Annotated in this window: 50 protein-coding genes and 3 pseudogenes (2 of these 53 cut by a window edge); 25 read left to right on the top strand and 28 right to left on the bottom strand. The window is 72.4% G+C overall.

Features of this window, described 5'->3' with window-relative positions; all coding sequences use genetic code 11:
• Nucleotides 1-987, top strand: the 3' portion of a protein-coding gene (locus tag ABIA38_RS17970; protein WP_424639671.1) for an alpha/beta hydrolase. 48 nt of this gene lie to the left of the window's left edge; only the last 987 of its 1,035 coding nucleotides appear in the window; its start codon lies beyond the left edge, outside the window; the stop codon is at nt 985-987.
• Between the two features lie 83 nt (nt 988-1,070).
• Here ABIA38_RS17970 and ABIA38_RS17965 read toward each other — a convergent pair whose 3' ends face one another.
• On the bottom strand, nt 1,071-1,895 hold the full coding sequence (locus tag ABIA38_RS17965) for an alpha/beta fold hydrolase (RefSeq protein ID WP_424639670.1): 825 nt from the start codon (nt 1,893-1,895) through the stop codon (nt 1,071-1,073).
• 101 nt (nt 1,896-1,996) lie between these two features.
• Between ABIA38_RS17965 and ABIA38_RS17960 the strand changes: the two genes are divergently transcribed.
• The 4 genes from ABIA38_RS17960 to ABIA38_RS17945 all read left to right on the top strand — a co-directional run bounded on the left by ABIA38_RS17960 (nt 1,997) and on the right by ABIA38_RS17945 (nt 6,409).
• Complete coding sequence (locus tag ABIA38_RS17960) at nt 1,997-2,530, top strand: PadR family transcriptional regulator (protein WP_424639669.1); 534 nt, start codon at nt 1,997-1,999, stop codon at nt 2,528-2,530.
• Between the two features lie 133 nt (nt 2,531-2,663).
• Nucleotides 2,664-2,981: a hypothetical protein gene (locus tag ABIA38_RS17955; RefSeq protein WP_424639668.1), complete on the top strand. Its 318-nt coding sequence runs from the start codon at nt 2,664-2,666 to the stop codon at nt 2,979-2,981.
• Nucleotides 2,982-3,360: 379 nt separating this feature from the next.
• Nucleotides 3,361-5,724 (top strand): phosphoketolase family protein, encoded by a 2,364-nt coding sequence (locus ABIA38_RS17950; RefSeq protein ID WP_424639667.1) that lies wholly within the window; start codon nt 3,361-3,363, stop codon nt 5,722-5,724.
• A 187-nt stretch (nt 5,725-5,911) separates the two neighbouring features.
• Nucleotides 5,912-6,409: a universal stress protein gene (locus ABIA38_RS17945; RefSeq protein ID WP_424639666.1), complete on the top strand. Its 498-nt coding sequence runs from the start codon at nt 5,912-5,914 to the stop codon at nt 6,407-6,409.
• Nucleotides 6,410-6,591: 182 nt separating this feature from the next.
• Here the strand turns inward: ABIA38_RS17945 and ABIA38_RS17940 are convergent, their stop codons facing one another.
• The 3 genes from ABIA38_RS17940 to ABIA38_RS17930 form a co-directional block, all read right to left on the bottom strand.
• Nucleotides 6,592-7,344 (bottom strand): response regulator, encoded by a 753-nt coding sequence (locus ABIA38_RS17940; RefSeq protein WP_424639665.1) that lies wholly within the window; start codon nt 7,342-7,344, stop codon nt 6,592-6,594.
• Nucleotides 7,345-7,450: 106 nt separating this feature from the next.
• Nucleotides 7,451-7,858, bottom strand: a complete 408-nt coding sequence (locus ABIA38_RS17935) for an STAS domain-containing protein (protein ID WP_424639664.1) — start codon at nt 7,856-7,858, stop codon at nt 7,451-7,453.
• 161 nt (nt 7,859-8,019) lie between these two features.
• Nucleotides 8,020-9,477 (bottom strand): amino acid permease, encoded by a 1,458-nt coding sequence (locus tag ABIA38_RS17930; RefSeq protein WP_424639663.1) that lies wholly within the window; start codon nt 9,475-9,477, stop codon nt 8,020-8,022.
• Between the two features lie 326 nt (nt 9,478-9,803).
• On the opposite strand from ABIA38_RS17930, the gene ABIA38_RS17925 reads away from it, so the two are divergent.
• The 3 genes from ABIA38_RS17925 (at nt 9,804) to ABIA38_RS17915 (ending at nt 12,035) form a co-directional block, all read left to right on the top strand.
• A complete protein-coding gene (locus tag ABIA38_RS17925; RefSeq protein WP_424639662.1) occupies nt 9,804-10,505 on the top strand; it encodes a CBS domain-containing protein in 702 nt (233 codons plus the stop codon).
• 10 nt (nt 10,506-10,515) lie between these two features.
• Nucleotides 10,516-10,971, top strand: coding sequence for a Crp/Fnr family transcriptional regulator (locus ABIA38_RS17920; protein WP_424639661.1), 456 nt, complete (start codon nt 10,516-10,518; stop codon nt 10,969-10,971).
• A 155-nt stretch (nt 10,972-11,126) separates the two neighbouring features.
• Nucleotides 11,127-12,035 carry a universal stress protein gene (locus ABIA38_RS17915; protein ID WP_424639660.1) on the top strand — a complete coding sequence of 303 codons (909 nt, stop codon included), beginning with the start codon at nt 11,127-11,129 and terminating at the stop codon, nt 12,033-12,035.
• A 78-nt stretch (nt 12,036-12,113) separates the two neighbouring features.
• Here ABIA38_RS17915 and ABIA38_RS17910 read toward each other — a convergent pair whose 3' ends face one another.
• The 5 genes from ABIA38_RS17910 to ABIA38_RS17890 all read right to left on the bottom strand — a co-directional run bounded on the left by ABIA38_RS17910 (nt 12,114) and on the right by ABIA38_RS17890 (nt 18,206).
• A complete protein-coding gene (locus ABIA38_RS17910; protein ID WP_424639659.1) occupies nt 12,114-12,968 on the bottom strand; it encodes a universal stress protein in 855 nt (284 codons plus the stop codon).
• Nucleotides 12,969-13,030: 62 nt separating this feature from the next.
• Nucleotides 13,031-13,801, bottom strand: a complete 771-nt coding sequence (gene pflA, locus ABIA38_RS17905; protein WP_424639756.1) for a pyruvate formate-lyase-activating protein — start codon at nt 13,799-13,801, stop codon at nt 13,031-13,033.
• 5 nt (nt 13,802-13,806) lie between these two features.
• Nucleotides 13,807-16,074 (bottom strand): formate C-acetyltransferase, encoded by a 2,268-nt coding sequence (gene pflB / locus ABIA38_RS17900; protein ID WP_424639658.1) that lies wholly within the window; start codon nt 16,072-16,074, stop codon nt 13,807-13,809.
• A gap of 123 nt (nt 16,075-16,197) precedes the next feature.
• On the bottom strand, nt 16,198-16,890 hold the full coding sequence (locus ABIA38_RS17895) for a helix-turn-helix domain-containing protein (protein ID WP_424639657.1): 693 nt from the start codon (nt 16,888-16,890) through the stop codon (nt 16,198-16,200).
• 188 nt (nt 16,891-17,078) lie between these two features.
• Nucleotides 17,079-18,206, bottom strand: coding sequence for an acetate/propionate family kinase (locus ABIA38_RS17890; RefSeq protein ID WP_424639656.1), 1,128 nt, complete (start codon nt 18,204-18,206; stop codon nt 17,079-17,081).
• Nucleotides 18,207-18,474: 268 nt separating this feature from the next.
• On the opposite strand from ABIA38_RS17890, the gene ABIA38_RS17885 reads away from it, so the two are divergent.
• Both ABIA38_RS17885 and ABIA38_RS17880 read left to right on the top strand, forming a co-directional pair.
• Entirely contained in the window at nt 18,475-19,002 is a 528-nt protein-coding gene (locus tag ABIA38_RS17885; RefSeq protein ID WP_424639655.1) for a flavodoxin domain-containing protein, read from the top strand.
• Nucleotides 18,999-19,715: a CBS domain-containing protein gene (locus tag ABIA38_RS17880; protein ID WP_424639654.1), complete on the top strand. Its 717-nt coding sequence runs from the start codon at nt 18,999-19,001 to the stop codon at nt 19,713-19,715. The genes ABIA38_RS17885 and ABIA38_RS17880 overlap by 4 nt, the downstream gene beginning before the upstream one ends.
• Nucleotides 19,716-19,801: 86 nt before the next feature.
• Here ABIA38_RS17880 and ABIA38_RS17875 read toward each other — a convergent pair whose 3' ends face one another.
• From ABIA38_RS17875 to ABIA38_RS17865, 3 genes are read right to left on the bottom strand one after another with little or no spacing between them, the layout of a single operon-like run.
• Nucleotides 19,802-20,464 carry a response regulator gene (locus ABIA38_RS17875; protein ID WP_424639653.1) on the bottom strand — a complete coding sequence of 221 codons (663 nt, stop codon included), beginning with the start codon at nt 20,462-20,464 and terminating at the stop codon, nt 19,802-19,804.
• Between the two features lie 60 nt (nt 20,465-20,524).
• Entirely contained in the window at nt 20,525-20,965 is a 441-nt protein-coding gene (locus ABIA38_RS17870) for an HPP family protein (protein WP_424639652.1), read from the bottom strand.
• Nucleotides 20,962-21,480, bottom strand: a complete 519-nt coding sequence (locus tag ABIA38_RS17865; RefSeq protein ID WP_424639651.1) for a universal stress protein — start codon at nt 21,478-21,480, stop codon at nt 20,962-20,964. The genes ABIA38_RS17870 and ABIA38_RS17865 overlap by 4 nt, the downstream gene beginning before the upstream one ends.
• A gap of 279 nt (nt 21,481-21,759) precedes the next feature.
• Between ABIA38_RS17865 and ABIA38_RS17860 the strand changes: the two genes are divergently transcribed.
• The 4 genes from ABIA38_RS17860 (at nt 21,760) to ABIA38_RS17845 (ending at nt 25,791) form a co-directional block, all read left to right on the top strand.
• Nucleotides 21,760-23,430, top strand: a complete 1,671-nt coding sequence (locus ABIA38_RS17860; RefSeq protein ID WP_424639755.1) for a GAF domain-containing protein — start codon at nt 21,760-21,762, stop codon at nt 23,428-23,430.
• 322 nt (nt 23,431-23,752) lie between these two features.
• Entirely contained in the window at nt 23,753-24,400 is a 648-nt protein-coding gene (locus ABIA38_RS17855) for a hypothetical protein (RefSeq protein WP_424639650.1), read from the top strand.
• A gap of 93 nt (nt 24,401-24,493) precedes the next feature.
• Complete coding sequence (locus tag ABIA38_RS17850; RefSeq protein WP_424639649.1) at nt 24,494-25,345, top strand: DUF6544 family protein; 852 nt, start codon at nt 24,494-24,496, stop codon at nt 25,343-25,345.
• A gap of 11 nt (nt 25,346-25,356) precedes the next feature.
• Entirely contained in the window at nt 25,357-25,791 is a 435-nt protein-coding gene (locus ABIA38_RS17845; protein ID WP_424639648.1) for a pyridoxamine 5'-phosphate oxidase family protein, read from the top strand.
• Nucleotides 25,792-25,985: 194 nt separating this feature from the next.
• Here ABIA38_RS17845 and ABIA38_RS17840 read toward each other — a convergent pair.
• The 3 genes and pseudogenes from ABIA38_RS17840 to ABIA38_RS17830 all read right to left on the bottom strand — a co-directional run.
• Nucleotides 25,986-26,388: pseudogene (locus ABIA38_RS17840) on the bottom strand (SulP family inorganic anion transporter); the annotation flags it as partial.
• Between the two features lie 2 nt (nt 26,389-26,390).
• Nucleotides 26,391-26,701, bottom strand: a pseudogene (locus ABIA38_RS17835) (ArsR/SmtB family transcription factor).
• Nucleotides 26,702-26,851: 150 nt separating this feature from the next.
• Entirely contained in the window at nt 26,852-29,548 is a 2,697-nt protein-coding gene (locus ABIA38_RS17830) for a GNAT family N-acetyltransferase (RefSeq protein ID WP_424639647.1), read from the bottom strand.
• Nucleotides 29,549-29,736: 188 nt separating this feature from the next.
• On the opposite strand from ABIA38_RS17830, the gene ABIA38_RS17825 reads away from it, so the two are divergent.
• Entirely contained in the window at nt 29,737-30,645 is a 909-nt protein-coding gene (locus ABIA38_RS17825; RefSeq protein WP_424639646.1) for a universal stress protein, read from the top strand.
• 56 nt (nt 30,646-30,701) lie between these two features.
• Nucleotides 30,702-31,619 (top strand): universal stress protein, encoded by a 918-nt coding sequence (locus ABIA38_RS17820; RefSeq protein WP_424639645.1) that lies wholly within the window; start codon nt 30,702-30,704, stop codon nt 31,617-31,619.
• Between the two features lie 35 nt (nt 31,620-31,654).
• Here ABIA38_RS17820 and ABIA38_RS17815 read toward each other — a convergent pair whose 3' ends face one another.
• On the bottom strand, nt 31,655-31,900 hold the full coding sequence (locus ABIA38_RS17815) for a hypothetical protein (protein ID WP_424639644.1): 246 nt from the start codon (nt 31,898-31,900) through the stop codon (nt 31,655-31,657).
• Between the two features lie 198 nt (nt 31,901-32,098).
• Between ABIA38_RS17815 and proS the strand changes: the two genes are divergently transcribed.
• Nucleotides 32,099-33,511, top strand: a complete 1,413-nt coding sequence (gene proS, locus ABIA38_RS17810; protein WP_424639643.1) for a proline--tRNA ligase — start codon at nt 32,099-32,101, stop codon at nt 33,509-33,511.
• A gap of 32 nt (nt 33,512-33,543) precedes the next feature.
• Here proS and ABIA38_RS17805 read toward each other — a convergent pair whose 3' ends face one another.
• Nucleotides 33,544-34,446 (bottom strand): LysR family transcriptional regulator, encoded by a 903-nt coding sequence (locus ABIA38_RS17805; protein WP_424639642.1) that lies wholly within the window; start codon nt 34,444-34,446, stop codon nt 33,544-33,546.
• 120 nt (nt 34,447-34,566) lie between these two features.
• Here ABIA38_RS17805 and ABIA38_RS17800 point away from each other — a divergent pair, with 120 nt between their 5' ends.
• From ABIA38_RS17800 to ABIA38_RS17790, 3 genes are all read left to right on the top strand, one after another.
• A complete protein-coding gene (locus ABIA38_RS17800) occupies nt 34,567-35,409 on the top strand; it encodes an NAD(P)H-binding protein (RefSeq protein WP_424639641.1) in 843 nt (280 codons plus the stop codon).
• Nucleotides 35,406-35,975 carry a DUF1772 domain-containing protein gene (locus tag ABIA38_RS17795; protein ID WP_424639640.1) on the top strand — a complete coding sequence of 190 codons (570 nt, stop codon included), beginning with the start codon at nt 35,406-35,408 and terminating at the stop codon, nt 35,973-35,975. Before ABIA38_RS17800 ends, ABIA38_RS17795 begins: the two co-directional genes overlap by 4 nt.
• Nucleotides 35,976-36,247: 272 nt before the next feature.
• The gene (locus ABIA38_RS17790; RefSeq protein ID WP_424639639.1) at nt 36,248-37,687 is read left to right on the top strand and encodes a DUF2252 domain-containing protein; all 1,440 of its coding nucleotides are present in this window, start codon (nt 36,248-36,250) and stop codon (nt 37,685-37,687) included.
• 54 nt (nt 37,688-37,741) lie between these two features.
• Here ABIA38_RS17790 and ABIA38_RS17785 read toward each other — a convergent pair whose 3' ends face one another.
• From ABIA38_RS17785 to ABIA38_RS17775, 3 genes are all read right to left on the bottom strand, one after another.
• Entirely contained in the window at nt 37,742-38,200 is a 459-nt protein-coding gene (locus ABIA38_RS17785; protein ID WP_424639638.1) for a nuclear transport factor 2 family protein, read from the bottom strand.
• Between the two features lie 240 nt (nt 38,201-38,440).
• Nucleotides 38,441-39,370 (bottom strand): ornithine cyclodeaminase family protein, encoded by a 930-nt coding sequence (locus tag ABIA38_RS17780; RefSeq protein ID WP_424639637.1) that lies wholly within the window; start codon nt 39,368-39,370, stop codon nt 38,441-38,443.
• Nucleotides 39,367-40,404: a proline racemase family protein gene (locus tag ABIA38_RS17775; RefSeq protein WP_424639636.1), complete on the bottom strand. Its 1,038-nt coding sequence runs from the start codon at nt 40,402-40,404 to the stop codon at nt 39,367-39,369. The genes ABIA38_RS17780 and ABIA38_RS17775 overlap by 4 nt, the downstream gene beginning before the upstream one ends.
• A 343-nt stretch (nt 40,405-40,747) precedes the next feature.
• Between ABIA38_RS17775 and ABIA38_RS17770 the strand changes: the two genes are divergently transcribed.
• From ABIA38_RS17770 to ABIA38_RS17755, 4 genes are all read left to right on the top strand, one after another.
• On the top strand, nt 40,748-41,182 hold the full coding sequence (locus ABIA38_RS17770) for a hypothetical protein (protein ID WP_424639635.1): 435 nt from the start codon (nt 40,748-40,750) through the stop codon (nt 41,180-41,182).
• A 222-nt stretch (nt 41,183-41,404) separates the two neighbouring features.
• On the top strand, nt 41,405-42,301 hold the full coding sequence (locus ABIA38_RS17765) for a M20/M25/M40 family metallo-hydrolase (RefSeq protein ID WP_424639634.1): 897 nt from the start codon (nt 41,405-41,407) through the stop codon (nt 42,299-42,301).
• A gap of 49 nt (nt 42,302-42,350) precedes the next feature.
• Complete coding sequence (locus tag ABIA38_RS17760) at nt 42,351-43,802, top strand: M1 family metallopeptidase (protein WP_424639633.1); 1,452 nt, start codon at nt 42,351-42,353, stop codon at nt 43,800-43,802.
• A gap of 193 nt (nt 43,803-43,995) precedes the next feature.
• Nucleotides 43,996-45,489, top strand: a complete 1,494-nt coding sequence (locus ABIA38_RS17755) for a hypothetical protein (protein WP_424639632.1) — start codon at nt 43,996-43,998, stop codon at nt 45,487-45,489.
• 33 nt (nt 45,490-45,522) lie between these two features.
• Here ABIA38_RS17755 and ABIA38_RS17750 read toward each other — a convergent pair whose 3' ends face one another.
• On the bottom strand, nt 45,523-46,494 hold the full coding sequence (locus ABIA38_RS17750) for a radical SAM protein (RefSeq protein ID WP_424639631.1): 972 nt from the start codon (nt 46,492-46,494) through the stop codon (nt 45,523-45,525).
• Between the two features lie 378 nt (nt 46,495-46,872).
• Here ABIA38_RS17750 and ABIA38_RS17745 point away from each other — a divergent pair.
• Nucleotides 46,873-47,898: pseudogene (locus ABIA38_RS17745) on the top strand (asparagine synthase-related protein); the annotation flags it as partial.
• A 371-nt stretch (nt 47,899-48,269) separates the two neighbouring features.
• Here ABIA38_RS17745 and ABIA38_RS17740 read toward each other — a convergent pair.
• The 7 genes from ABIA38_RS17740 to ABIA38_RS17710 all read right to left on the bottom strand — a co-directional run.
• Nucleotides 48,270-49,340 (bottom strand): glycosyltransferase, encoded by a 1,071-nt coding sequence (locus ABIA38_RS17740; protein ID WP_424639630.1) that lies wholly within the window; start codon nt 49,338-49,340, stop codon nt 48,270-48,272.
• Nucleotides 49,337-50,176 (bottom strand): 5'/3'-nucleotidase SurE, encoded by an 840-nt coding sequence (gene surE, locus ABIA38_RS17735; protein ID WP_424639629.1) that lies wholly within the window; start codon nt 50,174-50,176, stop codon nt 49,337-49,339. Before surE ends, ABIA38_RS17740 begins: the two co-directional genes overlap by 4 nt.
• Before the next feature lie 48 nt (nt 50,177-50,224).
• A complete protein-coding gene (gene moaA, locus ABIA38_RS17730; protein WP_424639628.1) occupies nt 50,225-51,259 on the bottom strand; it encodes a GTP 3',8-cyclase MoaA in 1,035 nt (344 codons plus the stop codon).
• On the bottom strand, nt 51,256-52,452 hold the full coding sequence (locus ABIA38_RS17725; RefSeq protein ID WP_424639627.1) for a deoxynucleoside kinase: 1,197 nt from the start codon (nt 52,450-52,452) through the stop codon (nt 51,256-51,258). The genes moaA and ABIA38_RS17725 overlap by 4 nt, the downstream gene beginning before the upstream one ends.
• Complete coding sequence (locus ABIA38_RS17720) at nt 52,452-54,995, bottom strand: MBL fold metallo-hydrolase (protein WP_424639626.1); 2,544 nt, start codon at nt 54,993-54,995, stop codon at nt 52,452-52,454. Before ABIA38_RS17720 ends, ABIA38_RS17725 begins: the two co-directional genes overlap by 1 nt.
• Nucleotides 54,992-55,588 (bottom strand): non-canonical purine NTP pyrophosphatase, encoded by a 597-nt coding sequence (locus tag ABIA38_RS17715; protein ID WP_424639625.1) that lies wholly within the window; start codon nt 55,586-55,588, stop codon nt 54,992-54,994. The genes ABIA38_RS17720 and ABIA38_RS17715 overlap by 4 nt, the downstream gene beginning before the upstream one ends.
• A gap of 102 nt (nt 55,589-55,690) precedes the next feature.
• On the bottom strand, nt 55,691-56,202 hold the 3' portion of the coding sequence (locus ABIA38_RS17710; protein WP_424639624.1) for an SDR family NAD(P)-dependent oxidoreductase. The gene runs 352 nt beyond the window's last position; only the last 512 of its 864 coding nucleotides appear in the window; its start codon lies beyond the right edge, outside the window — the gene reads right to left on this strand; its stop codon occupies nt 55,691-55,693.

Genomic DNA, 56,202 nt, shown 5'->3' with positions numbered 1-56,202 from the left:
CCCTTCGATCCCGAACTGGGCGTTGTACTGGCGGCCTTGGGCGAGGAGTCCAGGGAGCCGTTGACCCCGGACAACCTCGCCGCCCGGCAGGAGCGGGATGCCGCCGGCCGGCCCAGGCCGACGGTCGCGGAGCTTCGGGCCGACGGGCGGTTCGAGGTGGCGGAGTTGCGGGTGCCGGGGCCGCCGGGCGGACCGGACGTGACGCTTGTCAGCGCGCGGCCGGCCGGGCTGGTCGGGCCGTTGCCGCTGCTGTACTACATGCACGGCGGCGCCATGGTGATGGGCAACGCGTGGTCCGTGCTGCCGCGGATGTTGCGCGAGTGGGCCCTTCCGCTGGAACTGGCGATCGTCTCCGTCGAGTACCGGTTGGCTCCGCAGGCCCGGTATCCGGGCCCCCTGGAGGACTGCTACGCGGGAGTCGTCTGGGTCACGGAACATGCCGCCGAACTGGGCATCGACGCGGACCGCATCGTCATCGGCGGGAAGAGCGCCGGTGGCGGGCTCGCCGCCGCGCTCGCTCTGCTGACCCGGGACCGGGGCGGTCCCGTGCCGCTGGGGCAGTTGTTGCTGTGCCCGATGCTCGACGACCGCGACCGTACCTTCTCCGGTCGGCAGATGTCGGGCCGCGGCATCTGGGATCTCACCTCCAACGCGACCGCGTGGCAGGCCCTTCTGGGTGACCGCTACGGCGATCCGGACCTGCCGCCGTACGCCGCTCCCGCCCGCGCCACGGACCTGTCCGGACTGCCGCCGGCCTATCTCGACGTCGGGTCGGCCGAGATGTTCCGGGACGAGGACATGGCCTACGCGAACGCGATCTGGCAGGCGGGCGGCCGGGCCGAACTGCACGTATGGCCAGGCGCGTACCACGGCTTCGACGGCCTGGCCCCACAGGCGGCCCTCAGCCGGGACGCCCGCCACGCCCGCACCCGCTGGCTGCAACGCCTGCTCGCCCAGGCCGACCCGGGACGCCACCCCGCCGAATGAGCGGGCCCGCGATCGAGGCGCAACTCTCGATCGGGTGGCCCGGATCGCACGAGGCACGTCCACGAACCCGCCGTCGCCGGCGCTCAGCTCACGCCGGTGCCGGTGGCGGTGCCGGTGGCGGTGGCGGTGGCGGTGGCGGGGTGGAGGAAGTCCCCGACCAGCCGGACGAATTCCTCGGGCTGTTCGGCGCGGAACACATGGCCGCTGTCGAGTTCGGCGTAGGCACTGCCCGCGATGGCGGCGTGCAGTTCCCGTGCGTTCTGCACGGGGATGAGGGCGTCGTGGGCACAGCCGATCACGAGTGTCTCGGCCTGGATGTCCGGTAGCAGGTCGCGGAGGTCGACGCGACGGGCGAGGTCCAGCTGCCGCAGGATTCCGGTGGTGGGGCGCATGAAGCCGGTGGCCTGTTCGACGGCCTCGCGGCCGATGTTGTTGAGATGCCGACGGCTGTGCGCGAGCACGGCGGCGTATCGTCCGAAGGCCTCGGCGTCGCCGGCGAGGCTCAGCCAGACCGCCATGCTGTTGCGGAAGTACTCGTCCCCGGGGTGGGTCCAGCCCGCGACCAGGATCAGCCGGCGGACCAGTTCGGGGCGGGTGGCCGCAAGGGCGGCGGACGCCGCCGCGCCCAGGGAGAAGCCGAGCACGTCGACCGGCGCGGCGCCGGAATGCTCGATGACGGCGGCCAGTTGCTCGGCGAGGGCGTCGAGGGTGAGGTCACCGCCGCCGTCCGTGGCCTGCTCGCTGCCGGCGAGGTCGGGGACCAGGACGGTGTGCCGGTCGGCGAATCGGCCGCTGATGGCGTCCCAGATCACCGATCCGGGGCCGCCGCCGTGTACGAGTACCAGGGCGGGCCCATCGCCCTCTGCGCGGTAGTGGATGCGGGCGTTGCCGACGACGAGTTCAGTCATGAGTTCACTCACTCCTCAAGCGGGTTCCGATCGTGGACTCTAATCGAGGCACTCGAATAGAGTCAACACGATTCGTGGGCCCTCGCTGGTAGGATGCGAGTGTGCTGACCTTGAGCATCCTGGGATTCCTGGCCGAAGAGCCGCTGCACGCGTACGAGCTCCGGACTCGGATCTCGGGCCTGTCGGGCCATGTCCGCCCGGTCAGCGACGGCGCGCTCTACCCCGCGCTGAACCGGCTGCACAAAGCCGGGTTCCTGGCCCGAGAGGAAATGCCCGGACGGGGCGCCACTCCGCGCCAGGTGCTCTCCCTCACGCCGGAGGGCCATGCCGAACTGATCGCCAGGCTCCGTGAGCCGGCCGACGTCGAGATCACCGACCGCAACTCCTTCCTCGTCCTGCTCGCCTTCCTCGGTCGGCTGCCGAACCCGGCCGACCAGGCCCGCGTGCTCCGCCGCCGACTGGAGTTCATGAACCAGCCCGCCAGTTACTTCTACGCGGACGGCCGCCCCCTGCGCGCCGCCGAGACGGCCGACCCGTTCCGCAAGGGCATGCTCACCCTCGCCGCCGCCACGAGCCGCGCCGACCGCGCCTGGCTGGAGGCCATGATCGCCACACTCGAGCACGAATCCCCTTGACCACGGCACGCCCACCGTGTTCAAGCGGCCATCCGCGTCAGCCCGGTGTGACGCAATGAGTTCGTGTGCATTCGCACCGCGACACGTCCCGCTCCACGTGCCAAGCCGTCCTCGACCGACCAGACTGACGCGTATGAAGGATCACGAAGGCTCGGCGACCGTGGTCCTGCCGAGCGGCCGACGGATCGCCGTACACGCAATCGTGGACGCGGACGAGGAACACCTCTGGGATCCCGGACCGGACGCGACACCCATCGGCTGGACGGCGACGCTGAGCCCCAAGAGCCCGGCGGCCCGCTCGGACCTGCACGAGATCTACCGGGCCGGTCGGGGCCGGTTGTGCCTCCCGTACGGCGCGCGCGGCGGATTCCTGGTGGTCGGCATCCGGATCGGAGCCGGGCACCCGGACCGCGTCGACATCCAGGGCACCGGCGACGCCCCGGCCACCTGACTCCCCCATCGGCCGCTCACCGCGCCATGGCGCGGCCGTCACCCGTTCCGCGAACTCGTGGTCCGCTTCCACCCGCACCAGTGCCGCCGCCAAGCGCGCCGGGTCGTCGCCGCATGCCGAGTCGGCGGACCGAGAAGAACCCCAACGCCGAAGCGACGGCCGGTCGTTCGTTCAGCCCGGACTCTCGTACGGGTAAGCGACGACGGCGACGAGTCAGGGCACGTGGCGTACCGCGTGAAGCCGGGCAGACGACCCTCGGCTCGCCGAGATCGACCCCTGACGGCCCGGTCCCGTAGGGCCGTTCGGCCCTTCACCGGGTGCGCGCGGGGCACGAGCGTGGGAACGAACGCAGTTCAGGCGACGCGCGAGAGGACGACCGATGACGATGGCGATTCCCGAGGGTCCGGACCTGACGACGGTCGACGCCTGGTGGCGGGCGGCGAACTACCTGGCGGTGGGGCAGATCTACCTGGGCGGCAACCCGCTGCTGGCCGAACCACTGCGCCCCGACCACATCAAGCCGCGACTGCTCGGCCACTGGGGCACCTCCCCCGGCCTGAACCTGATCTACGCCCACCTGAACCGGGTGATCCGCGAGCGCGGTACACACGCCATGCACGTGACCGGCCCCGGCCACGGCGGCCCGTCCGCGCTCGCCGCGTCGTGGTTGGACGGCACCTACAGCGAGCGCTATCCCAACGTGTCCCGGGACGCGGCCGGCATGGCCGTGCTGTTCCGGCAGTTCTCCTATCCGGGCGGTGTGCCCAGCCACATCGCGCCCGGCGTGCCCGGCTCCATCCACGAGGGCGGCGAACTCGGGTACAGCCTCTCCCACGCGTTCGGCGCGGCCTTCGACAACCCGAACCTGGTCGTCGCGTGCGTGGTCGGCGACGGCGAGGCCGAGACCGGTCCGCTCGCCGCGTCCTGGCACGGCACCAAGTTCCTCAGCCCGCGCACCGACGGCGCGGTGTTGCCGATCCTGCACCTGAACGGCTGGAAGATCGCCAATCCGACCCTGCTCGCCCGGATGCCGCGCGCCGAGTTGGACGCGCTGCTGACCGGCTACGGGTGGCGCCCCATCCACGTCGAGGGCGACGAACCCGCCCGCGTACACACCGCGTTCGCCGCCGCGCTGGAGGAGGCCCTGGACCAGATCGCGGAACTCAAGGCGACCGCGCAGGGGCGCCCGAGGTGGCCGATGATCGTGCTGCGCACCCCCAAGGGCTGGACCGGCCCGCACACCGTCGACAACCTGCCCGTCGAGGGGACGTGGCGCTCGCACCAGGTGCCGCTGGCCGGCGTACGCGAGAACCCGGAGCACCTGCGTCTGCTGGAGACGTGGTTGCGCTCCTACCGCCCGGACGAACTCTTCGACCGGGACGGCCGGCCGACCCCGATCGTGCTCGCCAACGTACCCACCGGCGACACCCGCCTCGGGGCGGTGCCCGAGGCCAACGGCGGCACCGTGCTGCGCGATCTGCCGCTGCCGAACCCGCACGACTTCGCCGTCAAGGTGACCGAACCCGGCGCGTCCACCTCCGAACCCACCCGGGCGCTCGGCGAATACCTGTGCGAGGTCTTCGCCCGGACGGCCGGCCGTCGCGACTTCCGCCTGTTCGGCCCGGACGAGACCGAGTCCAATCGGCTCGGCGCGGTCTACCGGGCCACCGCCAAGGCGTGGCAGGACCCGATCACCGACCTCGACACCCACCTGGCCCCGGACGGGCGGGTGGTGGAGATCCTGTCCGAACACACCTGCCAGGGCATGCTGGAGGGCTACCTGCTGACCGGGCGGCACGGCGTGTTCTCCTGCTACGAGGCGTTCACCCACATCGTGTCCTCGATGTTCAACCAGCACGCCAAGTGGCTGCACGCCTCGCGCGAGATCGGTTGGCGACCGCCGATCGCGTCGCTGAACTACCTGCTCACCTCTCACGTGTGGCGGCAGGACCAGAACGGCTTCTCGCACCAGGATCCCGGTTTCGTGGACAACGTGATCAACAAGCGGCCCGAGGTGGTCCGGGTCTACCTGCCGCCGGACACCAACTCCCTGCTGTCGGTGGGCGATCACGTGCTGCGCAGTCGCGGCCTGGTGAATGTGATCGTGGCGGGCAAGACGCCGAGTCCGAACTGGCTGACCATGGACGAGGCCGTGCTGCACTGCACGCGCGGCGCGGGCGTGTGGGAGTGGGCCTCCAACGACGACGGCTACCCGGACGTGGTGCTGGCCTGCGCCGGTGACGTGCCGACCCTGGAGACCGTGGCCGCCGTCGACCTGATCCGCCGTCACCTGCCCGAGGTACGGGTGCGCGTGGTCAACGTGGTCGACCTGATGCGGTTGGCGCCGGAGAGCGAACACCCGCACGGGATGCCCGACTCCGAGTACGACGCGCTGTTCGGCACCGACGTCCCGGTGATCTTCGCGTACCACGGCTACCCGTGGCTGATCCACCGGCTCGCCTATCGCCGGCACAACCACGACCACCTGCACGTGCGCGGGTACAAGGAGTACGGCACCACCACCACGCCGTTCGACATGGTCGTGCTCAACGACATGGACCGCTACCAGCGCGTGATCGACGTCATCGACCGCGTGCCCGCTCTCGGCTCGCGGGCCGCCGGCGTGCGTCAGGCCATGCTCGACGCCCGGGCCCGGCACCGCGAATGGATCCTCGAACACGGCGAGGACATGCCCGAGGTGCGGGACTGGGCCTGGTCGGCCGGCTCCGCGGACGCCCGCTGATTTCGCCGGGGCCGGTGCTCACCGGCCGCCGCATACGACTCGGCATCGAGCCATCCTCCCGGGCCGTGGGCTACCGCCCCCGGCCCGGCACACCCGATCGGCCCCGACTCCGGACGTTCGACGTGCGATCGAGACCGCAGCCACCCGAACCCACGACACGACGCAACACGACGAAACGGAGCCGGACATGGAAACGCTCGGTACCCGGGTAGGCGTCACGGCTCGGCCGGGCGCCACCCCCGCCGACGACGCTGCCGCGCAACGCCCGGAAGGCCGGATCGTGGTGGGCCTGGACGGCTCCTTCGGTTCCGCGCTCGCGCTGCGCTGGGCCGCGCGCGAGGCCGCCGAACTCGGCGTGGTGCTGGACGTGGTGGCGGCCTGGACGGACGCCGATCCCGAGCAGCCGACCCTGAACCTGCCCGGGGCCCCGCTGTCGGTGGCCCGCGAGCGGCCGGCGCACGCCCTGGCCACTCTGGTGCGCGCGCCGATCCCGCCGGAGCGGATCGTGGCCACCCCGCTGCCCGGGCCGGCCGGAGCGGTCCTGGTCGCCCGGGCGCGAAACGCCCGGTTGCTCGTGCTCGGCACCAGCGGCATCGAGTGCCCCACGATCCCGGGCCCCACCGGCGTGTACTGCCTGCGCCACAGCGCCACCCCGGTGGTCTTCGTACCGACGCCGGACACCTGATCCCGAACACCACCGACGCCGCCCGAGCCCGATCGTCGGGCTCGGGCGGCCGATCGCCCGCCGCCGGGAGGACGCGTGCTCTCGACGCGGCCGGCACGCCGGGGCCGTTGTCGGACACACTCACCTCGAGGTGCGGGGCGCTCGCGTCGGGGCACGCGGCGGCTGGGGCCCGGGAGGATCACTCAGGCGGAGGTGCGGTGCGGCAGGGTTCCCGCGAAGACCGCGGCCTGGACGCGGCGTTCGAAGCCGAGCTTGTGCAGCATGGTGGAGACGTAGTTCTTGACGGTCTTCTCCGCGAGGTGCATGCGCTCGGCGATCTGGCGGTTCGTCAGCCCTTCGGCGACCAGGTCGAAGATCCGGCGTTCCTGGTCGGAGAGGGCGGCGACGCGCGAGTCCTCGTGCGTTCCGGTGCGCACCCGTTCCAGCACCCTCGTGGTGGTCGCCGGATCCAGGGTCGAGCGACCGGCGGCAATCTCGCGGACGGCGCGCACCAGGTCGCCGCCTCGGATCTGCTTGAGGACGTACCCCGCGGCGCCGGCCATGATCGCGGAGAACAGTGCGTCCTCGTCGTCGTACGAGGTCAGGATCAGCGCGTTGATCTCCGGGAAGGAGGACCGCACCGCACGGCAGACGTCGACCCCGCTGCCGTCGGGGAGCCGCCCGTCCAGGATCGCGACGTGCGGGCGCAGCGCCGGTATTCGGCGGATCGCCTCCATCGCGGAGGCCGACTCGCCGACCACTTCGATGTCCGGTTCGGCGCCCAGCAGGTCGGCCAGGCCGCGTCGGACGATCTCGTGGTCGTCGAGGAGGAACACTCTGATCGGGCCGGTCGGTTGTCCGGTCGGCGTGCGTGGCGCCAGGGCGCGGGTGCTGCCGGTGCCGCGCGGCAGGCGTGCCCCGGCGACGGCTTCGGTGCTGATCCCGGCTGTGTGCATGGTGTGCTCCCCGAGGGTGACGGACGCGCTCACCCGGTCGGGGCGACGTGGTGATCAGTTTCGGGGCATCCGGATCCGCGGGACAGGGCCGGAGGTCCCGGGACGATCAGGGCCGGGTGGCCCCGACCCGTGCGGGAGCGCCGACGACACCGGGCACGGCGGGTCGGGGCGAGGTCGGGGTCACGAAGCGACAGGCGATCCGGTGGTGCAGCCGGACCAGCCGGATGACCCGGGCCGGTTGCCCGCCGACGCCGGTCAGCACGAGCGTGGTGTGGGCGCGGGCGCATCGGTGGTGCAGGCGCAGGAACAGGTTGAGGCCGGAGGTGTCGCAGAAGGCGAGCGCGCCCAGGTCCAGCCGCAGCTCGGCGATCCCGCTTCGGGCCAGGGCGGACAACGTCGGCTCGATGATCGCCGCACTGTCCAGGTCGAGTTCGCCGCGCACCCGCACGGTGACATCCGGTCCGGGTGCGAGTCGTCCGTGGCTTCGGGCCGGAGTGGTTGCGATGGTGATCACAAAGCGCCTCGCTCCATGGGCTGTTCGATCCGCGGGGGCGGCTTGGCGCCCAGTCCATCGGCGTCCACCGCGGACACCCAGGGCCGAGCGGCTCCCGGGCGGGGCCGAAGGTCCCGCCCGGGAGCACCGACACACGTGCGACCTCGCGTCCGCCGTGGTGGTCAGGCGGCGCGTCCTTGGGGCGTCGGTGTGACCTCCGACGTGACGGGCTGCTCGGCGGGTACGGGCGTGGACGGCATCGCCCGCTCGCCGTATTCGCCGCGATCACGCTTGAGGTAGATGTACACCGGGATGCCGAGGAGTACGGCGAACAGCCCGTAGTAGACGGTCTGGTAGCCGCTGCCCTGGATCGACCAATAGGAGAAGGCGAGCGCGGTGCCGGCGACCACCACATCGCGTACGAAGCGGCTCCGGCTCGCCTGTCGAGCGTGCGTGAGCAGCCAGTAGAGCTGGGCCGCTGCGGAGAACAGGTAGGGAATCGCCGCCGTCAGCACGCTCAGCAGCACGATGGTGGTGAACACGTGGTCGAAGCTGCTGTAGGCGGCCACGGTGATCAGCGAGGCCAGGACGGTGGCGGCGAGGATGCCGAAGACCGGAATCTCGCCCCGCCGGCGGGCGAACGGCTTGGGGAACAGGCCCTCGCGGGCGGCGGCGTACGGCATCTCGGCGCAGATCATCGTCCAGCCGCCCAGCGCGCCGATCCCCGAGACGATCGCCGCCACCGCCACCGCGTTGCCGGCCCACGAGCCGCCTGCCATGTGGTCGGCGGCGGTGGTGAACGGCGCGGTGGAGGAGACGAGTTCGGCGTGCGGGACGGCGCCGAAGACGGCGAGCGTGCCGAGCAGGTAGACCGCCGCGCAGGCGAGCGTCCCGTACACGGTGGCGCGTGGCACGTTGCGGCCCGGGTCGCGGACCCGGCCGGCGGCGACCGAGACCGTCTCCAGCCCGATGTAGCTGAACAGCGCGATGGCCCCGGCGGCGGAGATCGCGCCCATCGGCGAGCCGCCCCGGGCGTTGAAGGCGCCGAGGTTGTCGGTGTCCAGGAAGAACAGGCCGACGGTGCCCATCAGGATCAGCGGAACGAACTTGAGCACGGTGGTGACGATCTGGAAGGTGCCCATGCTGCGCAGGCCGGCGAGGTTGATCACCGCCGGGATCCACAGGCCCACCAGTGCGATCGTCACCGAACCCCATTTGTTGTGGCCGGTGTTGACGAAGACCTCGACGTAGCCGACCCAGGCCACCACGATCGCCGCGTTGCCCGCCCACGCGGTGATCCAGTACGACCAGGCGTTGAGGAACCCGGCGAACTCGCCGAACGCCTCCCGGGCGTAGACGTAGGGTCCGCCGCTGCCGGGGACCCGCTGGGACAACCGCCCGAACGTCATCGCCAGGGCGAGGGCACCGACGGTGACCACGACGAACGCCACCAGCGAGATCGGGCCGTACGGAGCGAGCGCGGACGGCAGGGCGAACACGCCCGTGCCGATGATGCTCCCCACGACCAGGGCGGTGGCGGTGGGCAGACCGAAGGTGGACGCGGGGCGATGCGCTCCGACGACACGGGACTCCGATTGTTCGTCGCCGGCCTCGGTCGGGGCCGTGCTGTTCCTGCGCATGGCGAATCCTCGTCGTCGCGATGGGTTTCGACCGGACAGGGCGGGGTGCCGTGAAGGAACTCCGCCGGCCGAACGTTCGCAGCGTGGCCGCACCGACGAAGCCGCGCCGGTGCCGAAGGTCCCGACGCGAACGCCGATGGTCACCACGCCCGCTCGGGCCGGACCGGGCACCTTGCTCCGGTGTGCGGTCGACCGGGCCGAACGGCCCACTACGCCGGGCAACGCGGCCCTGCCGCACGGTCCGGAACGGAGACACGCTCGTGGTGTCCGGCCGAAGACGTCGAACTCGACGCTCTCGGCGACTCGTCGCACGCCAGGGGGTTCGCATGTTGCACCGGAAGATCGAGGACGTCATGACCCGCGACGTCGGCACGGTCGGTCCCGACGCCGAGTTCACCGACATCGTCGCGGCGTTGGACGCTCGGCGGATCAGCGCCGTGCCGATCGTCGACGGCGAGCGGCGGATCCTGGGCCTCGTCTCGGAAGCCGACCTGCTGCGCGCCCAGGTGGAGCAGGCCGTGGACGATCGGCGTCTGCCCGGCCTGCGCCGGCGAACGCCCCGGCACACCAGGGGCGAAGGCCACACCGCGCGCGAATTGATGACCTCGCCCGTGGTGACGGTGGATCCGCTGTCGAGCACACTGCGCGGCGCCCGGCTGATGGACCGCCACCACGTCAAGCGCCTTCCGGTGGTGGACTCCGCCGGCCACCTGGTGGGCATCGTCAGTCGCTGCGATCTGCTGCGCACATTCCTTCGTCCGGACCCGGAGATCCGCGCCGAGATCGAGCAGGACGTGCTGCGCTCGGCGCTGTGGCTGGAGCCCGGCACCATCGAGGTGGACGTCCGGGACGCCGTCGTCCGCCTGTCCGGCAACGTCGACAACCGCAGTCTCATCGACATCGTGCTCCGGCTGTGTCGGGCGGTCGACGGCGTCGAGAGCGTCTCCCACGACCTCACCTTCGACTTCGACGACAGCCACCTCAGGCCCGGTCCCACGCACTTCACGCGCCGCGTCCCCGGCCGTTGAGGAGGACACCGTGTTCCATGCCACCGGCCGGATCGGCCGCATCCCCGAGGAACACCTGAACCGGCTCCTGGCGTTCGGCCACCCGGTCACCTTCGCATCGGGCACCCGCCTGTTCGAGGAGGGCGGGGCCGCCTGCGAGTTCTGGCTCGTCGAAGCCGGCGCCGTCGCCTTGGACCTGCACGTTCCCGGCCGCCACGCGGCCACCGTGGAGACCCTGGGCGCGGGCGAACTCGTCGGGTGGAGCTGGCTGTTCCCGCCCTTCCGGTGGCAGTTGGGCGCACAGGCCGTCGGCGCCGTACGCGCGCTGGAGTTCGACGCCGAGGCCGTGCGCGCCGCGGGTGAGCGCGACCCCGCCTTCGGGCGCGCGATCACTCTCGCCTGCGCACAGGTGATCGCGGGCCGACTCCAGTCGAGCCGACGTCGCCTGTTGGAGCTGTACGGACCGCACGGCTTCGCGGAGCGCTGAACCCCGCCGCGGACTCCGGACGCGCGTACCGAGGTCCGCAGCCCGCGGCGGGCCCGGGCGCGGCCGGCGACGACGCCGCCCGCTCGGGGACCGGGACGACACGACCATCGAAAACTCCGGCACCACGACCGCACCCATACCTTTGGAGGACAAACGTGAACGACGACACCTCGGCCGCCGAAACCACCGCACCCGACGGCGCGCTCCTGCGCGACCACGTCATCGTGGGCGTGGACGGCTCCCCCGTCGCGGAACTGGCCGCCGACCGGGCCGCCGACGAGGCGGCCCGGCGAGATGTACCGCTGGAGATCCTGCACGTCGTCGAATGGGCCCCGGCCCGCAAGGGAGAGCGCTTGGCCGCGCGGTTGCGGGAGGAGGCGGAGGCCCTGGTCGCCAAGGTCGCCGAACGGGCCCGCCGTGGACACCCCGGCCTGAGGGTCGTCACCACGGTCGACCTCGCGCACACCCTCCCCACCCTGGAGCGGGCCACCGAGCGGGCGGCGCTGGTCGTGCTCGGCAGTCGCGGCCGGGGCGGCTTCACCGGACTGCTGATGGGCTCGGTGTCCCTGTCCGTCGCCGCCGGCGCGCGCTGCCCGATCCTGATCGTCCGCGCGCGGCTCACCAACGCCCCGGCGGACGAACCGGGCACCGTCGTCGTGGGCGTCTCCGAGTTCGACTGCTCCCCCGCCATCGACGCCGCGTTCGCGGCGGCGCAGGCACGTGGCGTGCCCCTGCGCGCCCTGCACGCGTGGTCGTACCCGGTGTCCCCCGTCGCGCCCTACGCGCCGCCGATGTGGGAAACCGACGACGGGCAGAAGACCGCCGAGGCCACCCTCGGCGCGGCGGTGGCACCCTTCCTCGACAAGTACTCCCATGTGGCGCTCACCGAGCAGGTCGTCCGCGACACCCCGGCGCACGCGCTGCTCGCCACCACCGACGAGGCCGACCTGGTGGTGCTGGCCGCGCATCGCCGGCACGGCCGTTTCGGCGCCAACCTCGGCCGGGTCACGCACACCGTGCTCCACCACTGCAAGGCACCGGTCCTGCTGATCCCCATCGACTGACGGCGAATATCCCGATAGGGCCGAAACCGCCGGGTGGCGAACCACCCGGCGGTTTCGGCCGTGCGCAGGCAGCCGCGGTCAGTCCGACGGCAGCACCAGCAACGGCGCGTGCCCGTGATGCAGCAGCGCGATGGCCGCGTGTCCCAGTCGAGGGCCGAAGTGGTGCGGCGCGTGGTGCCGGCCCACGACCACCAGGCCCGCGTCCCGGGATGCCTCGATCAGCGCGGCGCCACCGCCGGCGCGCACCACGCGCTCCTCGACCGCCACCCGCGGGTGTCGCTCGCGAATGGGAGCGACGACGCACCCGAGCACGTGCCGCGCGAACTCCTGGGCCCGGTGGTAGGGCGACTCGGTTCCCTGCGCCTCCCGGAGTGCGCGCGGAATCTCCGGGAGGTCCCAGGCGTGCAGCGCGATCAGGCCCACCCCGCGTGCTCGGGCCTCGACGAAGGCACGTTCCACGGCGGGCCGACTCCCCTCGCCGGCGACCCCGACCAGAACCGGTCGGTCGGCCGGTACCCCGGTGCGGACCACCAGGACCGGGCAACTCGCTCGACCGGCCAGCGCCAGACTCACCGATCCGAGGAGTATCCCGGATATCCCACCGCGCCCTCGGCTTCCCATGACCAACGGATCGGCTCGCTTGGCCACCTCCAGCAGACCCGGCACCGGCGTGTCGTGCACGACCGACGTGCGAATCCCGATCCCCGGCTGCCGGGTCCGCGCGATCTCCGCGGCATCCCGACGGATACGTTCCACGTAGTCGCTCAACACGTCGCGGTCGGCGCCGTGCCGCTCGTGCGCCGGCCACTCCCAAACGAAGACGATCTCCAACTCCGCATCCTGTCGGGCCGCTTCGTCGGCGGCCTCGATCAGGGCCTCGGTCGAGGCGGGTGAGCCGTCGGTCGCCGCGACGACCAGCGGTGTCCGGTCCATGTCACATCTCCATTTCCATGCGAAGAAATCGGTACGGCCTCGTCCCACCGTCGCGCTCGCGGTCAGTGGGCCCGAAGTCCGCGCGCGCGGAACTGCGCGCGGACACGATCGACGAGTTCGGCCGTCGGCGGCGGGGTGTCCCGCAACGGGAAGACGATGCCCAGTTCGTCGTACTTGGCCGCGCCCAGTTTGTGGAAGGGCAGTACATCCACCCGCTCGACGTTGCCCAGCCCCGCCGCGAACGCCGCCAACTCGTCGATCATCGCCGCGTCCTCGGTCCGGCCCGGGACCAGCACGAAACGCAGCCACACCGGGATGTCGGCGCCGGCCAGCCGGCGGGCGAAGGCGAGGGTGGGCGCGAGTTCGCCGCCGGTGAGTCGGCGATAGGCGATCGGGTCGAAGGACTTGATGTCGAGCAGGACCAGATCGGTCGCCGCCAACAGCCGATCGCCGGCCCGGGCGCCGAGGAACCCGGAGGTGTCCAGCGCGGTGTGCAGACCCAGTTCGTGACAGCCGCTCAACACCGCTTCGACGAACCGGGCCTGGAGCAGCGGTTCGCCGCCGGTGACGGTCACTCCCCCACCGGTCGCGAGCAGGAAGTCGTGGCACGCCGCCACCTTCTCCAGCACCTCCTCGACACCGGTCCGGCGACCGTCGCGCAGGCGCCACGTGTCGGGGTTGGCGCAGTACCGGCAGCGCAGCGGACAGCCGTTGAGGAACAGCACGAATCGTGTCCCGGGACCGTCCACGCCCGTGGACATGTCCCACGAGTGCACCCGCCCGCCATCGTGGTCCCGAATGTCGTGCGGGAGCGGCGCGGTTGCGGGTCGCATCGTGCTCACCGGGTCTCGTGGAAGGTACGGCTGATCACGTCGAGCTGCTGCTCACGCGTCAGACGGGTGAACCGCACCGCGTATCCGGAGACACGAATGGTCAGGTCCGGATACCGCTCCGGATGTGCCATCGCGTCCGCCAATGTGGCCCGATCCAGCACGTTGACGTTCATGTGGAAGCCGCCGGCCGCGAAGTAGCCGTCGAGCAGACCGACCAGATTGTCGGCGCGCTCGGCCGGGTCGTGGCCGAGCCCTTCCGGGGTCACCGTGGAGGTCAGCGAGATGCCGTCGCGGGCCAGGTCGTAGGGGATCTTGGCGACCGACAGCGCGGAGGCCGCCATCCCGTGCCGGTCACGGCCGTTCATCGGGTTGGCACCGGGCGCGAACGGCGTGCCGGCCCGGCGGCCGTCCGGGGTGTTGCCGGTGTGCTTGCCGTAGACCACGTTGGAGGTGATGGTCAGCACCGACAGCGTGTGCTCGGCGTCGCGGTACGTGGGGTGCCGGCGCAACTTGGTCAGGAACGAGCGCACCAGGTCGACGGCGATCGTGTCGGCGCGGTCGTCGTTGTTGCCGAACGCGGGATATTCGCCCAGGACGCGATAGTCCACCGCCAGTCCCGTCTCCGGATCGCGGATCACCTCGACGCCCGCGTACCGAACCGCCGAGAGGCTGTCCACGACCACCGAGAGGCCGGCGATGCCGCACGCCATGGTGCGGTGCACGGGGTGGTCGTGCAGCGCCATCTCCAAGCGCTCGTAGGCGTACTTGTCGTGCATGTAGTGGATGATGTCGAGGGCGTTCACGTAGGTGCCGGCCAGCCAGTCCAGGACGTTGTCGAACGCGGCGTCGAGTTCCGCCGCGTCGAGTCGATTCCCGGTGAGCGGGCGGGATTTCGGGCCCACCTGCACGCCGGTGAGCTCGTCCCGGCCACCGTTGATCGCGTACAGCAGGGCCTTGGCGAGGTTGACCCGGGCACCGAAGAACTGCATGTCCTTGCCGACGGCCATCGCCGAGACGCAGCAGGCGATCGCGCTGTCGTCGCCGGTACGCGGGCGTATCAGGTCGTCGGATTCGTACTGGATCGAGCTGGTGTCGATGGAGACCCGGGCGCAGTACCGCTTGAAACCGCTGGGCAGGCGCGGCGACCACAACACGGTCAGGTTCGGTTCCGGCGCGGGCCCCAGGTTGTCCAGGGTCCGCAGGTAGCGGAAGGAGGTACGGGTGACCAGCGGCCGCCCGTCGGTGCCGATACCGCCGACGGATTCGGTGACCCAGGTCGGGTCGCCGGAGAACAGCGCGTCGTATTCGGGGGTGCGCAGGAACCGTACGATCCGCAGCTTGATCACGAAGTCGTCGATCAGCTCCTGCGCACGGCTCTCGTCGATCCGGCCCTCGCGCAGGTCGCGCTCCAGGTAGACGTCCAGGAACGTGGAGGTGCGGCCCAGCGACATCGCCGCGCCGTTCTGCTCCTTCACCGCGGCCAGATAGCCCAGGTAGAGCCACTGCACGGCCTCGTGCGCGGTGGCCGCCGGCCGCGAGACGTCGCAACCGTAGCTCGCGGCCATCTCCTTGAGCTCCGCCAACGCCCGTGCCTGTTCGGCCAGTTCCTCGCGATCACGGATCACCTCGGCGGTGGCGGGCAACGGGTCCAGGGCACTGCGCTCGGCGATTTTGGCCTCGATCAGGCGATCCACGCCGTACAGCGCCACCCGTCGGTAGTCGCCGATGATCCGTCCCCGGCCGTAGGCGTCCGGGAGTCCGGTGATCAATCCGGCCCGGCGGGCCCGCAGGATCTCGGGTGTGTAGGCGTCGAAGACGGCGTCGTTGTGCGTCTTGCGGTAGGTGCCGAACACCGCGCGCACGAACGGGTCCACCTCGTAGCCGTAGGCGCGCAGACCGGCCTCGACCATGCGCAGTCCGCCGCCCGGCATGATCGCGCGCTTGAGCGGGGCGTCGGTCTGCAGGCCGACGATCAGTTCCCGGTCGCGGTCGATCCAGCCGGGGGCGTGCGAGGTGATCGTGGACGGCTTCGCGGTGTCCACGTCCAGCACGCCCTTGCGGCGCTCCTCGGGGAACAGCGCGGACACCTTCGCCCACACCGCCCGGGTGCGCGCGGTCGCCGCGCACAGGAAGTCCGCGTCACCGGTGTAGGGCGTGTGGTTGGCCTGGACGAAGTCGCGGACGTCGATGGTGTCGTTCCACTTCCCGGGCCGGAAGTCCCGCCAGGGCGTGTGGTCGGTCCGCAGGTCGGACGTGACGTCGATGTCGGTCATGACAGCCTTTCGGTCGGCTCGATCGATCCGGTCCGTTCACCTCCGACGCTCGTCTCCCGCCGCCGAGTCGGACAGGGTCCAACGGCCCGGCGGCGGGAGCCGGTTGGGCCGGCGCGCGTCGGTTCAGTCGTCCGCCGGCCGCGGCCGCAATCGGCGGCCGGTGATGTGGCTCGCGTGGATTCGGGTCCAGACCTCGCGGCCGCCGGCGGACCAGGTGCGAGCGCCGGCCGCGGCGAACCGGGCCGTCTCGGCCGGATCGGTGACGTGTTCGGCGTCGCCGATCACCAGCACGCTCCAGCCCAGTCGGGCCACCCGGAGCAGGTCGTCCACCTCGAAGGCCACCCGGCCGACCAGTCCGGCCGGCCGGGAGCCCGCCGGACTGCGAAAGACCACGTCCGTGCCGTCCATCACGTAGTCGACCGGCAGCACGAACGGCTCTCGGGCCATGGCCGGGACGACGCGCCCCACATCGTGCAGGAACAGTCGGGCACGGCACTCCTCCTCCGTCATCACGATCAGTTCCCGGGTGTCCGGCGCGGACATGGCGGCGGGTGTCGGTACCGGCGTCGGCGGCATCTCCACGGTGTCGCTTGCCAAACGTTCGGCACTGGTGCCCAAGGCGCCGGCCACGCTCGCGAGCGCCGCGCGCGAGACCGACGCGGAGCCCTCCTCCAGGTGTTCGAGCCAGGTCACGGACAGGTCCGTGCGGCGCGCGAGTTGCCGCACCGTGAGCCCGAGCCCGCGCCGCCGCGTGCGCACGCCGATCGCCAGGGCGAGGTGGTCGGGGCGGTGTGTGCCCGCCGTCTCGTCGTGCATGGGTGTTGCCTCCGTCGGTAGCAGGGGCGTAGTCCCACCGACGGTCCCGGCACGGGCCGAGGTTCGACAGGGCCGTTCGACCTGTCGGGGTAGGAATCGGGGATTGGCTCGTCGGAACCGCACACCGTGCTTCCGCCCCCGCGCGCCGACCCGCTCCGGGTGGCACACCCCAAGTGGCGAACCGGGATTCAGCCCGCCGTCGCGCGGGTTTCGCGCGCGATCCACACATCCTCGCCGGCGGTGACGACCACGGTGCGCGCCGGCGCGGCCCGCGCCCCGATCTCGGCGTCGGCTCGGGCCCGTGCGTTGGCTTCGGGGTCCAACCGCACTCCCAGGAACCCCAGTTCGGCGACCACCTCGGCGCGCAGGGTGTCGTCGTGCTCGCCCACCCCGCCGGTGAAGGCCAGCACGTCCAGGCCACCCATCGCGGCGGCCATGGCGGCGATCCTGGTGCGCACCCGGTAGGCGTAGATCCCGCGCGCCAGTCGAGCACGCGGGTCGCCCGCGTCGGCGTCGGCCCGGATCGCGCGCATGTCGCCGCCGTGCCCGGCCAGCGCGCTCAGCCCGGCCCCGTACTCCAATACCTTTGCCAGGTCGTCGAGTTCGACACCGTTGCGGAGCAGCCAGACGAGCATGCCCGGGTCCAGGTCGCCGGCGCGGGTGGCCATCACCAGGCCCTCCGTGGGGGTGAAGCCCATCGTGGTGTCGACACAGACCCCGCCCGTTACGGCGGCCAACGACGCTCCCGCGCCCAGATGGCAGCTGACCACCCGCGCCGACGCCGGGTCCAGGCCGGTCAGTTCGCTCGCCCGCGCCGACGTGTACGCGTGCGAGAGGCCGTGGAAGCCATAGCGCCGCAAACCCCACTCGGCGCGCCACGCCTCGGGCAGCGCGTAGGTGCTCGCCACGGCCGGGAGGGTGCGGTGGAAGGCGGTGTCGAAGCAGACGACCGCCGGCAGTTCGGGATACAGCTCGTGGACCACGTCGATGCCGGCGAGCGCCCGGCCCTGGTGCAGGGGGGCGAGGGGGCGCAGCGCGGCGATCCGCGCGTACACGTCGGGGTCGAGTCGGGCCGGGCCGGCAAAGTCGGCGCCGCCGTGCACGACACGATGCCCGACCGCGTGGACCGGCCCGGCGACCCGGACGAACTCGGCGATCGCCTCGGGTGGAATCGTGTCGGCGCAGCCCAGGTTCGCGGTGCACGCGATGGAGTCGTCCGGCTCGACCACCGACAGCTTCAGGCTGGAGGATCCGGCGTTGACGACCAGGACCCGGCCGGCGCCGGCCTTCGGCCCGCGGTTCGGGTCAGCGCGCATCGCGCACCGCCGCCGCGAAGGCCGGGCACGACTTCGCGCGGGCACCGACGCGGCCACGGCGTGCGGATGCGGGAGTCGTCCGGGGGTGGGGTTCGACGGGGAACACGACGACGGCCTCCTGAGGGTCCATGGATCGATACGGTTCCCAGGACACCGCACCCCATGCCCGCGCACCCGGGCCGAACGGCCCTGATATCCGGGCTGCGCGGCCCTGACCGACCGTCGGTGGCGGTCGCACGCTGAAGGTGTCCACTGGGGAGGTGACACCGTGAACATCCTCGTCACGTACGCGAGCGCGCACGGCAGTACGCGGGGTGTGGCCCACCGGATCGGCGACCGCCTGCGCGGGCACGGTCTGTCCGTGCGGGTCGAACCCGTGTCCGGGGTCGAGGACCTGTCGGGATTCGATGCCTGTGTCCTGGGCAGTGCGATCCACGGCGGCTCCTGGTTGCCGGCCGCCGTCGCGTTCGCCGACGAGCGCCGCGCCGAGTTCGGGGATCGTCCGGTCTGGCTGTTCGACGTCGGCCTCGCCCGGGCGATCGGCGGCGGCTTCGAGCGCCACGCCGGCACCCCCGAGAGCGTCACGGCGCTCTCGGCCGTCGCGCAGGTACGGAACTACCACCGCTTCGCGGGCGCCCTCGCCCGAAGTGATCTCCCCCGCTCCGGACGCCTGTTCTTCCGACTGGCGCGAGGCCGCTACGGGGACTTCCGCGACTGGGCCGAGATCGAGGCGTGGGCCGACACCATCGCGGACGCGCTGGTCACGGGCGCGCCGGCTCCGGAAGGAATCCCATGACACGCAACACGATCGGCGACGTCATGACGCGTGATGTCGCCACCGTCGGATCCGACGCCCGGTTCCGCGAGATCGCGAGCCTCCTGAACACTCGGCAGGTCGGCGCGCTGCCTGTGGTCGACGACGGACACCGGGTGCTCGGCATCGTCTCGGAGGTCGATCTGCTGCGCGCGTGTGTGGCGCACACCCGGACGCGACGGATTCGACCGGGCCCGGATCGGGACGCCGCCGGGGACCCGCCCGGTGAGGAGCGCACCGCGCGTGGGCTGATGACGGCTCCCGTGGTCACCGTGACACCCGCGGCGAGCCCCGTGTCGGCGGCTCGGCTGATGGACCGCCACCACGTCGAGCGCCTGCCGGTGGTGGACCGGTCCGGGCGGTTGGTGGGCATCGTCGGTCGTGGCGATCTGCTGGGCGCCCTCCTGCGGTCGGACGCGGACATCCGCGCGGAGATCGAGAACGACGTCCTGGCCGACATGCCGTGCCTGGCACCGGGCACGGTCGAGGTCGAGGTCCGCGACGCCGTCGTACATCTGTCCGGCGAGGTCGGTCACCCCACGTTTGTCGACATCGTGGTGCGGCTGTGCGCCGCCGTCGACGGCGTCGAGCGGGTCACCCACGATCTCGCCCGCCCGTTCGACGCCGAACACCCGGCGCCTTCGCCGAGGCTCGGCCGCCGCGCGGAGATGCCGCCCGGACGTCCCACTCACTGAACCGCCGACATCGCCCCCGAGCCCGCTGTCGGGTTCGGGGGCGATGTCGGCGTGTATCGGGGTCGGCTCCTCGGGCCCCACCGGCCTCAGTTGCGGTGTCGCTCGTGGTCCTGGTGCAGTTCGGTCGCGTATACGGCGGCCTGGACCCGGCGTTCGAGGCCGAGCTTGTTCAGTACCGCCGAGACGTAGTTCTTGACGGTCTTCTCCGCCAGGCCCAGGCTCTCGGCGATCTCCCGGTTCGTCTGGCCCTGCGCGATGTGTTCCAGGACCTGCTTCTCGCGCTCGCTGAGTCCGGTCGGACCCGGCTCGGCGGCGGGCCCCTTGCGTACCCGTTCCAGCACACGCGTGGTCACCGCCGGGTCCAGCAGGGATTGTCCGGCCGCCACCGCGCGCACGGCCGCGATCAGGTCCTGCCCGCGCACCTGCTTGAGCACATAGCCCGCGGCGCCCGCCATGATCGCCGCGAACAGCGCGTCCTCGTCGTCGTAGGAGGTCAGGATCAGCGCGTTGATCTCGGGGAAGCGCGAACGCACTTCGCGGCACACGTCGATGCCGCTGCCGTCGGGCAGCCGGCCGTCCAGAATCGCGACGTCCGGGCGCAGCGCCGGGATCCGCCGCGTGGCCTCGGCCGCGGAACCCGACTCGCCGACGATGTCGATGTCGGGTTCGCCCCCGAGCAGATCGGCGAGGCCCCTGCGGACCACCTCGTGGTCGTCCAACAGGAATACGCGAATGGGCGATGTCGACACGGCCCTCCTCCGGAGATCGGTGATGACTCCATGGTCGGACGTCGAAGGCGCCCGTATCCGTCACCGTAGCGGGCGATGCAGTTCCAGGAGAATCGTCAGCAGGTCGCGGTCCGTCAGTATTCCGATCGCGCCGCCGTCGGCGTCGACGACGAGCAGGGCGTCGCGGCGATGCCCGAGCAGTTGCTCGCCGGCCGTGACCACGTCGGTGTCGGGGGCGACGAAGGTGGTCTCGGTCCCGACGAGGGCGTAGCCTGCGGTGTGCTGCTTGAGGCCCAGCGGGTCCAGGGCCCATACGGCGACGAGGTCGCGGTCGCTGATCAGGCCGAGTGCCCGGGTGCCGTCGAGCACGCCGACGTGGTGCAGTTGGGCGACGGCCATCCTGTCCATCGCCGTCCACAGGGTGTCCTCGGTGGTCACCGAGATCACCGGGCCGCTCATCACCTCGCGCACGGTCGGGATCCGACGGGTCGGCTCCGTGGTGGTCCGCGTTGTCTCGGTCATGGCGATACTCCTGTCGTGCGTGTCCCGGTCGGTGTCGACCGGCGGTCTTCGCGGCCGGACACGGAGCCCACCGTGACCACCGGGCAGCGGGCGCAGCGCAGGCACTCGCGGGTGACCGGTCCGAGCGGGCGCCGGTCCACGTGGCGCGGACGACTGCCCAGGACCAGCAGCGCGGCCTCGCCCGCCGCGCCGAGCAGGACCGGTACGGTCGGTCCCTCGATCGACCGGCGGACCACGGTGAGTTCGGGCCGGACGTGGTGCGCGGCCTGCTCGGCCTTCTCCAGCGCCTCGCGGGCGCGCCGGCGCTGCACGGTGGGGTCGACGAGGGTGTGCATCGGCGCGTAGTGCGCGTGGTGGGCGGACCCGGGCTCCCAGGCGTACACGAGGTGCAGTGCGGCGCCACGCAGGGCCGCCTCGTGGGCCGCCCAGTGAACGGATTCGCGGTTCATCGAAGGGTCGGGGTCGATCCCGACCACGACGTACGGCGAGCCGGACGGCGGCGGGCGCGTGTCCATCGGTTCCTCCTCCATGAGAGGTACAACCTCACCTTGCGCTCCGACGGCGAAGCCGCACAGGGCCTCCCGGCCCTGCTCCGGCGGCTTCGTCAGGGCCGTTCGGCCCCCGCGAGGGTCCGTCGCGCCGACCCGCGACCGGAACCGCGCCGGTGTCCATCGGGTGAAGGCGAGACGTGCGCGACCCGGTTTGACACGATGGGGTCGCGAATGTTTCGACGGATCACCGATCTTTTGGAGGGGTTGTTTGTGGCGTCGGACGAGCGACCGGCACTGCCGCGAATGCGCTTGGACGAACTGCTGGACGAGCTCCAGGCCCACGTGGAGGTGGTCCGTGCGACCCGGGATCGGGTGAGTGGACTGCTGGAGGCCGTCCTGTCGGTGGGCAGTGACCTGGACCTGGAAACGGTGCTCCAGCGGATCGTGGAATCGGCGGTGACCCTGGTCGACGCCGAGTACGGCGCGCTCGGGGTGATCGGCGACGAGGAGCAATTGGCCCGGTTCCTGCCGGTGGGCATGGACCCGGAAACGATCCTGCGGATCGGCCCGTTCCCCACCGGGCGCGGCATCCTCGGGCTGATCATCCGCGATCCGCACCCCCTGCGGCTGCACGATCTCGCCGAGCACCCGGATTCGTTCGGTTTCCCGGCCGGCCACCCGCCGATGAACTCCTTCGTGGGGGTGCCGATCCGGATTCGCGACACCGTCTTCGGCAACCTCTACCTCACCGAGAAGCGCGGCGGCGCGGACTTCGACGCGGACGACGAGGCGGTGTTGCGCACCCTCGCGGCGGCGGCCGGTGTCGCGATCGACAACGCGCGCCTGTACGACGACGTCCGCCGCCGCGAGCGGTGGCTGGCCGCGAGTTCGGACCTGACTCGCAGTCTGCTCTCCGGCGATGCCCCGGCGAGCGTGCTGCGTTCGTTCACCGCGGCCATCCGGGAGATGGCCGACGCCGATCTGGTGACGCTGGCGCTGCCGGTGGCCGGCACCGACGACCTGGTGATCGAGGCCGCCGAGGGACCGCTGGCGGACCGCGTCCGGGGGCTGGTCCTGTCCGGCGAGAGCACCTTGATGGGCAAGGTGTTCAGCTCCGGCGAGACGATCGTCAGCAGCGATCTCAGCCATGATCCGGGCGCGGTGGTGGCCAGCGCCGTGGGGCCCGATCTCGGCTCGGCGTTCCTGCTGCCGCTGGGTACCCGTGAGCGCATTCGGGGTGTGCTCCAGATCGCCAACCGGGTGGACCGTCCCCAGTTGTCGGACGCGGTGGTACGCATGGTCACCGGTTTCGCCGACCACGCGGCACTGGCCCTGGAGATCGCCGAACGGCGCGCCGATGCCGAGCTGTTGACGGTGTTTCAGGACCGCGACCGGATCGCGCGTGACCTGCACGACCTGGCCATCCAGCGACTGTTCGCCACCGGCATGACGCTGCAGAGTGCGACGCGCTTCATCGAACACCCCGAGGCCCTGGAGCGGGTCGAATCGGCGGTGGACGCGCTGGACGACACGATCAAGGTGATCCGATCGACCATCTTCTCGCTCAAGGCCCGGGACCGGAGCACCGGCCCGGGGCTGCGTTCGCGATGTCTGCGCGAGGTGGACGCGGTCACCGAAATGCTCGGCTTCGCGCCGACGTTGCGGGTCGACGGGCTGCTGGACACCTTGGTACCGGAGCCGATCGCCGCGCACGTGATCGCGGTCCTGCGCGAGGCACTGGCCAATGCCGCCCGCCACGCGCACGCGAGCCGGGTCGAGGTGCACGTGGAGACCGACAACGGGGGCGTGCGGGTGCGAGTCCGCGACGACGGCGTGGGCCCGCCGGCGAACCGCACCCGCGACAGTGGTCTGGGGAACTTGCGAGAGCGGGCCGAATCCCTCGGCGGCACCTGCTCGTTCGGGCCCGGCCCCGAGGGTGGCGCGCTCCTGGACTGGCGCGTGCCGCAGGCTTGACGTGCTCGACGGCCCGTCGGGCGCACGCGCCCGTGCTGTTCGTACCGGTGGGCTGATTCGACGTCCCGGCTCCGGCCACAGGCGGTCTTCCCCGAACCATCGGGGGAGACCGCCGCTTTGCCGTGAGCCGCTCGCGGCTCGCAGCTCGCAGCTCGCCCGGCAACGTCCCTACCGCAACCGGCTGTTGGGCCTGCCGAGTCGGGCCGGTGGACCCTGTGGCGGGCGCCGGGCACGCGGGAGATTGACGGCACGGCCCGCGAAGACCACGCTCGCGGCCCAGCGTCGGGCAATCGGGCCCGGCGCCCACAGGGAGGGAATCGACATGGCAACGTCACACGACCACCGACTGTCCCCGCGCCTGCACCTGCCGCGCCACCGGACCTCGGCGCCCCGGACCACGATCGACGATGCCGGGCCCGACACGGTGACCGCGTCCCGGGCCGTCGCCCTGGTCCGGCCGACCGACGTCGCCGTCGCCGGACTGCGCGTGCTGCTGGGCTTCGTGTTCCTGTGGGCGTTCCTGGACAAGGCGTTCGGCCTCGGCTACGCGACCGCGAGCGGCAAGGGGTGGGTCGACGGCGGCTCCCCGACCAAGGGTTTCCTCTCCCACGTACACGTCGGCCCGATGGCCGGCACACTGCGCGGCTGGGCCGGCGAGGGCTGGGCGGACTGGCTGTTCATGCTCGGCCTGCTCGGCATCGGCGGCGCGCTGATCCTGGGTATCGGGCTGCGGATGGCGGCCCTGGCCGGCACCGCGATGATGGCGCTGATGTGGATCGCCGAATGGCCGCCCGCCAAGCACCTCGACACCGGCGCGGCCACCTCCTCCACCAACCCGTTCACCGACTACCACGTCATCTACGCCATCGCGTTGATCGCCCTCGCGGCGGTCGCGGTCGGCGGCCGGCTCGGGCTGGGCGCCCGGTGGGCCCGCCTGCCGATCGTGCGCGACCACCGCTGGCTGCTCTGACCCGCCGTCGGGCTCGGCCGGGCACCGTCCACCCGACGGGCCCGGCCGAGCCTTGCGCGTCGGACCACCCCGTACCGGAAGGAGCCGAAAGCCATGCGCACACCACGCCCGCGGCCCGGGGCACCCACCCCCGCACCGTTTGCCGACCGCCCGGCCGGCATCGGCGATCCCGCGCCCGAACCGCCCGAGCCGATCCGGCGCCTGCTCGCCCACACCGTGCCGTCCGGCGCGCCCACCCCGACCTCGGTGGAGTTGCGCGCGCACGGGCTGATTCGGGTACACCGGTGGTGGTGTCGGTTCGAATCCCGACAGATCCTGGTCCCGCCCACCGCGTTCCGCTGGGACGCGCGTGTGCGCGGGCCGGCCGGGATCCGGATCGACGGGTTCGATCGGCTGGGTCCGGACGGTGGCGCGATGCACTGGCGGCTGTTCGGCGTGTTGCCCTTCGTCGGCGCGTCGGGGGCGGATGTCACGCGCAGCGCCGCAGGCCGCCTGGCCGGGGAGTTCGTGCTGTTGCCCGCCTTCGCGGCGCACCGCGACGTGCACTGGGAACCGGTGGACGACACGCGGGCCCGTGCCCGGGTCGCCGTCGCCGGCCATCCACACGAGGTGACGGTGACCGTGACCCCGTCCGGCGCCCTGGCCTCGGTCTCACTGCCGCGGTGGGGCAACCCCGACGGGGGTCCCTTCCGCGAACATCGCTTCACCGCCACCTGCGAAGGCGAGGTGTCGCGCGGCGGGTTCCTCCTACCGAGCGGAATCCGGGCCGGCTGGGACGATGCCGAACCCTTCATCCGCTACGACTTCGACACCGCCGAGTTCCACCGAGTTGCGCCGAAGCCATCGTCGGGACCGCCCGCTACGGAGAGTCCCACCGGGCCCGTGAGCACAGGGCCGTTCGGCCCTGGTCACCGACCCGGTCGGAATTCGAGGGTGGAGGAATGAGCGAACACCCCGTGACGAAACGTCCCCTCGGCCGCCGGGAGACATTGCAACTGATGGCGAGCACACCGGTGGGACGTGTCGTCGTCACCGAGGGCGCGCTGCCGGCCGTACATCTCGTGGCGTTCGCCCTCGACGGGGAGTGCGTGGTGTTTCGCGCTCCGAGCGACTCGTCACTGGCCAAGGCCGCCCACGAAGCGGTGGTCGCCTTCCAGGCCGACCACATCGACCCGGCCACGCGGACCGGCTGGACGGGCACCGTCACCGGCCACGCCTCCCGCGTCGCCGATCCGTCCGCCGTCGCCCGCCTGACGCACCTGTTTCCCGACGTCGGAGGTGCCGACGAGGACCAGGCATGGTTCCGGGTCACCTCCGAGTTCGTCACCGGCAGGCTCGTGCACCGGTCGGTCGACGTGCGCACTCCCGCCGAACCCGATGTCCCGATGTAGCGGACACCACCCGAGGCGACGTGCCGCGACCTCGGCCGCCGCCCTCCGACGGGAGGACCGGCCGCCGGGGCGGAGCGGGTCGGCCGGCGGCGTCGTGGTCGGTGTCGTTCAGGACGACGGCGGACCGCCGCCGAGATGGCCAGGGCGGCGCCCTGCGGGTGGCCGGCGAAGTCCCGGACCGCGTGCCGGGCCGCGGGGGCGGGGACGTAGGCCATGTACCCGCCCGCCTTCGCCGGCGCCAACGCGATGAGCAAGGGGCCCGGCGAGGAAGCCGACCGCCGGCACCCCGGGCGCGCCGTGCGCGTGCACGATCGGCACCAGCACCACGGTCATCGCCCCGGTCGGCCCGGACACCTGGAGGTTCGACCCGCCGAACACCGCCGCCAGGACCCCCACGACCACCGCCGTCGCGAGCCCGGCCGCCGCGCCGAGGCCGGAGGAGATCCCGAAGCCGAGCGCGAGCGGCAACGCGACGATCGCCACGGTCGCCCCGGCGATCGGATCCCGGCGCGGCCGGCGGCGCGCCGCCGCCGCATCGGCGCGCCGGGGAAGAAGTGCGCGGATCCGCGACCAGGGGGACCTCCACACGGTACGCACGCTCACGAGGCGGCAGCCTCCGCCTCGCGCAGCTCGTCCGGGAGTTCCTGCCGTCCGGCCGGCATCTCGGTGAGGATCCGGCGCGCGGCGCGCATCAGGTCGGCGACGTCCCCGCCGGCGAGCCGGTGGACGACGGTGGCCCCGTCCCGGCTGGAGGTGACGATCCCAAAGCGGCGCAGCACGGCGAGCTGCCGGGACAGGTTCGACGGCTCGACCTCGATGGCGGCCGGCAGGGCGCGGACCGGCTGCGGACCGGCAGCGGGCCGTCCTGCAACAACTCCGACACCCGGATCCGGACGGGGGGTCCGAGCATCCCGAAGAGCCGGCCTCGGCCGCCCCGCCCCCAGGGCCCGGTACCCGCCCGGCGGGTTGCGGGTTCGCGCCGACCCGGCCGCCGGTCCGGTCCGGCCCACGCCGACTCGGACCGGTCGACTCCCTCGAACGCGCCCCGATCGGCCCGGGTTCAGCGCAGGCGACGCAGGTACGGGTCGTGTTCGTGCCGAGGCGCCAGGCGGATCCTGGCGTCGACGACGGTGACCCCGTCCGGGCGGGCGATCAGCGGGTTCAGGTCGGCCTCGACGAGTTGCGGGATGTCGTCGGCGAGCCTGGACAACCGGTGCAGGATGTCCTCGATCCCGGCGGTGTCGGTGGGTACCGCGCCCCGGTGGCCGTAGATCAGCGGCGCCCCGCGCGAGCCGACCAGTAACGACCGGGCGTCCAGATCGGTCAGCGGGGTCAACCGGGCGCCGTGGTCGCCGAGCACGTCGGTGGCCACCCCACCGAGGCCGAACACCACCAGCGGGCCCAGCACTTCGTCCTGGGTCACCCCGGCGATCAGTTCCACCCCGGATTCCGCCATGGGCTGCACGATCACCCGCTCCATCAGCACGCCTACTCGCCGGGCGAGATCGGTGTACGCCTCACGCACCGCGTCGTCGCCGATCAGCCGCAGGCGCACCCCGCCCACGTCGCTCTTGTGCACGAGGTGCGGACCATGAGCCTTGAGCACGACCGCGCCCTCCGCGCCCAGCGGCGCCAGCTCGCGCGCCATCGCCACCGCCTCCTCGGCGTCGAACGCCTCCCGCCAGGGGGTCGGCTCGATCCCGTACGCGCCCAGCATGCGCGCGCACTCTCGCGGCGACAGCCAGCCGCCCTCGGGGTCGCGGAGCAGGAACTCGGCGGCGATCGAGCGGGCCAGGGAACGATCGACGTCGGGCAGGGCCGGTACCGTACCGCGCGGTCGGGTCAACCACATCGCCCGCTCGTGGGCGTGTGCGAGCGCGACGGCCGCGGTGCGCGCGTCGCCGTACACCGGCACATTGCCACCCACGGCGGGCAACAGTTCGACGGCGGCGGCGCGTTCCGGGGCGATCACCAGGACCGGCCGCTTGCGGACCGCGGGACCGGCCAGGATGTCGCCGAGCGGGTCGCCGAGCGCGGTCGGGGCCAGGGCCAGCACCACGGCGTCCACGTGCCCGGCGGCGATCACCCGGTCCACGCACCGGCGCAGGGTCGCCCCGTCGACGGTGGCGGTGGTGTCCACCGGGTTGGCGCACGCGGCGCCGGCGGGCAGCAGGGCGCGGAGTTCGGCCTCGAGGTCGGCGCCGAAGCGCGGCACGACCAGGCCCGCGTCCACACAGGCGTCCGCGGCCAACACGCCGGCGCCGCCCGCGTTGCCGATCACCGCGACCGCGGCACCGTCGGGCAGCGGCTGGGCGTACAGCAGCGCCGCGATCGCGACCAGGTCGCCCAGGGTCTGTGCGGCGGTCACCCCGGCCTGGCGGAACAGCGCCGCGCGCGCCACCGTGGGGGTGACCGCCGCGGCGGTGTGCGATCCGGCCGCGCGGCGTCCGGCGGCGGAGCGCCCGGCGTCCACGGTCAGCACCGGCTTGGTGCGGCCGACGGCGCGCGCGATCCGGGAGAACTTGCGCGGGTTGCCGAAGGATTCCAGGTGCAGGATCGCCATCGTGGTTCGGGTGTCGGCCTGCCACCACTGAAGCATGTCGTTACCGCTGACGTCGTACTTGTCACCGAGCGACGCGAACGTGGACACCCCGATCCCCAACCGGTTCAACTGCTCCATCAACGCGATCCCCACCCCGCCGGACTGCACCGCGACGCCCGCACCGCCCGGCGCGGGGACGACCCAGCCGAAGGTCGCGTTCAGCGCCGTCGCGGGATCGGTCTGCGCGATGCCCAGGCAGTTGGGGCCGACCATCCGCATCCCGTGCCGGCGGACGGAGTCGTGCACGCGCGCGGCCTGCTCGGGCGTGCCGCCCGAGGTCACCACGACCAGGGCCCGCACACCGACACGCCCGCAGTTCTCGACCAGATCCGGGACCGCGCCGGCGGGAACGGCGACCACCACCAGATCCGGCACCTGGGGCAACCGGTCCGGCGTCGGGAACGCGGGCACGCCGTCCACCTCGGTCGCGGTGGGATGCAGCACCGCCAGGGACCCGGTGTAGTGCGCCGCCTTCAGGTTGCGCAGCAGGGCCCGGCCGACCGAATCCGCCCGATGCCCGGCACCCGCCACCGCGACCGACCGGGGTGCGAACAGCGGCACCAGGCCGGCCACGTCCGCGAGCGCCTCGCGTCGGGCCAGCGCGGTCAGGTAGCGCTCGGTCGTAAGGTCGTCGCCGTCCAGCGGGATCACGCAGGTCAGCACGCCGGCATCGAGCCGGTTGCGGATCGGCAGCCCCAGGTCCTCCAGGACCCGCAACATCGGCCGATTCCACGCCAAGGTGTCCGCGACCAGCGTGCGTACCTTGTCGGCGCGCGCCATCGCGACCACGTGCTCGATCAACAACGTGCCGATCCCGCGGCCGTGCCAGGAATCGGCCACCGCCAACGCGAGTTCGGCCGTGCCGGAGCCGGCTTCGCCGTTGTACTCGACGACGCCGATCACCTCGTCGCCGTCGTGGGTGAGCGCGAGCAGCGCGCCGCACCCGGCCCGGTCGGGCGTACTCACCCGCTCGGCGGTCTCGCGCACCGACGTGTCCGAGGCACCGAAGAATCGCAGGTGCAGATTCTCCGTCGACATCGCGCGATGCATCGCCAGGATCCGATCCCGATCGTCGGGGTTCGGCCGGCGCAGCAGTACGGTCTCGCCGTCGGCGGCCAGCGCCCAGACCTCGTGCGGTGTGCCCAACTCGTTCATCGACTCGTTCCCTTCGACCGAGGCGCGCCCGCGCCGCTCGCCGCCAGCATCGCGCCGCTCACCACGGCCGGGCAGGGCCGACCGGTCCCGCGGCCCGGGTCCAACGGCCCTGTCCGGACCCCCTGGAACGGAGCATTGTTCGAAGCACGGGCCGACGGGCGATCGGCCTCGGAGAGAGGGAGCCGACGGTGACCACGAACCAGGAGACAGCACCGATCGTCGTGGGCGTCGAGCACACCGACGCGGGTCGGCTCGCCGTGGTGTGGGCGGCCGACGAGGCGGCCCGTCGCGGCCTGCCGCTACGCCTGGTGCACGCCCTCGACTGGCCCCCCGGGATCGACCACGACACCGCGCCGAACCCGCATCGGCAGACCTGGAGCGATCGTTTCCGCTCGGCCGGCCTCCGCGCGCTCGACGAGGCCCGTGAACTCGCCACCAGCCGCCACCCCGGGCTCGCCGCGGAGACGGTCCTGGCCCACGGCGCACCCGTGCCGGTCCTGCGCGAGCACACGCGCGACGCGGCGATGCTCGTGCTGGGCTCGCGCCGCCTGTCCGCGGCCACCGAATTGTTGACCACCGGCGGCATCGCGGTACCGCTCACCGCGCACGCGACGTGCCCGGTCGTCGTCGTCCGCGTACCCGAGCACACCACCGCCGACCCCGCCACGATCGTGGTCGGCGTGGACGGGTCCGCGCACAGCGAGCCCGCCGTGGCGTACGCGTTCGACGAGGCCGCCCGGCGCGGCGCCACGATCGTGGCGGTCGCCGTCCGGCAGCCCTCCGGTGGTTTGTTGGCCGGGCTGCAGATGGGCGAGGAGATGCAGGAGGGCCGGCTCCGGCTCGCCGAGACCCTCGCCGGGTGGACCGAGAAGTATCCGAATGTGCCGGTGCGTCGCGAGGTCGCCGTCGGACATCCGGTCAAGGTGCTGCGAGACGCCGCCGAGCACGCGCTGTGCCTGGTCGTCGGCACCCGCGGCCGAGGCGGCTTCACGGGCCTGCTGCTGGGCTCGGTCGGCCACGGACTGATCCATCACGCCCGCTGCCCACTCGTGATCGTCCCGACCCCACACGGCGAGGAGGCGGCCGACCGGCACTGAACCGGCACCACCGGCCGGCCCTCGGCCACCGACCACCATGCGAAAGGTAATCCACCATGAAGCAGGCCACGCCCCCCGCCGGATCGCCCAGTCGGCCGACTCCGCCCCGGGGCCATGTCGTCGTCGGGTTCGACGGCTCACCCGGCGCCGAACGCGCCGTGGACCTGGCCGCCGACGAAGCCGCGCGCCGACACACCACCCTGGAGGTGCTGCACGCCCTGGAATGGGTCGAATTCGGCAGCGCCGACGACCGATTCGCCGAACAACTACGGGAGAACGCCCACGCCATCGTCGACCGGGGCGCCACCCGCGCCCGCACGCGCCGGCCCGACCTGCGCGTCCTCGCCACCGTCGAAATCGCCGACGCCGTCGACGTATTGGCGGCGGCGAGCGATCGCGCCGCATTGCTGGTGGTCGGCAGTCGAGGCATGGGCGGCTTCGCCGGCCTCCTGATGGGCTCGGTCAGCCTGCCGGTATCGGCGACTTCCCGCTGCCCGTTGCTGGTCGTGCACCCCGACCACGACACCGTCGCCGACCGCGTGCCGAAGCCGGTCGTGGTCGGCGTCTCCACCGACGACTGCGCCGCGGCCCTGGAGGTCGCGTTCGCCCAGGCATACGCCCGGAACGTCCCCCTGCGCGCGATCCACGCGTGGCGCTACCCCGCGATGATGGCGGGCGGCATCGGCTACGCCCCGGCCGCGTGGGTCATGGACGACTGGCGCAGCGCGGCGCAGACCTCGTTGACCGCCGCCCTCAAGCCCCTGCGCGCCCAGTACCCGTACGTCACCGTCACCGACGACCTCATCCTCGACACTCCCGCACACGCCCTGATCACCGCGAGCACCGACGCCGACCTGGTCGTACTGGCCGCCCACCGCAAGACCGGCCGCTTCGGCCCCAACCTGGGCCGCGTCACCCACACCGTCCTCCATCACGCCAAGTCCCCGATCCTGCTCGTCCCGATCCACGCCTGATCCCGGAACGACCGAGACGCCGACCCGCACGGGACTCACCCTCGCCGGCCACCACCCACCGCGGCCGAGCGGCCGGCGGTCAGGCCGCCCGGGTGTTCGGCCAGGAGTCGGTCATCCAGGCCGGCAGGTACTTGAACTCCGGTGAGGGCGATGGCGCCGCCGGGGCGCGGACCGGATTCGGCCGCCATGGCCTCCGTGGCCGGCGCGGCCGGGGTGACGGACAGGATGGCGCCGCCGGTCAGGGCGGCCGAGGCGGCGAGTGCTTCGCGTCGAGTGGGCATGACCGCACTCTGGTCCGGGCCGAGGGTCCAATCCATGGCCCCAGGTGGAGAGTTGGGGTGGGGACAGGCCCACCTGAGCACCACCCTGCGGCCTTCACGAGGGCACCTCAGGGCGCGCGCCCGGTCCGGTCGGTGGAGCCGGTCGAGCGGCGAATATCGATTCGTGCTCGGCCGGATCGGCATCCTACGATGCCGGCCATGGCCAAAGCAGCTGTACTCACCCCCCGGGCGGACGACTTCCCCCGCTGGTACCAGGACGTGGTCGACAAGGCCGAACTGGCCGACAACGGTCCGGTGCGCGGCACCATGGTCATCCGACCGTACGGGTACGGCCTGTGGGAGCGCATGCAGCAGGAGTTGGACGCCCGGATCAAGGCGGCGGGCGCCTCGAACGCCTACTTCCCGCTGATGATCCCGCAGTCCTACCTGACCCGGGAGGCCGAGCACGTCGAGGGATTCGCCCCCGAGCTGGCCGTCGTCACGCACGGCGGCGGCAAGGAGTTGGAGGAGCCCGTCGTCATCCGCCCGACCTCCGAGACGATCGTCAACGACTACTTCGCCAAGTGGGTGCAGAGCTATCGCGACCTGCCGCTGCTGATCAACCAGTGGGCGAACGTGGTGCGCTGGGAGCTGCGCCCGCGCGTGTTCCTGCGCACGACGGAGTTCCTGTGGCAGGAGGGCCACACCGCGCATGCGACCTACGCGGACGCCCGCGACTATGCCGCGCGCATCCAGCGGGACGTCTACGCCGACTTCATGACGAACGTCCTGGGCATGGATGTGGTGCCGGGGCGCAAGACGGTGCGGGAGCGGTTCGCCGGGGCGATCAACACGCTGACCCTCGAAGGCATGATGGGCGACGGCAAGGCGCTCCAGATGAGCACCAGCCACGAGCTGGGGCAGAACTTCGCCAAGGCGTTCGACACCCGGTATCTGTCGAAGGAGGGGCAGCGGGAGTACGTCTGGCAGACCTCCTGGGGGTCCACGACCCGGATGGTCGGCGCGCTGGTGATGATGCACGGGGACGACGACGGGCTGCGGGTCCCGCCGCGCCTGGCGCCGATTCAGGCGGTGGTGGTGGCGGTCAAGGGCGATGACGCGGTCCTGGCCGAGGTGCGTGCGATCGGCGATCGGCTGACGGCGGCGGGCGTTCGGGTGCATGTGGACGACCGCACCGATGTCCCGTTCGGTCGCCGGGCGGTCGACTGGGAGCTCAAGGGCGTGCCGGTCCGGATCGAGGTCGGGCCGCGCGATCTGGCCGACGGCACCGCCGTGTTGGTCCGGCGGATCCCGGGCAGCAAGGATCCGGTGGCGATCGCCGCGCTGCCCGAACTGGTGCCCGGCGTACTGACCGAGGACCAGGCGCTGCTCCTCGCCCAATCGCGCGCCCGTCGGGAGAGCCGGACCGTCGAGGTGACCTCGATCGACGAGGCCGTCGAGGCCGCGCGCACCGGCTGGGGCCGGATCCCCTGGGCCGCGCTGGGCCCGGAGGGCGAGGCGAGGCTGGCCGAGCGGGGCGTGTCGGTGCGGTGCCTGGTCGCCGCCGACGGCTCGGTCCCCGAGCGCGACGACCAGCCGGGCAACATCGCGGTCGTGGCCCGCGCGTACTGATGTGTGCGGCCGACCCGATCCCGAGTGTCTGCTCAGCGGGGTCGGGTCGGCGCCGGGCGCAACGTGAGGGCCACGTCGTTGAAGGCGCGGATCCGGGCGGTTTCGTGGGAGGCGCGCCAGATGAAGCCCCAATCGACGGTCGGCGCGTCGGCGAACGGGATGTAGGCCACATCGGGGCGGGTGTAGAAGCGGGTCACCTGGCCACCGACCGTGAACGCCCCCTCGTTGGCGCCGATCAGCGCCAGCGCCTCCATGAAGGAGGAGACCCGGGGTCCGTGCGCGATCGGCCGTCCCTGCGCGGTGTGGCCGGGGACCCGGTCCTCGACGAAGGAGACCGGCGCGTTCTCGGGAAAGCGCAGCAGCCGCACTCGGGCCAGGTCCTCCTGGGTGACCTGCGCCCGGGTCGCGAACGGGTGCCTGGACGAGACGGCCAGGTAGCGGGGTTCGGCCCACAACACCGGGCCCTCGACCATGTCCGACTCCTGGATCGGACGGGGGGTGAGGACCATTTCGGTGTGGTGGTCGCGCAGGTCCGAGAGGCTGTTGTGGATCTGCAGTTCGTGGATGAACACCTCGCCGGCGGGGTGCGCGGCCCGGTAGGCGCGGGCCACCTCCAGCACGAATCCACCCGCGGCGGCGCCGAGAAAGCCGACCCGCAGCGGCCCCTCGAAGCCCCGGGCGGCCATGATCGCGCGCTCCAGCGCGTGCCGGACCTGCTCGTAGCCCGGACGCAGGTCCTCGTGGAACTGGGTGCCGATGGTGGTCAGCCCGACCAACCGGCTGGTCCGGTCGAACAGCGCGGCACCGACCCGGCGTTCGAGTTTGCGGATGATCTGGCTGATCCGGCCGGTAGTCACGCCGAGCCGCTCGGCCGCGCGGCCGAAGTGCAGTTCCTCGGCGAGCGTAAGAAACGCCTCTATCTCGTATCGTTCCACGAAGGTCCCCGCCCACATCGTTGACTGCTTCTCAACGATAGTTGATCAAGGCGTCCTTGTTCCCGACCGGTGGCTGATCGATCGTTGAGGCACACCTTCGCTTCATCGAACGGACGTGACATGACCGAGAGTTCAGGCAAGATCCTGGTGCTGGGCGGAACGGGGAAGACGGGTCGCCGAATCGTCGACCTGCTCCGCGCGCGCGGCGCCGACGTGCGGGTGGGCTCGCGGGGGGCCGACCCGGCGTTCGACTGGGAGAACCCGGCGACGTGGCCGCCGGCACTGATGGACGTGGACGCGGTCTACGTGTCCTTCTTCCCGGACCTGGCGGTGCCCGGCGCCCCGGCGGCGATCCGGGCCTTCACCGAGACCGCGACCAGCGCGGGCGTGCGGCACCTGGTGCTGCTGTCCGGGCGCGGCGAGGAGGAGGCGCAGACGTGTGAACGTGTCGTGGCGGACTCGGGAATCCCGTGGACCGTGCTGCGGGCGAGTTGGTTCGACCAGAACTTCAGCGAGAACTTCCTGGTCGGACCGGTCCTGGAGGGCGAGGTCGTACTGCCGGTCGGCGACGTGGGCGAACCCTTCGTGGACACCGACGACATCGCCGAGGTGGCCGTCGCCGTGCTCACCGAGGAGGGGCACCACGGGCGTACCTACGAGCTGACCGGGCCTCGCCTGCTCACCTTCGCCGACGCCGTCGCGGAGATCGCGACGGCGGCCGGACGCGACATCGGGTTCGTCTCCGTCGGCGCGGACGAGTACGCCAAGGCGCTCGAGGCGGCCGGCCTGCCCGAGGGCGACATCGAGTTCCTCACCTACCTGTTCACCACGGTGCTCGACGGGCGCAACGCGCACGTCGAGGACGGGGTCCGCCAGGTCCTCGGCCGGGCGCCGCGCGACTTCGGCGAGTACGCCCGCAACACCGCCGCCACCGGGATCTGGCACCCGACGGAGGCCTCGTGAAGCGCCTGCGGATGGCCACCCTCGTGGCGGCCACGATCACCTCGGGGCTGAACGCCGGTCTGTTCGCCGGGTTCGCCTACTCGGTGATGCCGGGTCTGCGGCGCAGCGACGACCACGCGTTCGTCGAGGTCATGCAGAACATCAACGAGGTGATCGTCAATCCGCTGTTCATGAGTTGCTTCATGGGCGGGCTCGGCTGCGCGGTGGCCACGGTGTGGCAGAACCGACGCAGCACCGATCGTGCGCTGCGTGGCTGGTTGCTCGCCGGGTGCGCGGGCTATGCCGCGATGTTCCTGATCACGGTGGGCTTCAACGTGCCGCTCAACGACAAGTTGGCCGCGGCGGGTGACCCGAACCACGTGAGCGATCTCGCGGCGGTCCGGGCGGCGTTCGAGGACAAGTGGGTCGCGTGGAACATCGCGCGGGCCGTGGCCAATATGGCCTCGTTCGCCGGTTTCGCCTGGGCGCTGGTGCTGGCGGGCCGCGGCGACCGGCACGGTGTGCCGGACCTCGCGCGGGTCACGGCGACGACCGCACCCGGCGCGCGGTTGGTCGGCTCGCGCTGAGCGGGGCCGGTGGGTGGGGCCGGTTCCGGTCCCACCCACCGGCCCGCCCGGTGTGCCGTCGGCGGCGGACCGGGCGGGGCGACTCGGCGTCGTGTACATGCGCGCGGCGGGCGTCACTCGTTGGATCCACCCGGCTCGCCCGGACCCGGCGTGCCGCGTCTCCTGGGGAGGGGCGGTGCGCCGCCCTTCCCCCGGATGGCCGATACCGGACACCGGGAGCACCGTGCGGACGGCCCGCGTCCGCGGGTTCGATCCGGCCCCGGAGGCAGGCGATGACGTCGACCGCGAACAGCGACGCCCGCGACGGCGCCCGTCCGTCGCCCCCGTCGCCCCCTTCGCCCCGGGAGCGGGCCGAGCGCGGCCGGGCCGCGCGGGCCCGGGCGCCGCGGTCGAGCCACGCCGAGTACGCGCCGACCGAGCGGCGACCGGACCCGATGGCCGTGATCGAGCGGCAATCGGCCTCACGCGTACCGGAGTTGGTGCCGATCCGGTACGGGCGGATGGCCGAGTCGCCGTTCCGGTTCTATCGGGGTGCCGCCGCGATCATGGCCGGTGACCTCGCCGGCACCGCGACGTCGGGCCTTCGGGTCCAGGTGTGCGGCGATGCGCACATGTTGAACTTCCGGCTGCTGGCCTCGCCCGAGCGGCTGCTGCTCTTCGACCTCAACGACTTCGACGAGACGCTGCCCGGCCCGTGGGAGTGGGACGTGAAACGGCTGGCGACCAGTCTCGTCATCGCCGGGCGCGAGAACGGCTTCACCGACCGGGAGCGGGCCGACGTCGTGCGCACGACGGTGCGGTTCTATCGGGAGGCGATGCGCGGCTTCGCCCGTATGCGCAATCTCGACGTGTGGTACGCCAAGGCCGACGCGGACCGGGTCCGGGCGCTGGCGTCGGGGCAGTTGCACAAGCGGGCCCGCAGGCAGGTGTCCCGCGCGCTGGCCAAGGCCCGGACCCGGGACAGCCTCCAGGCCTTCGGCAAGCTCACCCGCACGGTCGACGGGGAGCCCCGGATCATCTCCGCTCCCCCGCTGATCACGCCGATCGCCGAACTCTCCTCCGGTCGGGGAGGCGACGCGCTGGCGGGGCGGCTCGGCGAGCTGATCGAGCGGTATCGCCGTACGCTGCGCTCCGATCTGTGCCGGCTGCTCGACCAGTACACGGTGGTGGACATCGCCCGCAAGGTGGTCGGGGTCGGCAGTGTCGGCACGAGGTGTTGGATCCTGCTCCTGCTCGGCCGGGACCGCGAGGATCCCCTGTTCCTCCAGGCGAAGGAGGCGGACGAGTCGGTCCTGGCCGCACACGTCGGCGCCGGCTCGACGGCGACGCAGGGTGAGCGGGTCGTCGCCGGGCAGCGGTTGATGCAGGCCGCCGGTGACCTGCTCCTGGGCTGGGAGCGGGTGGACGGGATCGACGGCCGCGCACGGGACTTCTACGTTCGCCAGCTCCGCGACTGGAAGGGCGTCGCCGAACCCGCGCTGATGGCGCCGCAGGGGATGCGGGTGTTCGGCGAACTGTGCGGTGCCACCCTGGCCCGCGCCCACGCCAGGTCCGGCGACCGGATCGCCGTCGCCGCCTACCTGGGCGGCGGCGATCGGTTCGACCGGGCCGTGGCCACGTTCGCCGAGAGCTACGCCGACCAGAACGAACGCGACCACGCCGCGCTGCTGGAGGCGGTGCGGACCGGGCGGGTCACCGCCGAGCAGCTCTGACCGAGCAGCTCTGACCCGGCGTCGAGGGGGCCCGGGCCGCGGGCCGGGTCGCGCTCAGCCGGCCGCCCCGGGGGATCCGTCGGCGAAGGCGGTTGCCACCGCCAGGCTGTCCTCGTAGATGTGGTGGCGGGTGATCAGCCCGTGTTCGACGGTGACATGCATGGCGAATCGGGCGGTGTAGGCGCGTCCCGTGGCCCGCGCGGTCTGCCGGATCTCGCCCAGGATGACCGCGTCCGGTCCGTCGACGAGGATACGCTCGACCGTGGTGCCGACGAGTTCGGGCACATGGTGTTCGGCGATCAGCCGGTAGTGGTCCGCCGCGTCCGCGCGGGTGGAGCGGTGTCGGATCCACGGTGTGGCGGCCCGCCCGTGTTCGGTGGGCGGCCAGTTCAGCTTCCAGTCGGCGTCGTCGGCATACAGCTCCGCGACAGCGCGGAAGTCGCCCGCTCCGATCCGGCGCAGCAGCTCGGCGACGATCTCCCGGGTGGTCTCCGCGGTTTCGTTCGTGCTCATCCGACTCGTCCTTCGTGCTCCGTGCGGGAATCGGCCGGTCCGATTCGCCGTGCCCGCACACTACGGAGCGTGCCGGCCGAGCGAATCCGTCACGTATCGGTAATGCGGCGCGTCGGCGGTGAGCTACTGGCCGTCGGCGCGGCGCCGCCGACCGGGGACGACCCGTTGGACGCGCTGATCGTGCAACCGGCCGCCGCGTACGAACCGGCCGGGAGACTCCCGCTGTTCCCGGGCTGGGCGTCAGGCGCTCCGGTATGCGGCGACCGCCACGGCCAGGTCCTCCCACGACATGCCGACGCTCTTGAAGAACCGGGGCCGGTCGGTGGGCACGGCCGCCTTGTCGCGTACCAGTTCCGCGAGGTTGGTCTGTGCCGCGCGGTCCGCGAAGGCGCCCTCGGCGAGCGGGATCAGCAGGTCGCCGGCCTCGCGGTGGGCGGTGGTCCGTGCCTCGACGTAGACGGCGGAGCGACGTACCAGGGCGGTGTCCACCTCGCGGGCGGTCGGTTCGTGCGAGCCGACCGCGACCACCGTGGCCCGGTCCGGCACCAGGTCGCCGTCGAACAGCGGGGTCCTGGCCGTCGTGCAACACACCACGAGGTCCGCGTCCACGACCGCGTCCGGGGTGCCGAGGGTCGCGGTGAGGCCGAGCGAACGGGCGTACGCGGCAAGGGCCTCGGCCGGTTCGGGCCGGCGGGCGACCACGGTGAGCCGGGTCAGCGGACGGGCCGCGAGCAGCGCGTCGAGGTGCCCGTACGCCTGGGGTCCGGTGCCGAACAACACCAGATGCGCCGCGTCGGGGACGGCCAGGCGACGTACGGCGACCGCGCTGACCGCCGGGGTCCGCAGCGAGGTGAGCGCCTCGCCGTCGAGCAGGGCCAGTGGGCGCAGTGTCGGTCCGTCGAGGAGCAGGTAGGTGCCGGTGATCCGGGGCAGGCCGCGCGCCGGGTTGGCGGGGGCGACGCCGGCGATCTTCACGCCGACGTGGTCGGCGCCGGCGGCAGGCATCAGCAGCAGCTCGCCGGCCGGGACCGGCACGATCGAGCGCGCCGGCACGGTCTCCGGGTCGAGGCCGTCGAGCAGCACCCGCTCGATCGCGTCGGCGGCTGCCGTCGGGGGCAGTGCGACGGGCACGTGTCGCGGGAGGGGCGGCGTCGGGTCGAGGGTCGTCACAGCAGGAATCCCGTCCCCAGCGTGTCGTCGGCGTGCAGGAGGAATCGGTGTTCGCCGGTTCGGTGCGCGGTTCCGGTGACCTCGGTGATCACGCCCTGGGGGTGGTACCCGGCGAGTCGGCCGGTGAAGACGGTGCCGGTGATCGACTCGTGGCGCAGTTCGTCGTCGGGTCCGAGGCGGCCGCTGTCGGCCAGCAGGGCGAGGCGGGCCGAGGTGCCCGAGCCGCACGGGGAGCGGTCGATCTGGCCGTCGGCGAAGACGGTGACGTTGCGCTGGTTGGGTCCGCTCGCGCCGGCCGGGAGTTCCTCGTGCAGGATCACCCCGTAGACGCCGGAGAGCATCGGGTCGTCGGGGTGTCGGGTGGTCGGCTCGTCGGCGAGGGCGGCGCGGATCTCCCGCCCGATCGTGGTGAGTTCGGGTAGCCGGTCGGTGGTGACGGTCAGGCCGAGCGAGGTCGCGTCGACCGAGGCGTAGCAGGCGCCGGAGTGGGCGATGTCGACGGACGCGGTGCCGCGCGAGGTGGACACCGCGATCTTGCGCGCGGCGATCCGGGTGGGGACGTTGCGGAAGGTCACGTCGGTGGTCCGCCCGGCCTGCCTGCGTACGGTGGCGGTGACCCGGCCGGAGGGTACGTCGATCCGGACCCGGGCGACGCCGTCGTCGGGTGCGGCGACGAGTCCGGAGTCCACGGCCCAGGCGCCGAGCGCGATGGTGCCGTGTCCGCAGGCGGTGGAGTAGCCGTCCTTGTGCCAGAAGAGCACGCCCAGGTGTGCCTCGTCGTCGTCGGGCGGGACCACGAAACCGCCGTACATCCCGGCGTGGCCGCGCGGTTCGTGGGTGAGCAGGCGCCGGATGTCGTCGAGCGGGCCGCGGCGCGGGGCGGTGGCGGTGCCGCCCGCGCCGATCGCGATCGCGCGGCGCTCGGCGACGGTGTCGCCGGCGATGGGAGGCAGGCCCGTGCGCACGATCCGGAAGGGTTCGCCTGCCGTGTGGTAGTCGACGGTCTCGACGACCGTGGTCGGGTCGTTGGTCATCGGGATGCCTCCGGGGCAGTGGGGCTCTTGGGCGGGGCTCTTGGGCGGGGCTCTTGGGCGGGGCTCTTGGGCGGGGCTCTTGGGCGCGTCAGTACCATTTCACATTGCAGTACTTCTGCCAAGGTCGAACCGCAGGACACCCCGAGGTAACCCACGGTTCATGGTCGAGAACTCCATGTAACGCACGTCACACACGTCAGGACCCCCAAAAGGTCAATGGATGGCTCATGGCCGTGCAAAGATGTCGTCATGTGAGCGGTGCAATGTCACACCTCACATCCCATTAGCCGAAGCCCGACCCCGGGCCTCGAACAACATCGGAGGCTTCCTTCTCATGAAGAGCATGTCGACCCTCGCAGCCTTAGCCATCGCCGGTTCGACCATCGTCGCCGCCGCGCCGGCCGCCACGGCCGATCCCGTGCCGACCACCGCGACCTGCACCTACGGGCTCCAGTCCGGCCTCGCGACCAAGGTCTGCGTCGACGTCACCGGTCGGGACGTCCGCCTCTACGGCCAGGTCGGCCTGGCGGGCCCGCCCTCGCCCGACACCCCGCTGCCGCTGCCGAAGATCCCGCTGAACTTGTACCTGACCGGCAACGCGGCCGGCGCCTCGCTCGGCGCGGTGAACCAGAGCGCGGTCTTCCAGTCCACGACGCTCGTGGTCTCCGGCGTGAGCAGCACCGTGGCCTGCGGTTCGACCGTCCACGGCAGCTTCGGCGTGGACTCGTACATGTGGCCGGCGCGGCCGGTCACCATCGACGTGGTGGTCCCCTGCTGACGTCGCGGCAGAGCTGACGTCGGGTCGGACCCGCGTTCCCTCGCCCCGCCGGTTGCTGCTTCAGGCACCGGCGGGGCGACGTGCGTCCCGACGAACTACCGCGCGGACACGGGTTTCTGACAACTCCCTGACATCTCCCCGCAACTCTCTTCTCCGGCTCACGGCCCGCAACTCGCGGCCCACGGCCGGAAGATCCCGCCTTCCCGAAGGAGAGAGTCCCGCATGGAGATGCCCAGCCGCCTCCGGCGCACCGTCGCCTTACTCGGCCTGTGTGCGGCCCTGATCGCCGCCCCCGCCGTCCCCGCCGCCGCGGCGGCCGAACCCGTGGCGCCCAGGACCGCGCAGGCGCCCGTCGTCACCACCGAGCAGGTCATGTCACACCTGCGGGCGTTGCAGTCGATCGCGGATCGCAACGGCGGCAACCGCGCGCACGGCACCAGTGGCTTCCGGCAGTCGCTGATGTATGTGAAGGGGGTGCTGGACCGGGCCGGCTACCGCACCAGCCTGCGGCCCTTCACCTACAACGGCGCCGTCGGCTACAACCTGATCGCCGACTGGCCGGGCGGCGACCCGAACCACGTCGTGCTCGTCGGCGCCCACCTCGACAGCGTCGAGGCCGGCCCCGGGATGAGCGACAACGGCTCCGGCTCGGCCGCCGTACTCGCCACCGCCGTCGCGATGTCGCGCGCGGACGTCGCGACCAAGAGCCGGCTGCGGTTCGCCTGGTGGGGCGCGGAGGAGCCGGGCCTGATCGGCTCCAAGGACTACGTACAAAAGCTCTCCGCCGCCGAGCGCAAGAAGATCGACGTCTACCTCAACTTCGACATGACCGGCACCAAGAACATCCAGCAGTGGCTGGTCGTGCACAACGACCCCAGGGCCACCGACACCTTCGAGGCGTACTTCAAGGACAAGGGCCTGCCCACCTTCGACATCGGCATCGGCGGCTCGGACCACGTGTCCTTCGGGGACGCCGGAATCCCCGTCTCCGGCTTCACCAGCGGCGTCGGCGACTGCTACCACCAGGCCTGCGACCGGATCGACAACGTGGATCCGCAGACCGAGACCGTCAGCACCAACGCCATCCTCGGCGTGACCTGGCAACTGGTCACCGGCTGACCGCCGACCACGGCTACCGCTACCGCTACCACGATCGGGAGCAGGACGTATGCGCAGTACAACGAGACGACGCCGCTATCCCGTGCTGGTGGGCATCCTGGCGGGCAGCGTGCTGCTGACCGCCGTGCCCTCCTCGGCCGGCACCATCGACGGCGGCGGCGGGTCCGGGGTGGGCGACCCGTACTACCCCGACGACGGGAACTCCGGGTACGACGTCGCCAATTACGACGTCGCCGTCAACTACGACCCGGCCCGCCCCGACTTCCTCACCGGGGACACCACCGTGACCGCCACCGCCACGGCCCGGCTCGACCGCTTCAGCCTGGACCTGGAAGGCTTCGAGGTCGGCGCGGTCACCGTCGACGGCATCCCCGCCCGAGGCTTCTCCCGCAGCGGGACCCACAAACTGGTGATCACCCCGGCTCGCCGAATCGCCAAGGGGGCGAAGTTCGCCGTCCGCGTCCGCTATTCCGGCAAGCCCGTCGGCAAGAGCTGGCACCGGCTCCCCGAGGGCGCGGCGAACGTGACCGGCGAGCCGCACTCGGCCACCGCGTGGTACCCGGCCAACGACCATCCCTCCGACAAGGCGACCTTCCGGCTCACCGCGACGGTCCCCGAGGCATGGACCGTGATCGGCAACGGCCGCCCCGGCCCGACCAGTTCGCCCGGCAAGGGGCTGAAGACCTTCCGCTGGTACGAGGACAAGCCGCTCACCACGTACACCAGCACCATCGCCATCGACAAGTTCACGGTGCACACCTCGCAACTGGCCGACGGCACCCCGGTGATCAACGCCTACAGCCCCGGCACCTACTTCATGCCCGAGTCCGAGAAACAACTGCCGGAGATCATCGACTTCCTGGCCTCGAAGTTCGGCCCGTATCCCTTCTCCTCGGCCGGCGGCATCGTCGTCAACAGCGAAGCGGGTGGCGGCGGTCCCGGCGCGATCGAGACGCAGAGCCGGCCGACCTACACGAACGTGATGTTCGACGCCGGGATGGCGCACGAGATCTCCCATCAGTGGTTCGGGAACAGCGTCTCGTTCACCGACTGGCGGGACACCTGCATCGCCGAGTGCGTCGCCCAGTACGCCAACCAGCTGTGGGATGAGCACCAGGGCGCCAATCTCGACACCGGCTTCTACCCCGCCATGATGAAGGAGGCCGCGCAGATCCCGGAGTTCTGGACCATGAAGCTCCATGACCCGGGCCAGGGCAAGGAGTTGGACGGGACCCTGTACAAGAAGGGTTCGATGATGATGCACGCGCTGCGCCGCACCGTCGGCGACACCGCCTTCTTCGGGACCCTGCGCACGTGGCAGCAGGACCATCGCTACGGCAACGCCTCCTGGCTCCAGTTCGAGGCCCTCGCCAAGCAGGTCTCCGGCAACCCGGACCTCACCGGCTTCTTCGACGCGTGGGTACGCGGCACCGTGATCCCGGAACACAAGTACCTCTACCCCGGAACCCTCGGCGCCGTCGCGCCGCCGACGGCCGGCTGAACCCGACGCGGGGCGCGGAACCTTCGGGCCCCGGGCCCCGCAACCGGCCACCGGCGGTCGAAATCCCGCCAGGCCCTCGGGCATCTCGCGACCCGAAATGACATAGGCGGGGCACGTGTACGCCGGCAGGATCGGTCGTGCCTACCAGGCACCAGCGATTACTACCGATGCACACATGACCCAGGAGGTCCGTGTGAAAGCAAAATCGGTGTCCGCGCTCCTCGCCGCAACCGCCGCCGGCATACTCGCCGCGCCGGTGGCGGTCGCGGCTCCCCCCACTGCGGACATGGCCACGACAAACGTCTCGGTACCGTGCGATCCGACGCGGCTGAGCGAGGCGATCAGCACCGCCAATGCCCATCCCGGCAGCACGTTGACCCTGGCCATTGGTTGCACCTACCGGCTGACCACCCCACTGCCGGCAGTCACCGCCGCCGTCACGATCAACGGCGGCGGAGCCACCCTCGCCCGGGCCGCCACTGCCCCCGACTTCCGCATCCTGCGCATCGACGGTGCGGCGGTCGCCCTCGACCATCTGATCCTCACCGGCGGCCGAGCCGAACCCGGCGGCAACGGCGGCGGCATCCTCACCACCGGCGCGCTGACCCTGGACCACGTCGTGGTCATGGGCAGTACGGCAGGCGTCGGCGCCTCCGGCGTCGATGGCGGCTCCGGCGGCGGCATCCACATCGGGCCGGCCGGCTCGCTGACCGCCACCGACACCCTCGTCTTCGGCAACACCGCCGGCGCGGGCGGGGCGCAGGCGGGGCCCACCGGCCCCGCCGCCGGCACGGGCGGGGACGGCGGCGGCATCTCCGTCGACGCCGGCACCCTGAACCTGGTGCGCACAAAGGTCTCCGGCAATCGGGCCGGAGCGGGCGGACACGGGGCGGACACCACCAAGCCCGACCAGGTGAGCTTCCCTGGCTCCGGCGGGAGCGGCGGCGGCATCGCCACGCGCAACGGCTCCCGGGCCACGGCCTCGCACGGCACGATCTGTGGCAACACCGCCGGGGCCGGCGGCACGGGCGGCGCGGTCACGGGCACCCCCGAAGGCTACGGCGGCAACGGCGGAACCGGCGGCGCGGGCGGCGGAATCCAGCTGGACACGGGCACCGCCAAGCTGACCGACACCGCGGTATGCAGGAACATCTCCGGCGACGGCGGGGCGGGCGGCCCCGGCACGCTCCACCCGGGATACCCCGGGGAGACCGGCTACGGCGGCGGCATCCTCACCACCGGTGCCGACCTGGTCGTCACCGGCGGCACGATCGCCGACAACCGCACCGGGCACGACCTCACAGCCGGAGCCGCACCCGGTGGCGGGATCAGAAACACGTACGGCACGCTGACCATCACCGGCGCCACGATCACCGGCAACCAAAGCTCCGAGGACGGCGGCGGGATCTCGCAACAGACGTATCGCGAAGGCACCTACCCGACGTTCACCATCACCTCGACCACGATCAGCAACAACACCGCCGGCGGCAACGGCGGTGGCATCTCCCTCTACGGCTACGGCCCGCGCCTGGCCGGGTCGAGCGGCAAGGAAAGCACGCTGACCACCAGCACCGTCACCGGCAACACCGCACACGGCGACTGCGGCGGCATCTCCGTCGTCCGCTACGGCGTCCACCTGGTGCAAGACCACAACACCGTCAAGGGGAACAACCCGGACGACTGCTGAGCACCGTCCCGAGGCCGGAACCCGGCACGCGGCTCAGCCGCCACGCCGATCTCGCCGGACCCACGCGTCCGGCGCGAACTCGGCGACCCCCAGGGGCTGTTTCTCGTACGGACTGTCCGCCATCGACACCTCCCGTTCGACCAACAGCCGCACGTCGACCAGTTCCTCGCTCGGCAGGTCCTGGGCCGCGCGCCACCGCGCGCGGCCCAGCTGCGTGTGCGGGCGGCGGCGCCCGACGGTGCCCAGACACCAACGGCACGCGGCCGGCCCCCGGGAGGCGGTCAGGTGCTCGAACAGCCGGGCCCCGAAGTCGGGATCGGAGCCGATCGGCAACCCCTCCGACTCGGTGTCCGCGCCGGGAAAGCCGGGTCGGTGCAGGAAGTAGCTCTGCGGGCAGCGGTAGAAGACGCCCTCATGCACCGTGTGGCAGCGCCAGACGTGCACGATCTCGCAGGTGCGGTAGATGCGGGTGGTCAACTCCGGGTCCTGGGCCCCGCGTTCCGAGTAGGACTCACGGAACGTCGGGACCAGCTTCACATCGAGGCGGACCGCGTGCTCGTCGGCCCGCCTGCGGAACAGGGTCAGTTCCTCGTCCCCCGGCGCCGCGCCGGGGTAGACGGAGATCTCGATCTCGTCGAGAGCCGCCCACAACGCGACGTCGACGGTGGGCAGCAGCAGACCGTTGGTGCACACCGTCACCCGGTCGGTGATACCGGAGGCCCGGACCGCCGCGACGATCTCGACCAGGTCGGGGTGCAGCAGTGGTTCGCCGCCGAGGATCTTGATGTGCGAACAGGAGTACACCCGGGCCAGCTCGGTCAGGTCGCGGGCGATCCGCGCGGGGTCGGCAAACCACGCGGGCAGCACCGGCGAGAGGTGACTGCAGGAGCGGCAGCGCAGATTGCAGTGCAGGGCCACATTGATCTCGCAGCCCTCGGGATTGCGGATGCGTCCGTCGACAATGCGGTATCCGGCCGGCGGCGCGGGTGTATCCGGGTCGGGCATGATCGCCTCCTGGTCGACGGGTGGAGTGTGTGGTCCGCGGCGGCTGCGAACGTTCCGGGTGCCCTCGGTTTGGGCAACTCCTCCATGCGCCGATCCGAAACCGGAGGTTTCCGGCGGTGTCGAGGAGGAAGGTGAGGAACCGGATGAACAGCCGATCCGCCGCCCGTCACCCGCGTCCGGGGCCGCCGCCCGCACCGTGCCTGCGGTTGCGGGTGCGGCCGGGCCGGCCCTTGGCGGTGTCGGCCGACGGTCCGTCGCACGGACGGACCGGACACGTCGACCGCTCCGGGCCCGGTCCGTGGGCGACTTGGGCATGGGACGGCCGGGAACTGCGGGTCGAGGCGGATCGAGGCGGATCGGTATGGGCTGCCCGGGCTGATGTACGGGTCCGTGCCAGGCGGTGTGGTCGTATCCTCTGACCTGGGCCGGTTGTTGGCGATGGGCGTCTCGCCGGAGCCCGACGACGACGCGATCGCGGTCTTTCTGCGCCTGGGCACCTTCGTCGGTGAGGACACGCCGTTTCGCGCCGTGCGTACCGTCCCGCCCGGCGCTTGCCTGGTATGGACGCCCGAGCGCGCCGCCGAGGGCCTGCGCCGGCCCGATGGACACGCCGCCCGGCTGCCCATCCCGCAGCCGCTGGAGCCGACCCGTGCCGAGGCCGTCGACGCGTGCCTGGAACTGTTTCGCCGCGCGGTGGCGGCCGTTGTGCCGACCACGGGCGACTACGCACTTCCGCTCAGCGGCGGACGCGACTCCCGGCACCTGCTCCTGGAACTGCTTCGGCAGGGCGCCGGGCCCCGACTGACCGCCACCACCGGCAAGTTCACCCGGGGCGACGCCGACGTGCGGATCGCCGCCCAGGTGGCCGCGTTCCTCGACGTGCCGCAGGTGTATGTCCCGCGTCCGCGCTCGGATTTCGCGGCCGACCTGGTCGCCGGTCGGCTTCAGCAGCACGCCACGGTGGACGGCGCGTGGATGTTGCCGATCGCGCGGTTCCTCCGCGCGCATGGGCGGTTCAGCTACGACGGGTTCGGCGGCGACGCATTGTGGCAGCTCCCACAACACGTCCTCCCATGCGTGCCGAGAGCCGGCCACGCCCGACTGGGCAGCGCGGCCGACGCGGCCCCGTGGCTGGTCGAGGCGAAGGGTCTGGACCGGTTCCTGCCGCACCTGCTCGACCCCGCCGGGCGGCGCCGGTGGAGCACCTCCCGGGCGGTCGCGCGGATCGCCGCGGAGTTCGCCCGGCATGAGGGGGCGGCGATCCCGTTGGCCTCGTTCATGTTCTGGAACCAGCGGCGGCGGGCCATCGCGGGCCATCCGGCGCTGCTGACCGCCCGCGCGGATTTCCGGGTGCGTCTGCCCTACCTGGATCACGATCTGTTCGACTATTCGGCCGCGTTGCCCGAGCGGGTGCTCGCCGACGGCCGCTTCCACACCGACGTCATCCACCGGGCCTTCCCGCGCACGGCCGCGCTGCCGTTCGTCGAGGGTGCCATGCGACACGGCCCCTGGGTGACGGCAGCCCGGCTGCGTTATCTCGCGGACCTGATGACATACACGGCGCGTCGCGAGCACCGGCACTGGGCCGCGCCGGACAGCCCGCTCGCCGGCCTCCTGCGCGGCCGGGGTCGAGGCGCCACTCCGTCGTGGCACGCGCTGGACCGGATGGTCCCGTACGCCGTGCACCTGCTCCGCGTACAAGACCTTGTCGCGAACACCCGGTCGTCGCCCGCTTCGACGGCGGGCCGAACTCCCGGCGCAGCGGCACATCGTAATCAACTCCCGTCTGCCGGGGCCACGTTCACGAGGTCCTGGGCAAGGAGCTGGGCACCCCGGGCGGCTTCCCGATCGGCAACCTCCGGGCGCCTGCCGGCCCGCACCGCCGCCGCGATCGCCTTGGCCATCGTGCCCGGGTCGGCCTCGACCACCAGTGCGTTCAGCCGGGACGCCGCCGCCCGCAGGTGGACCCGCTGGTCGTCGAAGTCGCGTTCGCCGGGGACGACCACGGCCGGCACCCCGGAACGGGCCAGTTCCTGCACGGTGTTGTAGCCGCCGTGGGTGATCGCGACGGTAGCGTGGCGGTAGACGTCGTAGGTGGGGCCGAGGTAGGGGGTCACCCGCACGGGACCGGCGAGCCCGGGCGGCACGGTGAGCGTGCCCCGGAAGTTCGGCCCGGTCAGCACCAGGACGTCGGCGGGCCGCGGGTCGTGGTCGCGATACGCCCGCACCGCGCGCAGCGCCGCGTCCAGGAAGGGGGCGGCGTCGCGATGCCCGCCGCCACCCGCGACGATCGCGATCCTGGGCTCGGCGGTGTCGGCGGGCCACGGCGAGCGGGTGTCCAGCGGCCGGCGCACCACATCGGGGATGCCCACCAACCGCACGCCGTGCGCGCTCTCCTCGTGGCCGGTCGCGCCCAGCAGGTAGACGCGGCGGATCGCGGGCACCTGCCCGGCGACCCACGCGGCGGGATCGGGCCGGTTGCGCTGGTAGCGGTGGACCAGGAGCTGCCGGCTGCCCAGTCGGACCCCCTCCTCGTACAGTTCCCGCTGCACGGTGACGTCGTGCAACACCACGTCGTCCCGGGTCAGCGCGCCGGCCACCAGCGCCCGGGCCGGCCGATGGTCCACGGCCGGCCCGGTCCCGTACAGCGGTTCCCCGACCAAACTGTCCACGTCGGTGGGCACCACGACCTGGCCGAAGCCGTGGTCCTCGGTGAGTTGTTGCCGGCGATCGGTGAACAGCAGCGAGTCCCAGCCGAGTTCGCGCAGTTCGGTGTGTACGGCGATCAGCCGGGAGACGTGCCCCAGCCCCCGCCCCCACGCGAAGGAGACCACCCGGCGGCTCATCGGCCGACCTCCCCGGTCGGCACACGCGGTGTCGCGAACGCGTCGCGGACGTCGTCGAGGCCGGGGATCGCCCCCGGGTCCTCGGTGATCGGCGTCAGCGCGGTGACGCCGGCGTAGCCGGCGGCCAGTACGGCCGAATCGCCGGGCAGCGACGAGCACGCGGTCGGTGTCGGTGCCGCCGGCCGGGCGTGGTGGTCGGCGCCGAGCAGGCGGGGGCCGATCCGGCGGACCGTGAACCGGGCGTCCGGGTGCGGCGCGAGTCCGGCCCGCCGGATGCCGAGCAGCGCGCCGGGCGGCACGTTGGGCACGTTGACGTTGAGGATCGGCGGCGGCCCGTGCGGGCGCGGAACGAGGGCGGCCGGGAGCACGGCGGTCAGGGCGGCCAGCGCCGTCGCCCAGTGGTAGGTCGTGCCCGTGCGGATCGACAGGGCCACCGCCGGGCGCCGATACGCGGCGGCGGTCAGCGCGGCGCCCACCGTGCCCGAGTGCATGACCGAAGGACCCACATTGGCCCCCGGGTTGATCCCGGACAGGACCAGGTCGGGGGCCGGCCCGAACACGCCCTCGAAGGCGGCGATGACGATCAGGCTCGGCGGCCCGGCGACCGCGTGCACCGGTACGCCGTCCAGACCCGGCAGCCGACGTTCGCCGGTGCGGATCAGGCCGTCGGCCGGGTAGGCCCGCGAGGTTCCGCAACCACTGGTGTCCTGCTCCGGCGCGGCCACCACGACGTCCATGCCCAAGTCGCGGACCCGGCCCGCCAGTCGGCGCAGCCCCTCGGCCTCGACCCCGTCGTCATTGGTGACCAATACCCGGATCGCCATGCGTTCCGCCATGTGTGTCTCCCCTTCCACTTCTACTTCCACCCGGGTCGTCCGTACCGGTCAGCCGCCGATCATCGACATACTGCGGGCGGGGCGGACGAAGTCCGGGTGGTTGATCTTGTGTCCGGGCCACTTGCGCCACAGCGCCTCGCGGACCAGGCGTTCGAGCTCGGCGTCGTCGGCGCCCGAGCGCAGCGCCGCCCTGAGGTCGGTCTCCTCCAGGGCGAACAGGCAGACCCGGAAGGAACCTTCGGCGGTGACCCGCATCCGGTTGCAGGTGCCGCAGAACGGGTTGGTCACCGAGGGGATGAACCCGATCGAGCCGGGCGCGCCGTCGGCGAATCGGTAGGCACTCGCGGGCTGCGGCGAGTCCTGCGTTTCGGCGACCAGTGGGAAGGCCGCCGCGACGGCCGCGCGGGTCTCCTCTGCCGGTACCACCTTGCCGCGCTCCCAGGCCTGTTCCGCGTCGAGCGGCATGTACTCGATGAACCGCACGTCGAAGCCGCCGTCCCGGGCGAGTCGGGCGAACGCCACCGCCTCGTCGTCGTTCTCGCCGCGGATCACCACGCAGTTGATCTTGACGAGGGCGAACTCCGCCTCCTTGGCCGCCGACAACCCCCGGGTCAACGCGTCGAAGGCGTCCCGACGGGTCATCGCCGCGTAGCGGTGGCGCAGCAGCGAGTCGCACGAGACGGTGATCCTGCGCAGTCCGGCCGCGCGCAGCGGAGCGGCCAGGCGGTCGAGCAGCAGGCCGTTGGTGGTGACCGAGACGTCGACGTCGGGCAGCGCGCAGACCCGGCGGACGATCTCGGGCAGTTCGCGGCGCACGGTCGGCTCGCCGCCGGTGATCTTGAAGTCCCGTACGCCGAGCCGGTGGAAGAGCGTGGCGAGTCGGTCGATCTCGTCGACGGTGAGGATCGCGTCCTTGCTCAGCCAGGGCAGCCCCTCGGCGGGCATGCAGTAGGTGCAGCGCAGGTTGCACTTGTCGATGACCGAGATACGCACGTCGCTGGCCACCCGGCCGAAGGTGTCGACGAGCGGACCTTCGGTGGGGGCCGGGCCCGGGTTGCGCCAATCGGGGCGGGGTGCGGTCATGACGGCGACTCCTCGGGAGGCGTGGCGGGGATCGGGGGAAGCGGAGTACGGGCGGCGACCAGGGGGCGGAATCGGTCGAGGACTTCGTCGGGGCGCAGCGCGGAGGCGTCGATGTGGTGCACGGGCACCGACGCCGACAACTCCTCCGCGACGTCCTCGAAGCACTGCGCGACCAGGGCCACGTAGGAGTGGGCGAAGGTACGTTCCAGGACCCGGTCGCGGCGGCGCATCCGACGCATCAGCACATCGGTACTGGCGGTCAGGTGCACGACGGCCGCCGGCGGGGGCAGCGCCGAGGCGACCAGGTGGTGGTAGCGGTAGTAGGTCTCGTACTCCCGGCTGCTCACGTCGCCGTTCAGGCGCAGCGCCTTCGCGTAGGCCAGCGAGCTGTGTACGTCCTGGTCCAGCACGCGGGTTCGGCCGGTGCGCAGGTGTTGGAGGGTTCTGAGCAGCAGGGTTTCCATCTGGCAGAAGAACGCGGACGAGGTGTCGCCGCGCAGGTAGCGGGTGAGGTGGTTGTCCCGACCCGGGCCGCGCGACACGGGGATGATGTCGCGGACGTGTTCCACGTGCGGGGTCTGCGCGGCGTAGCGGTTCAGCAGGGTGGTCTTGCCGACGGCGGGTGGGCCCAGGACGACGATCGAGGTCGGCGTCTCGGTATGCCACGCGGCCGGGAGGGGGCCGACGAGCCGTCGGGCCCGGGCCTCGATCCCGGCGATGTCGGGGGCGTCCGTCGGGCGTGCGGTCGCGGCGAGGAGCCAGGCCCGGGTGTCCGGGTCGAGGCCGAGGCCGAGGCCGGCAGCGCCATCGGCGTCGGGATCGGGATCGGCCAGGCGGTCGAGGGCGAGCCAGCGGTGGCGTGGCGGGTGGTCGGCGCGGGCCGGTGCGTCGTACCGGAAGATCCGCAGGTCGTACGCGGCCACCGGGTCGGGGGGAACGTGGAGTTCGGCCAGGTATGCCAACTGCGCGGGGGCGACCCGCCGACCCAGGGCCCGCGCGGCGGCTCGGGCGGCGGCACGGCGTGCGGTGTGGCCGGGCGCGACGACGGCCGAGGGCAGCCGAGAGAGGGGTGATCCGGGCCGGTGGTCGGCGGATTCGGCCGGCTCGGCGAGCAGGAGTCGGCCTCGGTCCACGACCAGGCAGGCGGCGCGGCGAAACGCCGGGCGGTGTCCGGGTGGCAGGTCGGTGAGCATCACTCTCCCGGTGATCGACGGGCCGCCCGCACGAGCGGTGGACGGAGCCGGGCCCGCGAACGGGCGGGGTCGGTCGAGCGCCCGAGTCCGGCGAGGGCAAGCAGGGCGACACGTTCCGCGAACGCGACCGCGTCGACGGGCCGTTCGGCCCGGGCAACGGTCCGGGTCGGCGAGAGCAACCAGGAGAACCGCACCTCACCGCGCAGCAGCAGACCGAGCGGGAAGCGTGCGGCACCGGGCTCGACCGCCGGCGTCGAGGCGCCGACCCAGAGCAGGAAGTCCGGTTCGAATCGGGGCCGTTCGCGATCAGGGTCGGGCGTGTGGGTCGGGACGAGCGGTGCGGCATATGTGCGTTCCGGGCCCGGTCCGGCGGCGTGGAGCAAACCGGCGAGCCGGCATCCAGGGCTCTCGACGACGTCGAGGGTGCGGGGTGGGTGTTCCGGGCCGGTGGGTGGTGGTACGCCGAGCCACCAGTGCCGTTCCGGCGGCGGCGGGGTCCGGCCGGATTCCGGGGGCGATTCGGGGATCGGGTCCAGGAGTTCGCCGTCCCAGCCGCGCCGTGCCAGGTCCCGGCGCAGCCGCTGCACCGAGACGGGGAACAGCGCGGCGGCCCGCCAACGCGGTACGGAGATCCCGGCCGGAAGTGTCGCCATGGGCCGCCAACGCCGGATCGGCGAGGCCATCAGGTTGGCCAACAGAGCCCGGTACGAGTCGGCGGGGAACCGCACCCCGCCGCCGAGGTGCGGTTGGGCCTCGACCAGGCAGGTCAGCACGAGCAGTCCGGTCGCACCGGGCGGCGGCGGGGCGGGTCGCGGCCAGGGGTCGCGCCCGAGAACGCCCACATAGCTGCCGGGTTCATGCTCGGACAGGGGTCCCGAGGCCCCCGCCGGATCCTGCCCGTGCGCCAGCCGGTCGGCGATGCGTGCCCACACCACCGCCGGGCCCGGGTGCTCGGGCCGGCGTACGTCGGGGGTCGGGGGCACGGCTGCGGCCCGCGCGGCGGCGACCGGGCGTAGTGGACGGCGTTCGGCGCACGCGTCGATCTCGGCGTCGAACTCGGCCAGGGGGCCGCCGAGTCGGGCCCGGAGCAGCAGGGCGAACAGTCCGATACCGGACAGGAGTACCGGGCGGTGGGCCACCGGCCGGTCGTGTCGGCCGGCGACGACGATCGGCCCGGGTTCGGGGTCGGCGGCGGGTCCGGGGCGGATCTCGCGCAGCCGGCCGCCGTACTGGGCGGCCGAGTAGCCCAGGCGGGCGGCGAGCAGGTCGGCCAGGTCGGCGGCGGTGACCGCGACCTCGATGTCCGGTGCCTGCGTGGGGGGTTCGGGCCCCAGGGTTCCGTCCGGCCGGAGCCGTACGGCCCGTTCGGCGGCGATCGCGCCGTCGGCGTCGACCACGACGAAGCGATAGGAGGTGTCGCGCAGCCGCCCGGCGAAGCCGGCGGCGAGTTCCGCCAGGCCGGGAAGCGGGCCGCGCAGACCATCGGGCCCGTCGATCAGGCGCTCCAGACCCGCCACCGCGCTCACCGCGTTCCGTACGTCCACCGGGTTCCCTGCATCCGCCGCATCCACCGCGTTCGCCACGTGCGGCGACGGGAGTGCGGAGACGAGCGGCCCGATCCCGTGCCCCGGCCGAAAGCCCCGGTCGCGCCCCTCACCGGTGGCTCGGACCCACGTCGCCGCGCCCGCCAGTGTCCATACCACCGGACCCGGTCCCACGGTCAACCGGTCGCCGGGATTCGGCCGCAGCACCCGTCGGCCCGGGTCGTCCCTCCGCAACACCTCGTCGACCTCCGCCGGCGTGATCGGGAAGGCGTGGCCGTTGAGCCAGGCCGCGTCGCCCAGGCCGAACTGGCCCTCGGGCAGCGGGACCACGTACGCCGGGCGGGCCCGACCGAGCAGCGTGGTCAGCGCGTCCGCCCAGTCGGCGTCCGCCCCCGGCGGCACGCCGTCCACGCCCCGGGTCTCCAGGACCGGCTGCGCGGGGGCGAGCAGCACGTCCGGGCCACGGCCGGCGCCGAGCAGCCGGTCCACCCACACGTCGGTGACCAGGCTGTCCACCAGGTGCCAGACGAAGGTATCCATCGTCCGTACGGCCAGCCCGTGTTCCGGCACCGCGAGCGTCGACGGGGTCCAGATCAGCTCCAGGCCCGGCCGGGGTGTCAGCGTCGTCCAGTCCCGGACCACCGTGGTCCGGGTGAACCCGAGCCGGCGCAGCGTGTGCCCGATCCGGGGGTCGTCGGGGTGGAACACCGGCAGCGCACGGTCGAGCAGGTCGAGCGAGGCGATGTCGAAGTGGTCGCGGTGCGAGTGCGAGATCCAGACCGCGTCCGGACGGGCCATTCGCCCCGGCGCGACGCGGCGCGCCGGGGCGAATCCCAGCAGTCCGCCGCGATAGGCGTCGCCGAAATGCGGATCGCACAGCAGCGTGAACCCCGCGGCCCGAAGCAGCACGGTGGCATGCCCACCGATCTCGACCTCGATCCCGATCCCGATCCCGATGCCGTGCGCCCCGGCTTCGGCTCCGGCTCCGGCCCGGCTCAAGTGTGTTCGCCCGCCGCCAGGCGGCCGACCAGGGCGCGAAAGGCCCGTCCTCGGCAGAAGATCCGGGCCTTCTCCCCCGCGCTCATCTCGGCGAGCGTGCGGCCGTCGCCCTCGCTCGGCACGAACACCGCGTCGTAGCCGAACCCGCCCGCGCCGCGCGGGCGTTCGGTGATCACGCCGGGTACCACCGCCTCGCCGACCACGCGTCGACCGTCCGGGTAGCCGAGCAGCGCCACGGTCCGTACCCGCGCACTGCGTCGCCCCGCCGGCACGCCGGTCAACTCGGCCAGGAGCTTTGCGGTGTTCTGCGCGTAGCCGGCGTCCGGACCGGCGTAGCGCGCCGAGCACAGGCCGGGTGCGCCGCCGAGCGCGTCCACTTCGAGCACGGTGTCGTCGGCAACGGCGGGCAGTCCGGTGGCCTTGGCCACGGCCACCGCCTTGAGGTAGGCGTTGGCCTCCACGGTGTCGCCGTCCTCGAGGGTGTCCGCGAGCCATCGGGGCCTTGGTACCAGGTCGAGTTCGTCGCCGAGCAGGCCCAGGATCTCGGCGGCCTTGTCGGGATTGGCGGTGGCCAGGACGGCGCGCAAGACCATACGTACTACCTCCCACAGGTGAGTGTCCGAAGTGGGCCGGGCCGGGCGGTACGAGCGTCGTGGTCGTCCGGGTCAACGCCGCCCGGGTCAACGCCGTCCGGGTCAACGCCGTCCGGGCAGCGTCTCGGGTTCGGAGCGGCTGTGGCCCATGGCCAGGTAGCCACCGTCCACCGGCAGGTCCGCACCGGTGACGAAGGCCGCCCCGGGGCCGCACAGGTACACGATCGCGGCGGCCACCTCCTCGGGTTCGCCGACCCGGCGCAACATGTGGTGGTCGCCCAGGACCGGTCCCCAGCGGGCCCGGTCGCCGCCGGTCATCCGGTCGATCTCGGGGGTCCACACCACGCCCGGGGAGACGCTGTTGACCCGGATGCCGAAGTCGGCGAGGTCGAGCGCCTGACATCGGGTCAGCGCCAACAGCGCGCCCTTGGTGGCGCTGTACGTCCATTGCCCGGGCTGGGCGATGTGCCCGGACACCGAGGCCACGTTGACCACGGATCCGCCGCCGGCCGCGCGCAACGCCGGCACCAGTGCGGCGGTGGTCAGCGCGGTGCCCTTGACGTTGACGCCCAGGGCGATGTCCCAGTCGTGGGCCATCGCCTCGACCCCCCGGG

It is taken from the genome of Embleya sp. AB8, assembly GCF_049739465.1.
GTDB lineage: Bacteria > Actinomycetota > Actinomycetes > Streptomycetales > Streptomycetaceae > Embleya.
Note: the sequence above shows the minus strand (reverse complement) of the source record. Positions and strands in the feature narration are given on the sequence as shown.

Coding starts and splice junctions, on each gene's coding strand:
- ABIA38_RS17965 (WP_424639670.1), bottom strand. CDS start 1,895: ATGACTGAACTCGTCGTCGGCAACGCCCGCATCCACTACCGCGCAGAG.
- ABIA38_RS17955 (WP_424639668.1), top strand. CDS start 2,664: ATGAAGGATCACGAAGGCTCGGCGACCGTGGTCCTGCCGAGCGGCCGA.
- ABIA38_RS17950 (WP_424639667.1), top strand. CDS start 3,361: ATGACGATGGCGATTCCCGAGGGTCCGGACCTGACGACGGTCGACGCC.
- ABIA38_RS17945 (WP_424639666.1), top strand. CDS start 5,912: ATGGAAACGCTCGGTACCCGGGTAGGCGTCACGGCTCGGCCGGGCGCC.
- ABIA38_RS17940 (WP_424639665.1), bottom strand. CDS start 7,344: ATGCACACAGCCGGGATCAGCACCGAAGCCGTCGCCGGGGCACGCCTG.
- ABIA38_RS17930 (WP_424639663.1), bottom strand. CDS start 9,477: ATGCGCAGGAACAGCACGGCCCCGACCGAGGCCGGCGACGAACAATCG.
- ABIA38_RS17925 (WP_424639662.1), top strand. CDS start 9,804: ATGTTGCACCGGAAGATCGAGGACGTCATGACCCGCGACGTCGGCACG.
- ABIA38_RS17910 (WP_424639659.1), bottom strand. CDS start 12,968: ATGGACCGGACACCGCTGGTCGTCGCGGCGACCGACGGCTCACCCGCC.
- pflA (WP_424639756.1), bottom strand. CDS start 13,801: ATGCGACCCGCAACCGCGCCGCTCCCGCACGACATTCGGGACCACGAT.
- pflB (WP_424639658.1), bottom strand. CDS start 16,074: ATGACCGACATCGACGTCACGTCCGACCTGCGGACCGACCACACGCCC.
- ABIA38_RS17895 (WP_424639657.1), bottom strand. CDS start 16,890: ATGCACGACGAGACGGCGGGCACACACCGCCCCGACCACCTCGCCCTG.
- ABIA38_RS17890 (WP_424639656.1), bottom strand. CDS start 18,206: ATGCGCGCTGACCCGAACCGCGGGCCGAAGGCCGGCGCCGGCCGGGTC.
- ABIA38_RS17880 (WP_424639654.1), top strand. CDS start 18,999: ATGACACGCAACACGATCGGCGACGTCATGACGCGTGATGTCGCCACC.
- ABIA38_RS17870 (WP_424639652.1), bottom strand. CDS start 20,965: ATGACCGAGACAACGCGGACCACCACGGAGCCGACCCGTCGGATCCCG.
- ABIA38_RS17865 (WP_424639651.1), bottom strand. CDS start 21,480: ATGGACACGCGCCCGCCGCCGTCCGGCTCGCCGTACGTCGTGGTCGGG.
- ABIA38_RS17860 (WP_424639755.1), top strand. CDS start 21,760: ATGCGCTTGGACGAACTGCTGGACGAGCTCCAGGCCCACGTGGAGGTG.
- ABIA38_RS17855 (WP_424639650.1), top strand. CDS start 23,753: ATGGCAACGTCACACGACCACCGACTGTCCCCGCGCCTGCACCTGCCG.
- ABIA38_RS17850 (WP_424639649.1), top strand. CDS start 24,494: ATGCGCACACCACGCCCGCGGCCCGGGGCACCCACCCCCGCACCGTTT.
- ABIA38_RS17830 (WP_424639647.1), bottom strand. CDS start 29,548: ATGAACGAGTTGGGCACACCGCACGAGGTCTGGGCGCTGGCCGCCGAC.
- ABIA38_RS17820 (WP_424639645.1), top strand. CDS start 30,702: ATGAAGCAGGCCACGCCCCCCGCCGGATCGCCCAGTCGGCCGACTCCG.
- ABIA38_RS17815 (WP_424639644.1), bottom strand. CDS start 31,900: ATGCCCACTCGACGCGAAGCACTCGCCGCCTCGGCCGCCCTGACCGGC.
- proS (WP_424639643.1), top strand. CDS start 32,099: ATGGCCAAAGCAGCTGTACTCACCCCCCGGGCGGACGACTTCCCCCGC.
- ABIA38_RS17800 (WP_424639641.1), top strand. CDS start 34,567: ATGACCGAGAGTTCAGGCAAGATCCTGGTGCTGGGCGGAACGGGGAAG.
- ABIA38_RS17790 (WP_424639639.1), top strand. CDS start 36,248: ATGACGTCGACCGCGAACAGCGACGCCCGCGACGGCGCCCGTCCGTCG.
- ABIA38_RS17785 (WP_424639638.1), bottom strand. CDS start 38,200: ATGAGCACGAACGAAACCGCGGAGACCACCCGGGAGATCGTCGCCGAG.
- ABIA38_RS17775 (WP_424639636.1), bottom strand. CDS start 40,404: ATGACCAACGACCCGACCACGGTCGTCGAGACCGTCGACTACCACACG.
- ABIA38_RS17770 (WP_424639635.1), top strand. CDS start 40,748: ATGTCGACCCTCGCAGCCTTAGCCATCGCCGGTTCGACCATCGTCGCC.
- ABIA38_RS17765 (WP_424639634.1), top strand. CDS start 41,405: ATGGAGATGCCCAGCCGCCTCCGGCGCACCGTCGCCTTACTCGGCCTG.
- ABIA38_RS17760 (WP_424639633.1), top strand. CDS start 42,351: ATGCGCAGTACAACGAGACGACGCCGCTATCCCGTGCTGGTGGGCATC.
- ABIA38_RS17750 (WP_424639631.1), bottom strand. CDS start 46,494: ATGCCCGACCCGGATACACCCGCGCCGCCGGCCGGATACCGCATTGTC.
- ABIA38_RS17740 (WP_424639630.1), bottom strand. CDS start 49,340: ATGAGCCGCCGGGTGGTCTCCTTCGCGTGGGGGCGGGGGCTGGGGCAC.
- surE (WP_424639629.1), bottom strand. CDS start 50,176: ATGGCGGAACGCATGGCGATCCGGGTATTGGTCACCAATGACGACGGG.
- moaA (WP_424639628.1), bottom strand. CDS start 51,259: ATGACCGCACCCCGCCCCGATTGGCGCAACCCGGGCCCGGCCCCCACC.
- ABIA38_RS17725 (WP_424639627.1), bottom strand. CDS start 52,452: ATGCTCACCGACCTGCCACCCGGACACCGCCCGGCGTTTCGCCGCGCC.
- ABIA38_RS17715 (WP_424639625.1), bottom strand. CDS start 55,588: ATGGTCTTGCGCGCCGTCCTGGCCACCGCCAATCCCGACAAGGCCGCC.